Source organism: Burkholderia sp. MSMB1826 (genome assembly GCF_001526325.1).
Taxonomy (GTDB): Bacteria; Pseudomonadota; Gammaproteobacteria; order Burkholderiales; family Burkholderiaceae; genus Burkholderia.
This window is the reverse complement of sequence record NZ_LOYN01000035.1, coordinates 1-40,976: the sequence shown is the minus strand read 5'-3', so window position 1 is coordinate 40,976 and position 40,976 is coordinate 1. Positions and strand designations below refer to the sequence as shown.

27 protein-coding genes and 2 tRNA genes are annotated in these 40,976 nt (G+C 67.5%); 18 read left to right on the top strand and 11 right to left on the bottom strand.

The window, feature by feature from the left end; genetic code table 11:
• Nucleotides 1-602, top strand: a 602-nt coding sequence (locus tag WS95_RS22220; RefSeq protein ID WP_156444565.1) for an aminotransferase class III-fold pyridoxal phosphate-dependent enzyme, incomplete at its 5' end; no start/stop codon positions are given.
• Between the two features lie 115 nt (nucleotides 603-717).
• On the opposite strand, the gene WS95_RS22215 is transcribed toward WS95_RS22220, so the two are convergent.
• Nucleotides 718-792 (bottom strand) — tRNA-Val (locus WS95_RS22215).
• Between the two features lie 97 nt (nucleotides 793-889).
• Nucleotides 890-1,792 carry a LysR family transcriptional regulator gene (locus WS95_RS22210; protein ID WP_059826015.1) on the bottom strand — a complete coding sequence of 301 codons (903 nt, stop codon included), beginning with the start codon at nucleotides 1,790-1,792 and terminating at the stop codon, nucleotides 890-892.
• Between the two features lie 174 nt (nucleotides 1,793-1,966).
• Here WS95_RS22210 and WS95_RS22205 point away from each other — a divergent pair, with 174 nt between their 5' ends.
• The 3 genes from WS95_RS22205 (at nucleotide 1,967) to WS95_RS22195 (ending at nucleotide 6,488) form a co-directional block, all read left to right on the top strand.
• Complete coding sequence (locus WS95_RS22205; RefSeq protein WP_059826012.1) at nucleotides 1,967-3,718, top strand: acyl-CoA dehydrogenase family protein; 1,752 nt, start codon at nucleotides 1,967-1,969, stop codon at nucleotides 3,716-3,718.
• Nucleotides 3,715-4,917, top strand: a complete 1,203-nt coding sequence (locus WS95_RS22200; RefSeq protein WP_059782956.1) for a CaiB/BaiF CoA transferase family protein — start codon at nucleotides 3,715-3,717, stop codon at nucleotides 4,915-4,917. Before WS95_RS22205 ends, WS95_RS22200 begins: the two co-directional genes overlap by 4 nt.
• A 158-nt stretch (nucleotides 4,918-5,075) precedes the next feature.
• On the top strand, nucleotides 5,076-6,488 hold the full coding sequence (locus WS95_RS22195; RefSeq protein WP_059826009.1) for an MFS transporter: 1,413 nt from the start codon (nucleotides 5,076-5,078) through the stop codon (nucleotides 6,486-6,488).
• Nucleotides 6,489-6,648: 160 nt separating this feature from the next.
• Here the strand turns inward: WS95_RS22195 and WS95_RS22190 are convergent, their stop codons facing one another.
• Nucleotides 6,649-6,924, bottom strand: coding sequence for an oxidative damage protection protein (locus WS95_RS22190; protein ID WP_009692666.1), 276 nt, complete (start codon nucleotides 6,922-6,924; stop codon nucleotides 6,649-6,651).
• Nucleotides 6,925-6,976: 52 nt separating this feature from the next.
• The gene (gene argA / locus WS95_RS22185) at nucleotides 6,977-8,356 is read right to left on the bottom strand and encodes an amino-acid N-acetyltransferase (protein WP_006485509.1); all 1,380 of its coding nucleotides are present in this window, start codon (nucleotides 8,354-8,356) and stop codon (nucleotides 6,977-6,979) included.
• A gap of 23 nt (nucleotides 8,357-8,379) precedes the next feature.
• Here argA and hrpA point away from each other — a divergent pair, with 23 nt between their 5' ends.
• From hrpA to WS95_RS22160, 5 genes are all read left to right on the top strand, one after another.
• Nucleotides 8,380-12,588: an ATP-dependent RNA helicase HrpA gene (gene hrpA / locus WS95_RS22180; RefSeq protein ID WP_059826006.1), complete on the top strand. Its 4,209-nt coding sequence runs from the start codon at nucleotides 8,380-8,382 to the stop codon at nucleotides 12,586-12,588.
• Between the two features lie 167 nt (nucleotides 12,589-12,755).
• On the top strand, nucleotides 12,756-13,745 hold the full coding sequence (locus WS95_RS22175; RefSeq protein ID WP_034207775.1) for a YVTN family beta-propeller repeat protein: 990 nt from the start codon (nucleotides 12,756-12,758) through the stop codon (nucleotides 13,743-13,745).
• Between the two features lie 16 nt (nucleotides 13,746-13,761).
• Nucleotides 13,762-14,736 carry a sterol desaturase family protein gene (locus WS95_RS22170; protein WP_059782946.1) on the top strand — a complete coding sequence of 325 codons (975 nt, stop codon included), beginning with the start codon at nucleotides 13,762-13,764 and terminating at the stop codon, nucleotides 14,734-14,736.
• Between the two features lie 126 nt (nucleotides 14,737-14,862).
• Nucleotides 14,863-15,690 carry an EI24 domain-containing protein gene (locus WS95_RS22165; RefSeq protein WP_059782943.1) on the top strand — a complete coding sequence of 276 codons (828 nt, stop codon included), beginning with the start codon at nucleotides 14,863-14,865 and terminating at the stop codon, nucleotides 15,688-15,690.
• A complete protein-coding gene (locus WS95_RS22160; protein WP_059826003.1) occupies nucleotides 15,687-16,502 on the top strand; it encodes a competence/damage-inducible protein A in 816 nt (271 codons plus the stop codon). Before WS95_RS22165 ends, WS95_RS22160 begins: the two co-directional genes overlap by 4 nt.
• A gap of 116 nt (nucleotides 16,503-16,618) precedes the next feature.
• Here the strand turns inward: WS95_RS22160 and WS95_RS22155 are convergent, their stop codons facing one another.
• Entirely contained in the window at nucleotides 16,619-17,083 is a 465-nt protein-coding gene (locus WS95_RS22155) for a rhodanese-like domain-containing protein (RefSeq protein WP_059826000.1), read from the bottom strand.
• 405 nt (nucleotides 17,084-17,488) lie between these two features.
• Between WS95_RS22155 and glnA the strand changes: the two genes are divergently transcribed.
• From glnA to WS95_RS22135, 4 genes are all read left to right on the top strand, one after another.
• A complete protein-coding gene (glnA, locus tag WS95_RS22150; protein ID WP_034207771.1) occupies nucleotides 17,489-18,904 on the top strand; it encodes a type I glutamate--ammonia ligase in 1,416 nt (471 codons plus the stop codon).
• 160 nt (nucleotides 18,905-19,064) lie between these two features.
• On the top strand, nucleotides 19,065-20,207 hold the full coding sequence (glnL, locus tag WS95_RS22145) for a nitrogen regulation protein NR(II) (RefSeq protein WP_034207770.1): 1,143 nt from the start codon (nucleotides 19,065-19,067) through the stop codon (nucleotides 20,205-20,207).
• Nucleotides 20,208-20,253: 46 nt separating this feature from the next.
• Complete coding sequence (ntrC, locus tag WS95_RS22140; protein ID WP_034207769.1) at nucleotides 20,254-21,771, top strand: nitrogen regulation protein NR(I); 1,518 nt, start codon at nucleotides 20,254-20,256, stop codon at nucleotides 21,769-21,771.
• A 92-nt stretch (nucleotides 21,772-21,863) separates the two neighbouring features.
• Entirely contained in the window at nucleotides 21,864-23,972 is a 2,109-nt protein-coding gene (locus WS95_RS22135; protein WP_059825998.1) for a prolyl oligopeptidase family serine peptidase, read from the top strand.
• A gap of 22 nt (nucleotides 23,973-23,994) precedes the next feature.
• On the opposite strand, the gene xth is transcribed toward WS95_RS22135, so the two are convergent.
• Nucleotides 23,995-24,771, bottom strand: a complete 777-nt coding sequence (gene xth, locus WS95_RS22130) for an exodeoxyribonuclease III (protein WP_034207767.1) — start codon at nucleotides 24,769-24,771, stop codon at nucleotides 23,995-23,997.
• A gap of 183 nt (nucleotides 24,772-24,954) precedes the next feature.
• Between xth and WS95_RS22125 the strand changes: the two genes are divergently transcribed.
• Nucleotides 24,955-25,031, top strand: a tRNA-Met gene (locus WS95_RS22125).
• 267 nt (nucleotides 25,032-25,298) lie between these two features.
• Here the strand turns inward: WS95_RS22125 and WS95_RS22120 are convergent.
• Nucleotides 25,299-25,991, bottom strand: coding sequence for an aspartate/glutamate racemase family protein (locus WS95_RS22120; protein ID WP_059825995.1), 693 nt, complete (start codon nucleotides 25,989-25,991; stop codon nucleotides 25,299-25,301).
• A gap of 137 nt (nucleotides 25,992-26,128) precedes the next feature.
• Between WS95_RS22120 and dinB the strand changes: the two genes are divergently transcribed.
• The gene (dinB, locus tag WS95_RS22115) at nucleotides 26,129-27,367 is read left to right on the top strand and encodes a DNA polymerase IV (protein WP_080747791.1); all 1,239 of its coding nucleotides are present in this window, start codon (nucleotides 26,129-26,131) and stop codon (nucleotides 27,365-27,367) included.
• Nucleotides 27,368-27,425: 58 nt separating this feature from the next.
• Here dinB and WS95_RS22110 read toward each other — a convergent pair whose 3' ends face one another.
• The 4 genes from WS95_RS22110 to fixL form a co-directional block, all read right to left on the bottom strand.
• Nucleotides 27,426-29,513: a M3 family metallopeptidase gene (locus WS95_RS22110; protein WP_059825993.1), complete on the bottom strand. Its 2,088-nt coding sequence runs from the start codon at nucleotides 29,511-29,513 to the stop codon at nucleotides 27,426-27,428.
• Between the two features lie 246 nt (nucleotides 29,514-29,759).
• A complete protein-coding gene (gene folD, locus WS95_RS22105; RefSeq protein ID WP_034207764.1) occupies nucleotides 29,760-30,620 on the bottom strand; it encodes a bifunctional methylenetetrahydrofolate dehydrogenase/methenyltetrahydrofolate cyclohydrolase FolD in 861 nt (286 codons plus the stop codon).
• 245 nt (nucleotides 30,621-30,865) lie between these two features.
• Nucleotides 30,866-31,504 carry an oxygen response regulator transcription factor FixJ gene (gene fixJ / locus WS95_RS22100; RefSeq protein ID WP_006493245.1) on the bottom strand — a complete coding sequence of 213 codons (639 nt, stop codon included), beginning with the start codon at nucleotides 31,502-31,504 and terminating at the stop codon, nucleotides 30,866-30,868.
• Complete coding sequence (gene fixL, locus WS95_RS22095; protein WP_059825986.1) at nucleotides 31,501-34,017, bottom strand: oxygen sensor histidine kinase FixL; 2,517 nt, start codon at nucleotides 34,015-34,017, stop codon at nucleotides 31,501-31,503. Before fixL ends, fixJ begins: the two co-directional genes overlap by 4 nt.
• A gap of 273 nt (nucleotides 34,018-34,290) precedes the next feature.
• Between fixL and aceE the strand changes: the two genes are divergently transcribed.
• The 3 genes from aceE to lpdA all read left to right on the top strand — a co-directional run bounded on the left by aceE (nucleotide 34,291) and on the right by lpdA (nucleotide 40,778).
• A complete protein-coding gene (gene aceE, locus WS95_RS22090) occupies nucleotides 34,291-36,987 on the top strand; it encodes a pyruvate dehydrogenase (acetyl-transferring), homodimeric type (RefSeq protein ID WP_059505745.1) in 2,697 nt (898 codons plus the stop codon).
• A gap of 69 nt (nucleotides 36,988-37,056) precedes the next feature.
• Nucleotides 37,057-38,727 (top strand): dihydrolipoyllysine-residue acetyltransferase, encoded by a 1,671-nt coding sequence (gene aceF / locus WS95_RS22085; protein ID WP_059825979.1) that lies wholly within the window; start codon nucleotides 37,057-37,059, stop codon nucleotides 38,725-38,727.
• A gap of 284 nt (nucleotides 38,728-39,011) precedes the next feature.
• Nucleotides 39,012-40,778 carry a dihydrolipoyl dehydrogenase gene (lpdA, locus tag WS95_RS22080; protein ID WP_034207760.1) on the top strand — a complete coding sequence of 589 codons (1,767 nt, stop codon included), beginning with the start codon at nucleotides 39,012-39,014 and terminating at the stop codon, nucleotides 40,776-40,778.
• Nucleotides 40,779-40,976 lie beyond the last annotated feature (198 nt).

Sequence of the window (40,976 nt, the reverse complement as noted above, 5' to 3'; positions counted from 1 at the left end):
CCGACGAAGTGATCGGCGGGTTCGGCCGCACCGGCGAGTGGTTCGCGCACCAGCACTTCGGCTTCGAGCCGGACCTGATCACGATGGCGAAGGGCCTCACGTCGGGCTACGTGCCGATGGGCGCGGTGGGCATCCACGAACGCATCGCGCGCCCGATCATCGACAACGGCGAATTCAATCATGGCCTCACGTACTCGGGCCACCCCGTGGCGGCGGCCGTCGCGGTCGCGAACCTGAAGCTGCTGCGCGACGAAGGCATCGTCGAGCGCGTGAAGACCGATATCGGCCCGTATTTCCAGCGGCGGCTGCGGGACGCGTTGGGCGATCATCCGATCGTCGGGGAGATTGCGGGAGCGGGGCTGGTCGCCGGTGTTCAACTCGCGCGCGACGGGCGCCGGCGCGAGCGCTTCGGCGCGGACGTCGATGTCGGCACGATCTGCCGCGACTTCTGCTTCAACGGCAACCTGATCATGCGCGCGACCGGCGACCGGATGCTGTTGTCGCCGCCGCTCGTGATTCGCGAGGCGGAGATCGACGAGATCGTCGACAAGGCGAAGCGCGCGTTCGACGCGACGGCGCAGCGGGTGGGGCAGGGCCGGTAAGCCGGCACTGCTGCGGGTGCGGCGTCGCATGATGCCGGCGCCCGCGTCGCGTAGGGCACGTGCGTCGCCAAAACGAAAATGGCCTGCGTCGTGAGACGCAGGCCATTGAATTCTTTGGTGGGCGGTACTGGGATCGAACCAGTGACCCCTGCCGTGTGAAGGCAGTGCTCTACCGCTGAGCTAACCGCCCAAAGAAGCTGAAATTATGTCAGAGCTTTTTGGGTTCGTAAAGCCCTTTCTGCAAATTTTTTTAAACGGCCGCCGGCGCCCGTTCGCGAGCCGCGTGTTCAGCCCGCGAGCGCGGGCAGCGCGTCGATCGACGCGCGCACGTAGTCGGCGAAGCGCAGCGCGACCGGTTCGGCGGTGCCGCTGCGCTTGAGCTCCAGCGTGCGCGATTCGAGCGACGCATCCTTCAGCGGCCGGAACGCGAGCCGGTCGCTCTTGACCTGCTGCAGCACGCGCGGCACGAGCGCGATGCCCATCCCGAATTCGACCATCGACAGGATCGTCTGCCACAGCCGCGCCTCGTGACGGATCAGCGGACTGAATCCCGCGTTCACGCACTGCGCGATGATCAGGTCGTGGTAGTGCGGCGCGGCGTCGCGCGGAAACAGGATGAACGGTTCCGTCGCGAGCGCGGCGAGCGCGACCTGCCGGCGCCGCGCAAGCGGATGCGCGGCCGGCAGGCAGCACACGAACGGCTCCGCATAGACGGGCGCCGATTCGACCTCGGGCGGGCAGTGGCCCCAGTGCGCGTAGCCGAGATCGATCTGGCCGCGCTGGATCGCCTGCACCTGCGCGTGCGTGTTCATCTCGCTCAGCACGATCTCGACGCCCGGATAGTCGGCCTCGAAGCGCCGCACCGCGTCGGGCAGCCCGCGATACAGCATCGAATGGACGAAGCCGATCCGCAGCCGGCCGGCGAGCCCCGACGCGGAGCGCACCGTCAGGCGCTCGGCCTCGGCCGCCTGCAGCAGCAGCCGGCGCGCCTCGCCGAGCAGCACCGCGCCCGCGTTGGTCAGCGCGACCGTCTTGTTGGTGCGGGAAAAAAGCTGCACGCCGAGCGCGTCCTCGAACTTGCGGATGTCGAAACTCAGCGCCGGCTGCGAGATGTACAGGCGCTTCGCCGCGCGCCCGAAGTGCAGCTCCTCGGCGACGGCCACGAAGTAGCGCAACTGCCTCAGTTCCACGGTGTCTCCTCCCGGCGTCGGCATCGATAAGCGATATCTATCGTACCGGATAAATCCTGTATTGGACGCTTATCGACCGCGCGCCTACGCTCTGCGGGAGGCTTGACGCACGACGGACCGGGCGCCGCGGCACCGTGGCCCGGCCGATGCGCTGGCAACCCAGGAGACGCACGCATGCACGACACCGCTCGCACGCCGGACACCGGTGCATCCCATATCCCCGACAGCCGGGGCATCAATTTCTTCACCGTCGACCCCGATCTCGGCGCGTTGCTGAAGCTGCATCTCGGCGACGTGCACTATGCCGAACTCGAGCCGCGTCTGCGCGCGCTCGGCGAGCGCGTATCGGGCGAACTCGACGAATGGGCGGCGCGCGCGGACAAGCATCCGCCCGTGCTCGAGCACCGCAACCGGCGCGGCGAGGCCGTGCAGCGGATCGACAAGGATCCGGCGTACGTCGCGCTCGAACGGGTCGCGTATGCGGAGCTCGGGCTCGCATCGCTGAGCCATGGGGCCGAAACCGTGCCGCCGCTCGTCAAGTACGCGCTGACGTTCCTGTTCGTGCAGGCGGAATTCGGGCTGTGCTGCCCGGTCAGCATGACCGACTCGCTGACCCGCACGCTGCGCCGCTTCGGCGACCCGGCGCTCGTCGCGCGCTACCTGCCGAGGCTCGCGTCGCGCGACTTCGACACGCTGTACCAGGGCGCGATGTTCATGACCGAGCAGGCGGCCGGCTCCGACGTCGGCCGTATCGCGACGCGCGCGACCCGCGGAACCGACGCGCACGGCGACACCGTCTGGCGCCTGACCGGCGACAAGTGGTTCTGCTCGAATGCCGACGCCGATCTCGCGATGGTGCTTGCGCGGCCCGACGGCGCACCGGACGGCATCAAGGGCCTCGCGCTGTTCCTGCTGCCGAAGACGCTGCCGGACGGCACGCGCAACCGCTACCGGATCGTGCGCCTGAAGGACAAGCTCGGCAGCCGTTCGATGGCGAGCGGCGAGATCGCGCTCGAAGGCGCGCAGGCGTACCTGATCGGCGAGATCGGCCGCGGCTTTCACCAGATGGCCGACATGATCAACATGTCGCGGCTGTCGAACGGCGTGCGCGCGGCCGGGTTGATGCGGCGCGCGCTGAACGAAGCGTTGCACGTCGCCGCGCATCGCGACGCGTTCGGCCGCAAGCTGATCGAGATGCCGCTGATGCGGCGCCAGCTGATGAAGACGCTGCTGCCGGCCGAGGCCGCGCGCACGATGTTCATGCAAATCGCGCTGTTGCTGCCGCAGGCCGATGCGGGCGACGAACAGGCTGCGCGCTGCGTGCGGATCCTGACGCCGTTGATCAAGTTCCGCGCGTGCCGCGACGCGCGCCGCGTGACGGGCGATGCGATGGAAGTGCGCGGCGGCACCGGCTATATCGAGGAGTGGAGCGATGCGCGGCTCGTGCGCGACGCGCACCTCGGTTCGATCTGGGAAGGCACGAGCAACATCGTCGCGCTCGACGTCGCGCGCGCCGCGCAGCGCGAGCATGCGCTCGACGCGCTGCGCACGTTCCTCGGCGATCGTCTGGGCGCGGCGCCGCTGCCCGACGCGAGCCGCACGGCGCTGCGGCGCATTCTCGCGCGGGCGTGCGATGCGCTCGCGCGGGTCGCGGAGGACGGCGACGACGCGCGCGTGCGGCAGGCCGCGTCCGCGCTGTATTACGCGAGCGCGGCCGTGCTGATGGCTTGCGAAGGCGTACGGCTCGCGCCGGATTTCAGGCGTCTCGCGCTGGCGCACCTGATCGTGCGACACAAGCTGCTGCCGGTCGATCCGCTCGCGCCGGCACCGCGCGACGACGAATCGGCCGCGTCCGACGCGCTGCTGCGCGGCCTGCCGGTCGCGCTCGACACGGCGCTCGACCTGCTGCCGGAGGTCGAGCGATGAGCACGACGCGTGGCGCACTGGACGGCCTGAAGGTCGTCGACCTGAGCCGGGTGCTCGGCGGCCCGTACTGCACGCAGGCGCTCGCCGATCACGGCGCGACGGTGATCAAGATCGAGCCGCCCGCCGGCGACGAGACGCGTGGCTGGGGGCCGCCGTTCCTCGGCGACACGGCCTGGTATTTCATGGGCGTGAACCGCAACAAGGAAGGGCTCGCGCTCGACCTGTCGCACGACGAAGGGCGGGCGATCCTGTGGCGCCTGCTCGAAGAGGCCGACGTGCTCGTCGAGAATTTCAAGCCGGGCACGCTCGCGCGCTGGGGCATGGACTACGCACGCGACCTGCAGCCGCGCTTCCCGCGCCTGATCCACTGCGCGGTAACGGGCTTCGGCGACGACGGCCCGCTCGGCGGCCTGCCGGGCTACGACGCGGTGATCCAGGCGATGGCCGGGTTGATGAGCGTGAACGGCGAACGCGACGGTGGCGCGACGCGCATCGGTTTGCCGATCGTCGACATGGTCACGGGACTCAACGCGCTCGCCGGCATCCTGCTGGCGCTCGCGGAGCGCGAGAAGAGCGGGCGCGGGCAGTCGATCGACGTGGCGCTGTACGACTGCGGCGTGTCGCTGCTGCATCCGCACCTGCCGAACTTCTTCGGTTCGGGCCGCGTGCCGGAGCGCAGCGGCAACGCGCATCCGAACATCGCGCCGTACGACAGCTACCGCACGGCCACCGTGCCGATCTTTCTCGCGGTCGGCAACGACCGGCAGTTCGCGCGGCTCGTCGCGCATCTCGGTGCGCCGGCGCTCGCCGGCGATCCGCGCTTCGTCGACAACCGCAGCCGCTGCGCGCACCGGCCGCAGTTGAAGGTCGAGCTGGAAGTGCGGCTTGCCGCGCACGCGTGCGAGCCGCTCGCGCGCGAGCTGATGGCGGCCGGCGTGCCGTGCGGGCCGGTGCGCACGGTGGCCGACGTCGCGCACGATCCGCATGCGCTGCACCGCGGCCTGTTCGTCGAGATCGGTGCGTATCGCGGCACCGCGTCGCCGGTGAAGCTGTCGCGCACACCGGCCACCTACCGGTCGGCGCCGCCGGCGCTCGGTCGCGACACACGTGCGGTGCTCGATCGGCTCGGCGTCGATCGCGCGCTTCAGCAGCAACTGCTCGATGCCGGCGTGCTGCGTGTCGCGCCCGACCTGACGTGACGGGCCCACGGGGCGTCCGCAGATGAACGTCGTCCCGACCCGATCGATCGCAACGTCGACTTCGAGCCACGCAACGTAGAGCAATCCGACCAGCCGGCGAAGGCCGGCCATCCGACAAGGCGCGCGACAGTCGCGCCCCCGATTACCAGGAGACATCGATGAGCCGTCCGCCATCCCCGCCCGCCGCGCAGCCGCGGCCAGGCCGCGCCGCCCTCGCGGCGTTCGTCGGCACCACGATCGAGTGGTACGACTTCTACATCTACGGCACCGCCGCGGCGCTCGTGTTCGGCAAGGTGTTCTTTTCGAGCACGATGGATTCCGGCGTTGCGACGCTGCTCGCGTTCGTCACGTTCTGGGCCGGCTTCGCCGCGCGGCCGCTCGGCGGGATCGTGTTCGGCCATCTCGGCGATCGCGTCGGCCGCAAGACCGCGCTCGTGATCACGCTGGTGATGATGGGGCTCGCGACGACCGGCATCGGGCTGCTGCCCGGCTATGCGTCGATCGGCGTATGGGCGCCGGCGGGCCTCGTCGTGCTGCGCGTGCTGCAGGGCATCGCGGTCGGCGGCGAGTGGGGCGGCGCGGTGCTGATCGCGAGCGAGAATGCGCCGAAGCATCGCAGCATCCTGTATGCGGCGTTCGCCCAGCAGGGCTCGCCCACCGGCAACCTGCTGGCCACGGCCGCGTTCTTCGCGCTGAGCGCGCTGCCGACGCCGTCGTTCCTGATGTGGGGCTGGCGCATTCCGTTCCTGCTGTCGGCCGTGCTCGTGATCATCGGCATGGTGATCCGGCTGAAGCTCGAGGAGTCGGTCGACATGCAGCGCGTGCTCGCGCGCAAGCGCACGGTGAAGCTGCCGCTGCGCGACGTCGTGCGCGACCACTGGGTCGTCGTGTTGCTCGCGGCCGGCACGCTGCCGGTGATCAACGTCACGTATTTCCGCAGCACGTTCGCGCTGTCGTGGGCGACGAAGACGCTCGGTTACGCGCAGGGCACGTTCCTCGGCATCCTGTCGATCTCGCTCGTCGTGCAATTTCTGATGCAGCCGGTCGGCGCGTGGTTCGTGTCGAAGGTCGACATGCGGCGCGCGATGTGCTGGATCCTGATTCCGGAAATCGTGCTGATGCCGATGATGTTCCATGCGCTCGCGACGCGTTCGTACTGGGTCGCCGTCGCGGGCATGTGCATTTCGACGATTCCGTCGGCGATGTTCTACGGCGCGGTCGGCGGCGTGCTCGCGCGCGTGTTCCCGGCCAACCTCCGTTATACGGGCCTGTCGCTCGCGTATCAGTTGAGCGCGCTGGTCGTCGGCGGCGGCACGCCGGTGCTCGCGCAGGCGATCCTGAACGCGACCGGCAGCATCGTCGGCGTCGCGATCGCGTCGGGGCTGTACGCGCTCGTGTCGCTTGCGTGCATGCTCGCGCTGCTCAATCGCACCGGCTACCGCGCGGACGAGCTGTCGACGGCCGAACGCAGCGATGCGGCGGAATGGGGCACGGAAGGCGCGGGCGCGGATCAGCCGGCCGGCGCGGGCGCGCCGCCGGACGATCGCGGCACGTTGAAACCGGCGGGATGAGGCGGGCACGCCGGCTCGCCCGGGCGCCGTCGAGCGCGCGTCGGCGGGGTTGCGTCGATTGGGCTGCCCCAAAAGCAAACGGCACCGTGCGGTCACACGGTGCCGTTTGCTCCATTCGCGCGACGACGCCAGCGGGCGCCGCCTGCGCGATTCGCGGCGCTCAGCCTTCCGTCGGCGGCACGTAGCCGGACGCCTGGTCCGCGCCCTCGCCGAAGAAGTACTTCTCCGTCTGCTTCATCAGGTACTGGCGCGCGCGCGGGTCGGCCATGTTCAGGCGGTTTTCGTTGATCAGCATCGTTTGCTGCTTGAGCCAGCCTTGCCACGCTTCCTTCGAGACGCTCTCGTAAATGCGCTTGCCGAGTTCGCCCGGCAGCGGCGGGAAATCGAGGCCTTCGGCTTCCTTGCCGAGCTTCGCGCATTGGATCATTCGAGCCATCGTGTACTTCTCCTGTAATCGGTGTCTGGGGGAAGGGCAGTCGTGCCGGTGCTCAGAGCTGCTTCATCAGCACGAGCGACTTGCGCTGCCAGTTATAGAGTTTGCGACGGTCTTCCGGCAGGTCGTCGACGCTGACCTTGACGAAGCCGCGCTTGAGGAACCAGTGCTCGGTGCGCGTCGTGAGCACGAAGATGTGCGTGAGGCCGCGCGCGCGGGCGCGCTGCTCGATGCGCTTGAGCAGGCGTTCGCCGTCGCCCGAGCCCTGCGCTTCGGGTGCGACCGTCAGGCACGCCATTTCGCCGATCTTTTCCTGCTGGTACGGGTACAGCGCCGCGCAGCCGAACAGCACGCCATCGTGCTCGATCACCGAGAAGTGGTCGATGTCGCGTTCGATCTGGTGGCGGCCGCGCCGCACGAGCGTGCCGTCCGACTCGAGCGGCTCGATCAGCGACAGGATGCCGCCGACGTCGTCCGGGGTCGCCTCGCGCAGGCTTTCGAGGTTCTCGTACGAGATCATCGTGCCGACGCCGTCGTGCAGGAACAGTTCGAGCAGCATGCTGCCGTCGAGCGACTGCGGGATCAGGTGGGCGCGGGTCACGCCGCCGCGGCATGCGCGGATCGAATGCTTGAGGAAGAACGCGTCGTCGCCCTGGATGTTGCCGGAATCGAGCAGTTCGGCGGCCGCGTCGAGCGACATTTCGCGTACCAGCTCGCCTTCGTCGTCGACGATGCCGGGCCCTTCGGTCAGGAAGATGATCTTGTCGGCGCGCAGCGCGATCGCGGCCGCCGACGCGACGTCCTCCATCGACAGGTTGAACGCCTCGCCGGTCGGCGAGAATCCGAGCGGCGACAGCAGCACGAGCTTGCGGCTCGCGAGCGAATGACGGATCGATTCGGCGTCGATCTTGCGCACGATGCCCGTGTGCGCGAAATCGACGCCGTCGAGAATCCCCACCGGCCGCGCGGTCACGAAGTTGCCCGACACGACGCTGATGTGCGCGTGCGCCATCGGCGAGTTCGGCAGACCCTGGCTGATCGCGGCCTCGATGTCGAGACGCACTTCGCCGGCCGCTTCCTTCGCGGATTCGAGCGCGCGCGCATCGGTGATGCGCAGGCCGTGCGAAAACTCGGATTCGACACCGTGCAGGCTCAGCTGCTCCTCGACCTGCGGGCGCGAGCCGTGCACGAGCACGATCTGGATGCCCATCGCCTGCAAGAGCGCGATGTCGGACACGAGCGCATTCAGCAGCCCCTGCTGCACCACCTCGCCGCCGAACCCCACGACGAACGTGCTGTTGCGGAACTTGTGGATATAGGGCGCGACGGAGCGCATCCAGTCGACGAACTGCGCGTGGCTGGCGGCCGAATCGTCGGCGGCCGGCGGCGTCGCGGCGCCGGTCTGGGCGGGAGGGAGGTCGGTTTGGGAATTCATGGCCGGGATTATAATGCGCCCCCATGTCGAATGTTTCTAAAAGTCCCGCGCCGACGCGGGCCAATACGCCGTCGGCGAAGCACCCGGATGGTGCGGCCGATGCGCGCGAGCAGCCGGGCCAGCCGCCGCGCCAGCAGCAGGACAAGCCGGCGGGCACGCCGGCACCCGCGCCGCGCGGGCCGCGCAATGACGAACGGCGCGGCGCCGCGCGCCAGCCGGCCGCGAAGGGAGCGCCGCAGCCGACGGGCGAGCGGGCCCCGCGCCGCGAGCGTGCGCCGCGCGCCGCCGTCCCGCCGAATCCCGTTCCGCCGATCACGTATCCGGAAAGCCTGCCCGTGTCGGGCAAGCGCGACGAAATCGCGCGTGCGATCGCCGGTCATCAGGTCGTCATCGTCTGCGGCGAAACCGGCTCGGGCAAGACTACGCAATTGCCGAAGATCTGTCTCGATCTCGGCCGCGGCCTCGGCGCCGGCGGCACGGGCCTGATCGGCCATACGCAGCCGCGGCGCCTGGCCGCCTCGTCGACCGGCCGCCGGATCGCCGAGGAACTCGGCACGCCGTTCGGCGAGGTGGTCGGCTACAAGGTGCGCTTCACCGACAATCTCGCGCCGGGCGCATCCGTCAAGCTGATGACCGACGGCATCCTGCTCGCCGAGACGCAGACCGACCCGTTGCTGAAGGCGTACGACACGCTGATCATCGACGAGGCGCACGAGCGCAGCCTGAACATCGACTTCCTGCTCGGCTATCTGAAGGAAATCCTGCCGAGGCGGCCGGACCTGAAGCTGATCGTCACGTCCGCGACGATCGACGCCGATCGCTTCGCGCGCCATTTCGGCACCGACGCGCGCCCGGCGCCCGTGATCGAGGTGAGCGGGCGGCTGTATCCGGTCGAGATGCGCTACCGCCCGGTGGCCGAGGATCGCCCGGCGGTGAAGAACGCCGAGGGCACGGGCGGCCGCGATCGCGTGAAGACCGCGCGCGAAGCCGAGCGCGACCTGATGGACGCGATCGTCGACGCGGTCGACGAGCTGTGCCGCGAAGGCCCCGGCGACGTGCTGGTGTTCCTGCCCGGCGAGCGGGAGATCCGCGAGGCGGCCGAGGCGCTGCGCAAGCACCATCCGCCGCATACCGAGATCCTGCCGCTGTTCGCGCGGCTCTCGGCGGCCGATCAGGACAAGGTGTTCAAGGCGTCGAACGCGCGCCGGATCGTGCTCGCGACCAACGTGGCCGAAACCTCGCTGACGGTGCCGGGCATCCGTTACGTGGTCGACACCGGCCTCGCGCGCGTGAAGCGCTATTCGTACCGGAACAAGGTCGAGCAACTGCAGGTCGAGTCGATCTCGCAGGCGGCCGCGAACCAGCGCGCGGGCCGCTGCGGCCGGGTGGCCGACGGCGTGTGCATTCGTTTGTACGAGGAAAGCGACTACCAGGCGCGTGCGCGCTTCACCGATCCGGAAATCCTGCGCTCGTCGCTCGCGTCGGTGATCTTGCGGATGAAGTCGCTGCACCTGACGGCGATCGAATCGTTCCCGTTCCTCGAACCGCCGCCCGGCCGCGCGATCGCGGACGGTTACCAGTTGCTCAACGAGCTCGGCGCGGTCGACGACGACAACGCGCTGACGCCGCTCGGCCGCGAGCTCGCGCGGCTGCCGCTCGACCCGCGCGTCGGCCGGATGATTCTCGCCGCGCGCGACCAGCAGTCGCTGCGCGAGGTGCTGATCATCGCGAGCGCGCTGTCCGTGCAGGACCCGCGCGATCGTCCGATCGAAGCGCAGGAGCAGGCCGACCAGGCGCACCGCCGGTTCGCCGACGAGCGCTCCGAATTCCTGCAGTGGCTGAAGATCTGGGCGTGGTTCGAAGAGGCCGTCGCGCACAAGAAGTCGAATCGCCAGCTCGTCGACGCGTGCCGGCAGAACTTCCTGTCGCATCTGCGGCTGCGTGAATGGCGCGACGTCCATTCGCAGTTGCTGACGGTCGTGCGCGAGCACGGCTGGCGGCTCAACGAAGTCGAGGCCACCTACGAGCAGATCCATCTGGCCCTGTTGACGGGGCTGCTCGGCAACCTCGGCATGAAGGCCGACGACGATCCGCATTACCTCGGCGCGCGCGGCATCAAGTTCTACCTGTGGCCGGGCTCCGCGCTCGCGAAGAAGGCCGGCCGCTGGGTGATGGCGGCCGAACTCGTCGAGACGAGCCGGCTGTACGCGCGCTGCCTCGCGAAGATCGAGCCGGAGTGGGTCGAGAAGATCGGCGCGCACCTGCTGAAGAAATCGCTGTCGGAACCGCACTGGGAGAAGCGTCCCGCGCAGGTCAGCGCGTTCGAGCGCGCGACGCTGTACGGGCTGCCGATCTATCACCGGCGGCGCGTCGCGTTCGGCAAGCAGGACCCGGCGCGCGCCCGCGAGCTGTTCATCCGCGGCGCGCTGGTCGAAGGCGAGTTCGACACGAAACTGCCGTTCTTCGCGCACAACCGCAAGCTGCTCGCCGACATCGAGCAGCTCGAGCACAAGTCGCGTCGGCAGGACGTGCTGGTCGACGACGAGTTGATCTACGCGTACTACGACCACGCGATTCCGGAAGGCATCCACACGGGCGCCGCGTTCGAGCGCTGGTATCGCGACGAGGTGAAGAAGGGCGGCCAGGCGGAGGACAAGCAGCGGCTGCTGTATCTGTCGCGCGACGACCTGATGCGCCACGAGGCGGCGGGCGTGACGACCGACCTGTTCCCGAAGCGCGCGACGATGGCCGGCGTCGAGATGGCGTTCACGTACCACTTCGAACCCGGCACGCCGCGCGACGGCGTGACGCTCGCCGTGCCGCTGTTCGCGCTGAACCAGGTCGACGCGCGCCGCTGCGAGTGGCTGGTGCCGGGCATGCTGAAGGAAAAGGTGCAGTTGCTGCTGAAGTCGCTGCCGCAGAAGCTGCGCCGGCACTGCGTGCCGCTGCCCGAGTACGCGGCCGGCTTCGTCGAGCGGATGGGCCGCGAGCGCTTCGGTGCGGGCGGGCTCGTCGAGGCGCTGATCGCCGACGTGCGGGCGCAGACGCAGGTCATGATGAAAACGGCCGACTTCAAGCTCGAGACGCTGCCCGCGCACCTGTTCATGAACTTCAAGGTGATCGACGAGCACGGCCGCCAGCTCGCGATGGGGCGCAATCTCGCGCAGCTTCGCCAGGAGCTGGGCGCACAGGCGCAGCAGCAGTTCCAGAAGATCGCGGCGGCGTCGACGCTCGCGAGCGGCGGCGACGCCGAGGCCGGTCAGGCGCCCGGCCATGCGCCCGCGTCGAGTGTCGCGGCCGGGGCGCCTGCCCGCGGCGCGAAGGCCGGCAAGGGCGCGGCGCCGCAGACGGCCGCCGCGGCGGAAACCGGCGCGACGGCGTTGTACGAGAACCTGACGACGTGGAATTTCGGCAAGCTGCCCGAGCTGCTGGAAATCCGTCGGCGCGGCCAGACGCTGTACGGCTATCCGGCGCTCGTCGACCGTGGCACGCATTGCGACGTCGAGGTGTTCGATTCGCCGGAGGAGGCCGCGCGCATCCACCGGGCCGGGTTGCGGCGCCTCTTCGCGCTGCAGTTGAAGGAGCCGATCAAGTTCCTGGAAAAGAACCTGCCGGGGCTGCGCGAGATGGCGATGCAGTACATGTCGCTCGGCACGCAGGACGAGTTGCGCGACCAGTTGATCGACACGGCGCTCGACCGCGCGTGCCTGCAGGACCCGCTGCCCGACGACGACGCGAGCTTCCACGCGCGCCGCGACGAGGGCCGCAGCCGCCTGAACCTGCTCGCGCAGGAAATCGCGCGGCTCGTCGGGCAGATCCTGGCCGAATACGCGGGCCTCGTGAAGAAGCTCGCGCAGGCGAAGCCGTTCGCGCAGGCCCATGCGGACCTGCAGCAGCAATTGGCCGCGCTGGTCGGCAAGCGCTTCGTGATCGACACGCCTTACGCGCAGCTTGCGCATTTCCCGCGCTACCTGAAGGGCATCGCGCTGCGGATCGACAAGCTGAAGGCCGATCCGGCGCGCGACGCGAAGCAGTCGGCCGAGCTGCTGCCGCTCGCCCAGCAGTACCAGCGCGCGGTGTCGCAGCGCGGCGGCGTCGCCGATGCGCGGCTCGCGGAATTCCGCTGGCTGCTCGAGGAATTGCGGATTTCGCTGTTCGCGCAGGAACTGCGCACGCCGATGCCGGTCTCTGTCAAGCGTCTGCACAAGGTCTGGGAGTCGATGCAGCGCTAGCGCAACATCGGTGTGCCGGCCCGCACCGGCCGCCGCCCGGGGCCGGCACCGCGGTGGCGCCTCCGGCAGGCCGGGCATGCGTCGAAGTGGCGCAATACCGGCATGGGTCAACCGGAGGGGCCCGCCGAACGTTCTACAATGACAGCTGTTCCACGACGTGAGTCTTCATGCGCACTTTCCTTTCCTTCGGCCGCACGCTTGCGCTGGCCGCTGCCGTGCTGGCGCCCGCCGCGCACGCGAATAATGTGATCGTCCTCAATTCGGCCGAAGCGACGCTTTCCCTGATCGACCAGCAGACCCGCGAAGTCGTTTCCACGATGCCGACCGGCAAGGAACCGCACCATTTGATGGCGACGCCCGACAACGCGTCGCTGATCGTCGCGAATTCGGTCTCGAACAGCCTGATGTTCCTCGATCCGAAGACGGGCAAGCTGCAGCGCACCGTCGAAGGGATCGACGACCCTTACCAGCTCGGCTTCTCGCCCGACCGCAAATGGTTCGCGGCGGCCGGCCTGCGGCTCGACCGCGTCGACATCTACGGCTACGACGGCCGCGACCTGCGCCTCGTGAAGCGCGTGCCGCTCGCGGTGATGCCGAGCCACCTCGCGTTTACGAAGGACAGCAAGACGCTGCTCGTGTCGCTGCAGGTGTCCGGCGAGATCGCGGCGATCGACCTGCCGACGCAGACGGTCAAATGGAAGATGAAGGTCGGCAAGGTGCCGGCCGGCCTGTGGCTCACGCCGGACGACAAATTCCTGCTGGTCGGGATGACCGGCGCGGATTACGTCGCGGTCGTCGACTGGCGCAACCAGAAGGTCGTCAAGCAGATCTACACGGGCAAGGGCGCGCACAATTTCCGCTCGCTCGCCGACGGCACGCACGTCGCGGTGACGAACCGCGTCGCGAACACGATCAGCATCATCGACGAGAACACGCTCGCCAACGTCGGCGACATCACCGGCCTGCTGCCGGGCCCCGACGACATGGAGCTGTCCGCCGACAAGAAGACGCTGTGGGTGACGTTCCGGTTCGCGAAGAAGGTCGGGATCATCGATCTGGCCTCGCGCAAGCTGGTGCAGACGATTGCCGTCGGCCGCTCGCCGCACGGCATCTACTTCTACGACCGCGCGCCGTGGAAGGCGGCGAACGGCGCGTGACGGGCGGAGGCGAACGATGCTGCACCTGATCGATGCGTTCGTGTCGGACATCCAGACCTGGCTGTACGTCGATGTCGTGCAGCCGCTCCTCTTCAAGTTCAACCTGATGGACTATGACGAGGACACCTACGACGCGCTGTACTGGGTGATCATCGGCGCGCTGCAGATGGTGCTGATGTTCGCGCTGCTGCGCCCGCTCGAGGCGCTGCTGCCGGTCGAGCGCTGGAAGAACCGCCGCGCGGTGCGGGTCGACGTGATCTACACGGCGATCTCGAAGCTCGGCATCTACACGCTGTTCTTCTTCTTCGCGCTGCAGCCGGTGTTCGACGGCTTCCAGGCGTGGCTGCGCCTGCATGGCGTCGCGAACGTCAACCTCGACTATCTGTGGCCGGGCGTGACCTCGCAGCCGATCGTCGCGTTCGCGATCTACCTCGTCGTGCTCGACTTCGCCGGCTACTGGTATCACCGCTGGCAGCACAAGTTCGGCATCTGGTGGGAGCTGCACGCGGTCCATCACAGCCAGCGGCAGATGTCGCTGTGGTGCGACGACCGCAACCACCTGCTCGACGACGTGCTCCAGTCGTGCTTTTTCGCGGCGATCGCGCTCGTGATCGGCGTGACGCCGTCGCAGTTCGTCGTGCTGACCGCGGTCACCAACTTCCTGCAGAGCATCCAGCATACGAATGCGCGGCTGTCGTACGGCCGCATCGGCGAGCGTCTGCTCGTCAGCCCGATCTTCCACCGCCGGCACCATGCGGTCGGTTACGGCCACGAAGGCACCAAGTACGGCTGCAACTTCGGCGTGCTGTTTCCGTGGTGGGACATGATGTTCGGCACCGCGTCGTGGAACCGCACGGTCGAGCCGACCGGCATCCGCGAGCAGGTCGAGGGCGTATCCTATGGCGACGGCTTCTGGTCGCAGCACGGCCTCGCGTTCGTGCGGATCTTCCGGCGCCTGTTCCCCGCGAAGCGCGGCGCGGCGTCGGCCTGATCCCGATCCGTCCGCTCTCCCGTTGAACGACGCTTGCACGCGGCCCGCATGCGCTTTGGCGCATGCGGGCCGCGTGGTTTATCCTTTCCCCGTTTTTCTCCGTCAATCCAGACTCCCCAGGCTCGCATGAACGATTTGCTGCGTTCCTTCGTCCGGGCGCTCGCCAGCGCGCTGCATCCGCGCATGCTGTGGCTCACCCTGATGCCGTTCGTCGTGTCGGCGCTGCTGTGGGGCGCCGTGCTGTGGTTCTCGTGGCAGACATTGCTGGACCTCGCGCGCGGCGCGCTCGACGGCTTCGTGCTGACGGCCGCGCTGTATCGCGCGTTCGATGCGATCGGCATGTCGCAACTGCATGCGGTCGTCGCGCCGTTCGTGGTCGTGTCGCTCGCCATTCCGCTGATCGTGCTGACCGTGCTGCTGCTGATCGCGACGATCTCGATGCCGGTCGTAATCAAGCACCTGTCGAACCGGCAGTTCGCGGCGCTCGAGCCGAAGCGGGGCGGCACCTTCTTCGGCAGCGTGTTCAATTCGCTCGGCGCGGCGCTCGTCGGCGTCGTGCTGCTCGTCGTGACGATCCCGCTGTGGCTGATTCCGCCGTTCTTCGCGTTGCTGCCGCCGCTGATCTGGGGCTGGCTCACGTATCGCGTGATGACCTACGATGCGCTCGCGCTGCATGCGAGCCGCGACGAGCGCCGCGCGCTCGTGCGCCGGCACCGCTGGCCGCTGATCGGCATCGGCGTCGCGACCGGGCTGCTCGGCACCGTGCCGACCTTCGTGTGGGTGTCGTCGGTCTGGATGATGGTGCTGTTCCCGTTCGTCGCGGCCGCCATGATCTGGGTTTACGCTTTCATCCTCGTCTTCTCGGCGCTGTGGTTCGGGCACTACTGCCTGCGCGCGCTCGAAGACCTGCGCGCGAGTGCGCGCGCCACCGCAATCGACATGGGGCAGGCATGAGCATCGGCATCATCATCATCGGCGACGAAATCCTGTCGGGCCGCCGGCAGGACAAGCATCTGGCGAAGGTCATCGAGCTGCTCGGCGCGCGCGGCCTCGCGCTCGACTGGGCCGAATACGTCGGCGACGATCCGGCGCGCATCACGGCGACGCTCGCGCGCGCGATCGCGTCGGGCGACATCGTGTTCTCGACGGGCGGGATCGGCGCGACGCCGGACGACCACACGCGCCAGTGCGCGGCGGCCGCGCTCGGCGTGCCGCTCGAGCTGCATCCGGAAGCGAAGGCGCTGATTGCGGAGCGGATCCGCGAGATGCACGCGGATCCGGCCGCACCGGTCGATTTCGAATCGCCGGAAAACCAGCACCGTTTCAACATGGGCGTGTTCCCGGCCGGGGCGACGATCATCCCGAACGGCTACAACCGGATTCCCGGCTTCTCGGTCGGCCATCTCCATTTCGTGCCGGGCTTTCCGGTGATGGCGTGGCCGATGATCGAATGGGTGCTCGATACGCAGTACGCGCATCTGCATCACGCGACGCCGCATGCCGAGCGCTCGCTGTACGTGTTCGAGCTGCCGGAATCGACGCTCACGCCGCTGATGGAGAGGATCGAGCGCGATTTCCCGGGCGTGCGCGTGTTCAGCCTGCCGAGCGTCGGCGACGCGGAGCGCGGCGGCATCTACGCGCGCCGTCACATCGATCTCGGCGTGAAGGGCGAGCCGGAAGCGGTCGCGGCCGCGTTCGTGAAGCTGCGCGAAGGCGTGCACCTGCTCGGCGGCGACGTCGTCGAGCCCGATGCGCCGCGCGCCTGAGCGGCCTGCCACGCTGCCGTACCAAAAGCAACGGGCCGCGCAACGCGGCCCGTCATCGGCATGTCATCGCCCGGCTCGACGATGAGGCTGTCGCAACCGGCGGCCTCGGCGCGCCGTCAGGCGCCGATCCACGGCAGTTTGCGGAAGCACCAGCCGTCGACCGTCTTGCGGTGGCCTTCGGCGTCCTTCGCGCCCTCGAAGCCTTCGAGCAGGTCGAACGCCTTCGTGTAGCCGGCCTGCGCGGACGCGACCGCGGCGAGCTTCGAGCGCGCGGCGCTGCGGCACAGGAACAGGATCGGCGTATCGGCCGGCAGGGCCGCCTTCAGTTCGTTGACGAATTCGGCGTTCGGCACGCCGCCCGGGTAGCGCGTCCATTCGATGTGCAGGTACTGGCCGTCGCCGACGAGCGGGCGGCCGATCCAGTCGAGCTCGGCGCGCGTGCGCACGTCGACGAGGCGCGCCGACGGGTCGAGCTGCAGCAGTTCGAATGCCTCGACCGGCAGCAGCGCGCCGGCGTAGTCGAGCGCGCCCTGGGCGCGGCGTTCGTCGGCCTTCGCGTAAAGCTGGTCCAGCGTACTCATGGCAGGGAGTCTCCGTATCGGTCAAACGATCATTCTAGCGCGGCGGGGCGGTACGGACGTTCGCGCGACCTGCGCCGCATGCACGGACCACGGATTCACCAAAAGAGTGCAGAATGGTGCGCATGCACCAGAATAACCCGGCTGCGCCGCCGCATCCCGAAGATTGCACCACGGAGGTGCGATCCGGTCGGCGGCGGTGCGGCCCCGAGCCCTGCAATTGCGCAGGCGAGCCCCGCTGCGGCGCGGGCCGGCGCGATCCGCGTCGGTTTTGCGATGGTTGGCACGGAAGCTGCTATATAGAATTCGGTCGAATCGGGGCGCGCTGCGCCAAAGCAAGACCCCGGTCAGCTCGATAAACGAGGCGGTTCCCAGTCCGCCGGAATTGTTCAATCAGGAGAAGAGGTTATGAGTAAAACCGTCGCCGACGTCATGCAGCTCGTGAAGGACGAGGACGTCAAGTTCGTCGATTTCCGCTTCACGGATACGCGCGGCAAGGAACAGCACGTGTCGGTGCCGGTTTCGGCGTTTGACGAAGACAAGTTCGAAAGCGGTCATGCATTCGACGGTTCGTCGATCGCGGGCTGGAAGGGCATCGAGGCGTCGGACATGCTGCTCATGCCGGATCCGAGCGCTGCGTTCATCGACCCGTTCTATGAAGAATCGACGCTGGTGCTGACCTGCGACGTGGTCGAGCCGGCCGACGGCAAGGGCTACGAGCGCGACCCGCGTTCGCTCGCGAAGCGCGCGGAAGCCTACCTGAAGAGCACGGGCATCGGCGACACCGCCTACTTCGGTCCGGAGCCGGAATTCTTCATTTTCGACTCGGTCCAGTGGAACACGGACATGTCGGGCTGCTTCGTGAAGATCAACTCGGAAGAAGCGCCGTGGTCGGCAGGCAAGGAATTCGAAGGCGGCAACACGGGCCACCGTCCGGGCACGAAGGGCGGCTACTTCCCGGTCGCGCCGGTCGACACGTTCCAGGACATGCGCTCGGAAATGTGCCTGCTGCTCGAACAGCTCGGCATCCCGGTCGAAGTGCACCACCACGAAGTGGCGGGCCAGGGCCAGAACGAAATCGGCACGAAGTTCTCGACGCTCGTGCAGCGCGCGGACTGGACGCAATGGTCGAAGTACATCATCCATAACGTCGCGCATTCGTACGGCAAGACGGCGACGTTCATGCCGAAGCCGGTCGTCGGCGACAACGGTTCGGGCATGCACGTTCACCAGTCGATCTGGAAGGACGGCCAGAACCTGTTCGCGGGCAACGGCTATGCCGGCCTGTCGGAACTGGCGCTGTTCTACATCGGCGGCATCATCAAGCACGCTCGCGCGCTGAACGCGATCACGAACCCGACGACGAACTCGTACAAGCGTCTGGTCCCGCACTTCGAAGCACCGGTCAAGCTCGCGTACTCGGCACGCAACCGGTCGGCATCGATCCGCATTCCGCACGTGTCGAACCCGAAGGGCCGCCGTATCGAAACGCGCTTCCCGGACCCGATGGCGAACCCGTACCTGTTGTTCTCGGCGCTGATGATGGCCGGCCTCGACGGGATCCAGAACAAGATCCATCCGGGCGAAGCAGCGGACAAGAACCTGTACGACCTGCCGCCGGAAGAGGATGCAAAGATCCCGACCGTGTGCGCGGGTCTCGACCAGGCACTCGAGGCACTCGACAAGGATCGCGAGTTCCTGACGCGCGGCGGCGTGTTCACGGACGGCATGATCGACGCGTACCTCGGGCTGAAGGAGCAGGAGCTGGCGAAGTTCCGCATGACGACGCACCCGATCGAGTTCGAGATGTACTACTCGCTCTAATCGGCGATGGCGCTTCGATTCGGCGCCGTCATGCCGGTTCGTTCCCGTCGCGCGGTGTGCGGCGGGAACGGCGGAGTCTGAAAGGGGACGGCGTCCGGCCGTCCCTTTTTTGTTCCGACGATTTTCATTTACTGCCCGGTGAGGCGCGACAAGCACGCAGATGGTTCTGAAGAATCTGATCAAGGCGAAAACGGGGCAGCCCGAACGGCTGACGGACGACGAGCGGCTCTCGCGCTCGGGTCTGCTGGCGGGGCTCGAAGCGCTGCCGACGGTCGTGCTCGTGCTCGACCGCAAGACGCTGCGGATCGCGTTCGCGAACCCGTCCGCGGAGGCGATGCTCGACATCTCGCGGCGGCAGCTCGCGCAGCGGCCGTGGGGCGAAATTTTCCCGAACGCGAACGAGCTGGCATCGACGATCACCGCGATCGGCCAGGAACGCTTTCACGCGACGCACCTCGATACCGTGCTCGATCGGCCCGGCCGGGAGCCGCTGCATGTGCACGCGATCGTCGGCTTCCTCGAGACCGCGCCCGATTTCGTGCTCGTCGAGCTGTTCGAGAACGAACGGCAGTCGCGCACCGATCGGGAAGAGCGCATCCACGACCTGACCGCGGTCAACAAGCAACTGATCCGCAACCTCGCGCACGAGATCAAGAACCCGCTCGGCGGCATTCGCGGCGCAGCCCAGCTGCTCGAATTCGAACTGGGCGAGCGCGAGCGCGGCGAGTTGCGCGAATACACGCAGGTGATCATCAAGGAGTCCGACCGCCTGCAGACGCTCGTCGACCGGTTGCTGGAGCCGCACCGGCATCCGCATATCGTCGGCGACGTGAACATTCATGAAGTGTGCGAACGCGTACGCGCGGTGATGCTCGCGGAATTCCCGCGCGGGCTCACGATCGAGCGCGATTACGACGTGAGCGTGCCGGACCTGCGCGGCGACAAGGAGCAACTGATCCAGGCGCTGCTGAACATCGTGCGCAACGCCGCGCAGGCGCTGCGCGAACGGATCGCGCAGGGCGACGCGAAGATCGAGCTGCGCACGCGCATCGCACGCAAGGTGACGATCGCCAAGCGCCTGTACCGGCTGGCACTGGACTTGCACGTGATCGACAACGGGCCCGGCATTCCGGAAGAGATCCGCGACCGGATCTTCTACCCGCTCGTGTCCGGACGCGACGACGGCAGCGGCCTCGGCCTCACGCTCGCGCAGACGTTCGTGCAGCAGCACGACGGGATGATCGAGGTCGAAAGCCGGCCCGGACGTACCGAATTTCAGATTCTGCTGCCGCTCGACCATTGAGCGGCGACAGTGCGATTCACCGGATTTCCCCATATCTGACCGACCTATGAAGCCGATCTGGATAGTAGACGACGACCAATCGATCCGCTGGGTGCTCGAAAAGGCACTCGCCCGGGACAGCTTCGCGACGAAGAGCTTCGCGAACGTGCGCGACGCGCTGGCCGCGCTCGACCACGAGACGCCGCAGGTACTCGTGTCCGACATCCGGATGCCGGGCGGCTCGGGCCTCGAGTTGCTGCAGGCGATGCACGAGCGGCTGCCGGGCCTGCCCGTCATCATCATGACGGCGTTCTCCGATCTCGACAGCGCCGTCGCGGCGTTCCAGGGCGGCGCGTTCGAATACCTCGCGAAGCCGTTCGACGTCGACAAGGCGGTCGAGCTGATCCGCCGCGCGGTGGAAGAAAGCCTGCGCGGCGGCGCGCCGCAGGACGAGCGTGTGGCCGACGCGCCCGAGATGCTCGGCCAGGCGCCCGCGATGCAGGACATGTTCCGTGCGATCGGCCGGCTGTCGCATTCGGCCGCGACCGTGCTGATCACCGGCGAGTCGGGCACCGGCAAGGAGCTCGTCGCGCGGGCGCTGCACCGTCACAGCCCGCGCGCGAACGGGCCGTTCATCGCGCTGAACACGGCGGCGATTCCGAAGGACCTGCTCGAATCCGAACTGTTCGGCCACGAGCGCGGCGCGTTCACCGGCGCGCAGACGACGCGGCAGGGCCGCTTCGAGCAGGCCGAGAACGGCACGCTGTTCCTCGACGAAATCGGCGACATGCCGTTCGACCTGCAGACGCGCCTGTTGCGCGTGCTGTCGGACGGGCAGTTCTATCGGGTCGGCGGGCACAACCCGCTGCGCGCGAACGTGCGCGTGATCGCCGCGACGCACCAGAATCTCGAGTCGCGCGTGCGGCAGGGGCTGTTCCGCGAGGACCTTTACCACCGGCTCAACGTGATCCGGCTGCGCCTGCCGCCGCTGCGCGAACGTAGCGAGGACATCGCGCTGCTCACGCGCCACTTCCTGCAGAAGAGTGCACGCGATCTCGGCGTCGAGCCGAAGCGCGTGTCCGACGACGCGCTCGCGTATCTCACGTCGCTGCCGTTTCCCGGCAACGTACGGCAGCTCGAGAATCTCGCGAACTGGCTGACCGTGATGGCGCCCGCGCAGACGGTCGAGATCAAGGACCTGCCGCCCGACCTCGTGCCGGCCGGGGCGCCGGTCGTCGCGTCGGGCGACGGCGCGGACGTGCACGGCAGCGGCGGCCACGCGGCGGCAGCGCCTGCCGCGATCGGCGCGGCGCCGCCCGCCGCCGTGCCCGTCGCGAGCACGGCGAACGGCAGCGCGCCGGCCGGCTACCCGCTGTGGGAGCACGGGCTGCGCACCGAGGTCGCGCGGTTGTTGCGCGAGAACTCGGCCGACGTGATGGACGAGCTCGCGCGTCGCTTCGAAGCGGCCGTGATCCGCGAGGCGCTCGACTTCACGCGCGGCCGCAAGGTCGAGGCCGCGGAGCGGCTTGGCATCGGTCGCAACACGATCACGCGCAAGATCCAGGAACTCCATCTGGAGCCCTGACCGGGCACGATGCGCGGCATGCGCGGGTTCGCGCATGCCGCGATCGGACATAATCGCGGTTTGCACGCAGCTTGCCATTCCGTCGATCCACCATGTCCGATTCCTTCCGCTGGCCCGCCGGGGCCGACCCGTTCCGTTTCCTCGAAGCGCTCGACAGCAAGCGCGCCCGCACGTGGGTCGACGAGCAGAATGCGCGCACGCACGCCGCGCTGCGCGACGACGACGCGTATCGCGCGCTGACCGCGCGTCTCGCGAAAGCGTATCTGCCGCGCGAACGCCCGGTGATTCCGACCCGCTGGCGCGACTGGGCGTACGACCTGTGGCAGGACGATCTCCATCCGAAGGGACTGTGGCGCCGCACGCGCTGGGCCGACTGGCGGGCCGGCCAGCCGGCCTGGGAAACGCTGCTCGACGTCGACGCGCTCGGCGTCGAAGAGGGCGAGTCGTGGGTGTTCGAGCAGGAGGCGATCCTGTATCCGGACGGCGATCGAGTGCTGTTGTCGCTGTCGCCGGGCGGCGCCGACGCAGTCGTCGTGCGCGAATTCGACCTCGTCGCGCGCCGTTTCGTCGACGGCGGTTTCACGATCGACGCGCCGGGCCATCACACGGTCGGCTGGATCGATCGCGACACCGTCTACGTGAGCTGGGATCGCGGCGAAGCGCATGCGACCGCCGCCGGTTATCCGTATGAAGCGCGGCGCTGGGTGCGCGGCACGCCGCTCGCCGACGCGCCCGTCGTGTTTCGCGGCGAGCCGGACGACATCAGTGCGGGTGCATGGTACGACCCGATCGACTGCCGTCACGTCGCGTGGCGCAGCGTCGATTTCTTCGACGCGCACGCGTATCGGCTGACCGACGCCGGCGAGTGGGCGCGCTACGACGTGCCGACGCATGTCGAGGTCGGGTTCTGGGAAGGCTGGCTCGTGCTGGAGCCGCGCCTCGACTGGGATTGCGACGGCGTGCGCCACGCCGGCGGCTCGCTGCTCGCGATCCGCGAGCAGGCGTTCCTCGCCGGCGCGCGCGAATTCACGACGTTGTTCGCGCCGCGGCCGACGACGTCCGCCTGTACGTGGACGCACACGCGCACGACGCTGATCGCGAGCTGGCTCGACGACGTGCACAACCGCACGATGCTTTGGCAGCCGCGGCAGGCCGACGACGGTGCGTGGACGTGGGACGCGCGGCCGTTCGACTGGCCGGGCGAGGCGCAGATCGACATCGAGCCCGTCGAATCGACGCTGAACGACGAGGTGTACGTCGATGTCGACACGTATCTCGATCCGCCCGAATGCTGGCTGGCCGATCTTGCCGATCGCGCGGACGATGCGCGGTCGCGCCGCGTGCTGCTCGACCGGCCGCCGGTGCAGTTCGACGCGGCCGGGCTCGTCGTACGCCGCGCGAGCGCGCGTTCGCGCGACGGCACGGTGGTGCCGTACACGCTGATCGGGCCGCGCGATGCGCTTGACGTGCCGCAAGGCGGCGCGCGCGTCGCGCGGCCGTGCCTGCTGTCCGGCTATGGCGGCTTTGCGATTCCGAATCTGCCGGGCTACAGCGATGCGTTCGGCATCGGCTGGCTCGAACGCGGCGGCGTGATGGCGTTCGCGCACATCCGCGGCGGCGGCGAATTCGGGCCGCGCTGGCACGTCGACGCGCAGCGCGAACACCGGCAGCGTTCGTTCGACGATTTCATCGCGGTCGCCGAGGATCTGGCCGCGTCCGGCGTGACGACCGCCGCGCAACTCGGGATCGAGGGCGGCAGCAACGGCGGACTGCTGGTCGCCGCGTGCATGATGCAGCGGCCGGAGCTGTTCGGCGCGGTGCTGTGCCGCGTGCCGCTGCTCGACATGCAGCGCTATCCGAAGCTGCACGCGGGCGCCGCCTGGCTCGACGAATACGGCGACCCCGACGATCCGCGCGAAGGCGCGGCGCTGGCCGCGTATTCGCCGTATCACCGCGTGCGTGAAGGCGTCGCGTATCCGCCGTTGTTGCTGACGACGTCGACCCGTGACGATCGCGTGCATCCCGCGCATGCGCGCAAGATGGCCGCGCGCATGCAGGCGCTCGGTCACGAGCGGGTGTGGTACTGGGAGAACACCGACGGCGGCCACGGCAGCGCCGACGATCTCGAGCGCGCGGAAGCCGACGCAGCCGAATTCGGCTTCCTGTGGGCCCATCTCGGGCCGGCGCCCGCGCGGCGCTGATCGCGCGCGGGCGCTTGCGCGATCAGCCGACGATCGCGACGACCGGCGTGTGGTCGGACGGCTGTTCCCACGTGCGCGGCGTGCGATCGACTTCGCACGATGCGCAGGTCGCCGCGAGCGCCGGCGACAGCAGGATGTGGTCGATGCGCAGCCCCGCGTTGCGGCGGAACGCCATCATCCGGTAGTCCCACCACGTGAAGGTCTTCTCGGGCTGCTCGAAGCGGCGGAACGCATCGACGAAGCCGAGTTCGATCAGTTGCGCGAAGTGTGCGCGCTCCTGCGGCGACACGAGGTTCTGGCCTTCCCATTTCGCGGGATCGTGCACGTCGCGGTCTTCCGGTGCGATGTTGTAGTCGCCGAGCAGCGCGAGCTTCGGGTAGCGCTGCAACTCGGTGCGCAGCCACGCTTGCAGCGCGTCGAGCCACTGCATCTTGTAGACGAACTTGTCGGAGTCGAGCGCCTGGCCGTTCGGGAAGTAGGCGGACACGATGCGCACGCCGTCGACCGTCGCGGCGATCACGCGCTGCTGCGGATCGTCGAAGCCCGGGATGTTGCGCACGACGTCCGACTCGTCGACGGCGAGCGTGTCGCGCACGAGGATCGCGACGCCGTTGTAGGTCTTCTGGCCCGTGAACCAGCTGCGGTAGCCGGCTGCCTCGAGATCGGCGCGCGGGAATTTCTCGTCCGGCAGCTTCAGTTCCTGCAGGCACAGCACGTCGGCTCCGCTTTGCGCGAGCCAGTCGAGCACATGCTGTTTGCGGACATTGAGCGAGTTGACGTTCCAGGTGGCGATTTTCATGAACGGAAGGGTGTGTGCGGCGTGAATGCGAAGGCCGCCATCTTACCGCGAGCATGGGGTGCGAACGCGCGCGTCATGCAGCGTCGCGCACGTGTCCCGCGTCGGCGCCCGGGCAGTGGATGCAGAAATTGTGACAAAAGTATTGACGTGAGTACTTCCTCACCCTATAATTTATTTCTCTGACGCGGGGTGGAGCAGTCTGGCAGCTCGTCGGGCTCATAACCCGAAGGTCACAGGTTCAAATCCTGTCCCCGCAACCAAGCACACCAGACGATGTGCAGCGCAATTGACCGATGCGCACTTCGTCGACAAAAACCCGGCTCCGTGCCGGGTTTTTTGTTTTCCGCGCCCGCCCGTTATTTCGGCGCGCCCGGGCTCCTGGGCTGGCAGCCGTTCTCGATCAGACGGGTCGTCGTGTCGACCCGCGTGGCCGTTGCGTTCGGCGTGCCCGACCGCACCGCGCACTGGTCCTTGCCCGTATTCAGCCGCATCCGGCGGCGATGGCGATACGCGGCGGCGCGCGTCGTTCAGCGCGCCGCCCACTCGACGGCCGCCTTCGCATGCAACGCGGTCGTATCGAATACCGGCAGCGGCGAATCGTCCGCGCCGATCAGCAGCGTGATTTCCGTGCAGCCCAGGATCACGGCCTGTGCGCCGCGCGCGGCCAGTCGGTCGATGATCGACACATACGTCGCGCGCGATGGCGCCGAGACGACGCCGTGGCACAGCTCGTCGTAGATGATCCGGTGCACGTCGTCGCGCCCGCGTTCGTCCGGCACCAGCACGTCGAGCCCGAACTTCCCGCGCAGCCGCTCCGCGTAGAACGGCAACTCCATCGTGTAGCGCGTGCCGAGCAGGGCGACGTGCTCGACGCCCGCGTCGCGCAGCGCGTTGCCGGTCGGATCGGCGATGTGCAGGAACGGCAGCTTCACCGCGGCTTCGATCGCGTCGTGCACGCGATGCATCGTATTGGTCGTGAGGACGACGAGATCGGCGCCGGCCGCTTCGAGCTGGCGCGCGGCATCGGCCATCCGTTCGCCGAGCGCGACCCAGTCGTGCGTGCTCTGCAGCGCTTCGATTTCGGCGAAGTCGACCGTGACCAGCACGCTTTTCGCGTTGTGATGCCCGCCGTGCAATGCCTTCGAGTGCCGGTTGATCATCCGGTAGTACTCGGCCGACGATTCCCAGCTCATGCCGCCGATCAGTCCGATCGTCTTCATCCGTCACCTTTGCGTTTCGTGTGTCGCGGCAGACGAGTATAGGCGCCGCTGCCCGAACCCGGCCGATACGATCCGCGCAAATCGGGCCGGTACGGCGCAGCCGGCAGTGGACGTACGCGGCAGTTGAAACCGGCACTGTGTTTTTGTACAGTATCGGCACCGTGAGCCCGACCATCATTTCGCCAGCCGATCCGCACGCGCCGCCGCCGGGCGACGCGCTGCCGCGCGCGCGCAAGATCATTCACTGCGATTGCGACTGCTTCTACGCGTCGGTCGAGATGCGCGACGACCCGTCGCTGCGCAACCGGCCGCTCGCGGTCGGCGGCCGGCCCGACCAGCGCGGTGTGATCGCGACCTGCAACTACGAGGCGCGGCGCTACGGCGTGCATTCGGCGATGTCGTCGGCGCTGGCGATGCGCAAGTGTCCGGACCTGCTGATCCTGCCGTCCGCCATGGACAAGTACCGTGCGGCATCGCGGCAGATCATGGCGATCTATCGAGACTACACGCCGGACGTCGAGCCGCTGTCGCTCGACGAGGCGTACCTCGACGTCAGCGGGTCGGAACGTTGCCAGGGCAGTGCGACGCTGATTGCGCGCGAGATCCGCGAGCGCGTGCGCGACACGGTCGGCGTGACCGTATCGGCGGGCGTCGCGCCGAACAAGTTCATCGCGAAGATCGCATCCGACTGGAACAAGCCCGACGGACTGTTCGTCGTGCGGCCGCACGAGATCGACGCGTTCGTCGCGGCGTTGCCGGTGCGCAAGCTGCACGGCGTCGGCAAGGTGACGGCCACGCGGCTCGATCGGCTCGGCATCCAGACTTGCGCGCAGTTGCGCGACTGGCCGCTGATCGACCTGCACCGCGAGTTCGGCGCGTTCGGGCGGCGGCTGTACGAACTGTCGCGCGGGATCGACGAGCGGCCGGTGCAGGCCGATCAGGAGCGCAAGTCGGTCAGCGTCGAGACGACCTACGTGACCGACCTGACGACGCTCGAGCAATGCGCGGACGAAATTCGCCGCCTCGTCGTGCAACTCGACGCGCGGATCGAGCGCGCGGGCGCCGCGCGTTCGATCCGCAAGCTGTACGTGAAGATTCGCTTCGCCGATTTCCAGCGCACGACGGTCGAGTGCGTGGCCGACGCGACGAATGCCGAGACGGCCGTCACGCTGCTCGCGAAGGGGCTGTTGCGGCGCGCGCAGCCGGTGCGGCTGCTCGGCGTCGGCGTGCGTATCGACGAGGACACGGCCGAGCGCCACGGGCAATTCCTGCTGTTCGACGACGAAGCCGACCACGTGGAGGTTCCCGGCCAAGCGGGCAGCACGAGCGAGCCAGACAACGCGGCCGACGCCGGGGACGAAGCGCCCGCGCCATGAAAAAAGGCACCGCCGAAGCGGTGCCCGTCGATGCTGCCGGCGTGGCCGGGCGGCGCGCTCAGTGCGCGGGCGCGGCCATCCCGTTGTGGCGCAGCAGCGCGTCGATCTGCGGCTCGCGGCCGCGGAACGCCTTGAACGACTCCATCGCCGGACGGCTGCCGCCGACCTCGAGGATTTCGCGGCGATAGCGCGTGCCGGTTGCCGCGTCGAGCACGCTGCCGCTGGCGGCGGCCGCTTCCTCGAACGCCGCGTACGCATCGGCCGACAGCACTTCGGCCCACTTGTAGCTGTAGTAGCCGGCCGCGTAGCCGCCCGCGAAGATGTGGCTGAACGTGTTGGGCCAGCGCGAGAACGCGGCCTGCGGGATCACGTGGTAGCGCTCGTTGATCTCGCGCGCGAACGCGGTCACGCCGGTGGCGCCGGCCGGATCGAAGTCGACGTGCAGCAGCATGTCGAACATCGAGAACACGATCTGGCGCAGCGTGCCGAGCCCGCTCTGGAAGTTCTTCGCGGCGATCATCTTGTCGAACAGCTCGCGCGGCAGCGCGGCGCCCGTATCGACGTGCGACGACATCGACGACAGCACGTCCCATTCCCAGCAGAAGTTTTCCATGAACTGCGACGGCAGTTCGACCGCATCCCACTCGACGCCGTTGATGCCCGACACGCCGAGTTCGTCGACGCGCGTCAGCATGTGATGCAGCCCGTGGCCGAATTCATGGAACAGCGTGATGACCTCGTCGTGCGTGAAGCACGCGGGCTTGCCGCCGACCGGCGCGGAGAAGTTGCAGGTCAGGTACGCGACCGGCGTCTGCACGTCGCTGCCGCGCTTCGCGCGCGAACGGGCGTCGTCCATCCACGCGCCGCCGCGCTTGCCTTCGCGCGCGTACAGGTCGAGATAGAACTGTGCGACGAGCGAGCCGTCGCGATTCTCGACGCGGAAGAAGCGCACGTCCTTGTGCCATACCGGCGCGTCGTCCGGCTTGATACGCACGCCGAACAGCGTTTCGGTGACGGTGAACAGGCCCTTCAGCGCGGCGGGTTCCGGGAAGTACTGCTTGACCTCGTTTTCCGAGAACGCATAGCGCTGCTGGCGGAGCTTTTCGGCCGCGTACGCGACGTCCCACGGCGCGAGTTCGGCGAGGCCGAGTTCCTTCGCGGCGAACGTGCGCAGCTCGTCCCAGTCTTTCTCCGCGTGCGGGCGTGCGCGCGTCGCGAGATCCTCGAGGAACGCGATCACCTGCTGCGGTGATTCGGCCATCTTCGGCGCGAGCGAGACTTCGGCGAAGTTGCGATAGCCGAGCATCTGCGCCTCTTCGCGGCGCAGCTTCAGCGCGTCGGCGACGATCGCCGTGTTGTCCCATTCGGCCTTGCCGTCGCCGTACTGCGGCCCGAGTTCCGACGCGCGGGTCGCATAGGCGCGGTAGAGCGTCTCGCGCAGCGCGCGGTCGTCGGCGTACTGCAGCACCGGGAAATACGACGGGAAATGCAGTGTGAATTTCCAGCCTTCCTTGCCGTCCTTCTGCGCGGCTTCGCGGGCGGCCTCGATCGCGTCGCCGGGCAGGCCGGCCAGCTCGGCTTCGTCCTTCGCGAAATATGCGTACGCGTTGGTCGCGTCGAGCACGTGATCGGAGAACGCCTTCGACAGCGCGGCCTGCTGTTCCTGCAGTTCCGCGAAGCGCGGCTTCTGGTCCTCGGGCAGCTCGGCGCCCGACAGGCGGAAGTCGCGCAGCGCATTGTCGAGGATCTTCTTGCGCTCGGCGGACAGCGTCGCGTATTCGGCGCTCGCGGCGATCGCCTTGTACTTTTCGTACAGCGCGAGATTCTGGCCGACGCTCGACCAGAACTCGGTCACGCGCGGCAGGTTTTCACCGTAGGCAGCCCGCAGTTCGGGCGTGTCGGCGACCGCGTTCAGGTGGCCGACGATGCCCCACGCACGGCCGAGCGGCTCCGTGGCCTGCTCGACCGTCTCGACGACGGCGGCCCAGGTCGACGGCGTGTCGCTCGCGCTCGCCGCTTCGACCGCGCGGCTGGCGGCGTCGAGCAGCGTGTCGAGCGCGGGCGTCACGTGCTCCGGGCGGATCTCGCCGAAACGGGGCAGGCCGGAGAAGTCGAGGAGCGGATTGGTGTTGGCGCTGGCGGACATAAGACTCCCTGTCTGTTGCCGGATGAACCGGGATGAAAAGGGTAACGGCGGCTGGGCGCGAGCGCGCCCGATACCGACATTATTGGGGCGCATCGCGCGCTTTCCAATCGTTAGTTTCTAACGACGCGATTGACGCAGGGTCGGATGCGCGGCGTCGGACGTGCCGGCTGGCGCGATGCAGCCGCGCGACTGCGGCTGGCGAGGCGCCGGCGCACGCAATCGCGCGCCGGCTGAGCGAGTGGAGCGTCAGGCTGCGGCGGCAGCGGCGCGTTCGGCGGATTCGATCGTGTTGATCAGCAGCATCGTGATGGTCATCGGGCCGACGCCGCCCGGCACCGGCGTGATGTAGCCGGCGACTTCCTTCACGCCCGCGAAATCGACGTCGCCGCACAGCTTGCCCGCGTCGTCGCGGTTCATGCCGACGTCGATCACCGTCGCGCCCGGCTTCACCATGTCGGCGGTCAGGATATTGCGCTTGCCGACCGCGGCGACCACGATGTCGGCCTGGCGCGTATGCGCGGCGAGGTCGCGCGTCTTGCTGTGGCAGATCGTCACGGTCGCGCCGGCGTCGAGCAGCATCATCGCCATCGGCTTGCCGACGATGTTCGAGCGGCCGATCACGACCGCGTTCGCGCCTTGCAGCGCAATGCCGTGCGCTTCGAACATCTTCATCACGCCGTACGGCGTGCACGGGCGGAACAGCGGCTTGCCGGTCATCAGCGCACCGGCGTTCGCGACGTGAAAGCCGTCGACGTCCTTCTCCGGCGCGATCGCCTCGATCACCTTGTGGCTGTCGATATGCGCGGGCAGCGGCAACTGGACCAGGATGCCGTGGATCTTCGGATCGCGGTTCAGTTCGTCGATGCGCGCGAGCAGGTCGGCTTCCGACAGCGTGGCCGGGTACGCATCCTTCAGCGAGAAGAAGCCGTTGTCCTCGCATGCCTTGATCTTGTTGCGCACGTAGACTTCGCTCGCCGGGTTGGCGCCGACGAGGATCACCGCGAGACCGGGCTGGTGGCCGCGGGCGGTCAGCGCGGCGGCGCGTTCGGCGGCCTGACCGCGCAGGGTCTTCGAAAGGGCGTTGCCGTCGATGAGGAGGGCTGTCATGGTGGTGGGTCCTGCCGGGAAGTTGGAATGCGGGCGTACGGCGCCCGAAGCGCCGTAGCAAAGCACGTAATTATACCGTTCGCCTGCTGCCGTCCGACAGCGAATCAACGGGAGGCGTCATGGCCGCGGCGCGCGTGCGTCGGGAGGAACGGCCGCCGCCGCGCGAGTGGGCCGCATCGCGCGGGGCGGCGAACACCGATTGCGGGCCGGGCGGCCGCGGTGGGGCGTGCCGCCGGAAAACGCGCTCAGGCCTGTTTCTTCGACAGCGCGAGGCGCAGCAGGTCGGCCACCGTGTTGACGTTGAGCTTTTCCATGATGTTCGCGCGGTGCGCCTCGACCGTCTTGATGCTGATGCCGAGGTCGTCGGCGATCTGCTTGTTCAGGCGGCCCGCGATGATCCGCTCGAGCACCTGCTGCTCGCGCGCGGTCAGCTTCGACAGGCGTTCGCTCGCGGCACGCTGTTCCTGGACGCTCTTGCTTTCGCTTCGGGCCTTGTCGAGCATCCGCTCGACGAGCTTGCGCAGCTCGGCTTCGTCGAACGGTTTCTCGATAAAGTCCATCGCTCCCTTTTTCATCGTCGACACGGCCATCGGCACGTCGCCGTGACCGGTGACGAAGATGATCGGCAGCGCGGCGTTGTCGGCGATCAGGCGTTCCTGCAATTCGAGGCCGCTCATGCCCGACATCCGCACGTCGAGGATCAGGCACGCGATCTGGCCGGCCTGCTGCGCCGGCTGGTACGCATCGAGGAACTGCTCGGCGCTCGAGAAGCATTGAACGCGATAGCCGTTCGCCTCCAGCAGCCAGCGCAGCGAGTCCCGTACGGCCTCGTCGTCGTCGACGACGAAGACGGTTTCCTGAGTGGTGGTGACAGGGCTATTCATAGTTCTCCCGTAACGGTATGTGATGCCGATGCCTCGCGCCCCCCTTGGCCGAGATCAGCGGGTTCCCCAATGGGCAGGCTGCAGTGGAACGTCGCGCCGGAAATGCGGCCATCCGGCTCGACGTTGTTGACCACCCACAGACGCCCCCGATGCGATTCGATGATCGAACGGCAGATGTTCAGCCCCATGCCCATGCCGTCGGACTTGGTGCTGTAAAACGGTTCGAACAGGCGCTCGGCCGTCGCTTCGTCGACGCCCGGGCCCTGGTCGATCACGCGGATGTCGACGAAGCCCGCATCGATGTCGGCGACGACGCGGATCACGCCGTCCGCCGACGCCGGCTTCACGTCGGCCATCGCCTCGGCTGCGTTCTTCATCAGGTTCATCAGCACCTGTTCGATCAGCACGGGGTCGACATAAATAATAGGCATTCTTGCGAGGATTTCCGTGACGATCCGGATCCTGCGCTTTCTGGCCTCGATTTCGGCGAGCCCGACCGCGTCGGCGACGATGTCCGCGACCCGCGCCGGCTGGCGCTTCGGCTCGCTGCGCTTCACGAATTCGCGGATCCGCTTGACGATCATCCCCGCGCGCAGCGCCTGCTGCGCGGTCTTTTCCAGCGCGGGCTGCAGCGTCTCGGGCGTGCCGCGGCCGCTCTTCACGAGCGCGAGCGTGCCCGAGCAGTAGTTGTTGATCGCGGCGAGCGGCTGATTCAATTCGTGAGCAATCGACGACGCCATTTCACCCATCGTCATCAATCGGCTCGTGAACTGCAGCTTTTCTTCCTGCTGGTGCGCGAGTTCCTGTGCCTTCTTGCGGGTCGTGATGTCGGTCGCGATCTGCATCTGCGCGAGGTGGCCGTCCACCCACTGGATGTACTGGCGACGCACTTCGAACCACTTCTGGATGCTCTCGACGTACACCTCCTGCGCATCGGCCGTGCTGCTGGTCAGCGCGGAGGCCGGCAGGCCCGCGAACGCGTCGACCATGTCGATCGAGTCGGACGATGCCTGCGCGCGGTCGAAGCCGCCGCCGGACAATTCGAGGTGGCCGTCCGGGCGAATGCCGAACAGGTGGCGGTAGTAGCGGTTCGCGAACAGCAGCTCGGCTTCGTCGGCGGCGAGCACCGACACCGCGGCGTCGAGGCTTTCGAGCACCGTCGTGAAGCGTTCGTGCGCGGCCGCCAACTCTTCCCGCGCGCGCTTCGGCTCGGTGATGTCGGTCATCGACGACATCCAGCCGGTCTGGCGGCCCGAACTGTCGATCAGCGGCGACACGTACAGGCGCGCATGGAACAGCGTGCCGTTCTTGCGGCGCACGCGCAGCTCGAAGCCCGAACTCGGCGCCTTGCCGCGCAGCGTCATGTCGAGTTGGCGCTGCATTTCCGGGTAGGCGTCGCGCGGCCAGTACGGGAACGGCGCAACCTTGCCGACGAGATCCGTTTCGTCCCAGCCCGTCATCCGGCAGAACGCCGGGTTCACGTGCGTGATGCGGCCGTGCATGTCGAGCACGCGCATGCCGATCAGCACCGAGTTCTCCATCGCGCGGCGGAAGAATGCTTCCGCGTACAGCGCCTGCTGCGCCTCGAAGCGCTGGCGCGTGTGCTTCCACAGGCTCCAGAGGCTCCACAGCACGAAGCACGACAGGCCGGCGACCAGCCACACGAGCGTGTTGTTGGTCAGGTTCGTGAGCTGCGGGAACGCGTACACGCGCACCGTCAGCCCCTGGCCGGGCGGGTCGAGCGGGAGATCGTAGTGCGAGTCGCGCGGCAGGCGCGGGCGCGTCGACGTGGACGACAGTTCGCGGTTGTTCGAGTCGGTGATCGAGATCTTGTACTTCGACGACAGTTCCTGCGGGATGTCGTGCTTCAGGATGCCCTCGACCGAGAACACCGCGGCGATCGAGCCGAGATATTCGCGGTCGCCGCGCATCACCGGCGTCTGCAACGTGATGAAGCCGTTGCCGAAGTCGTCGTAGATCAGCGGCGAATAGGCCTGGCGGCGTGTGTTGCGCGCCTCGTCGTACGCACCGCGCACGGCGTCCTGCATCTGCGCGTCGCCGGGCTTCGCGAGCCGCTGGCCGAGCAGCGGCGGATGCACGGTCGGCCAGCGCTGCACGCCCGGCGCCGTGTACCAGTTCAGGTAGAGGATTTCCGGATGCGTCTGCATCACGTCCGCAACGGCCATCTGGAACGCGTTCTGGTCGAGGCGGCCGGATGCGAGGTCGCGCGACAGCGCCTGCAGTTGTTCCTGCGCGCCCGTCATCGACAGGCGGATCTGCTGCTGGGCCCACGCGACGTTGCGAAACAGGGTGTCTTCCTGCTGTTGCTGTTCGCGCCGGTTGAGGCTCCACAGGATGAGGCTCATCACGACGAGGAACACCAGAATCGACAGCAGCGGCGTCAGCAAATAGGAGTTGGACCACCACGGTCCGTGGTGCCAACGGGACGGCTGCGACTCCGCCGGCGGGCCCGGCGGTCGCGCCGAGCGTGCGAAAAGCCGATCGGTCAACATGGCAGGATTGTAGCGCAGCGCAATACATGGAAAACCGATACCGGATATGTTGAACGGAAACGGTTTTGTTCCGACGAGACGGGCCGCGGAGCCCCGAAATATGGGTGCAGCGCAGCAATATTTCGCATGGCGAGAAAAGATCTCATAATTCGAAAATTTTGTTGCGCAGGCCTGTCCACGCTCATTACAATCCGTCGGAGCTTGCCCGCAGCCGGTCGCGTCGCGTCGTCTGCACGAGAGCGATCCTCACATTCCAGGACCCAGGAGACGAGAATGTCCGCTGTACCGAACGAAGTGATGAAATATGTCGCCGCCGAACGTGACGACGACCCGCAAGAAACCGTCGAGTGGCTCGAGTCGCTCGATGGCGTGATCTCCTCCGTGGGCACCGGCCGTGCGCATTACCTGATCGAAAAGCAGATCGAATTCGCCCGCATGCACGGCGAGCACCTGCCGTTCTCCGCCAATACCCCGTACATCAACACGATTCCGCTCGAAGCCCAGGCGAAGATTCCGGGCGACCAGGACATCGAGCACCGCATCCGTTCGTACACGCGCTGGAACGCGCTGGCGATGGTGCTGCGGGCAGGCAAGGACACGAACGTCGGCGGCCACATCGCGTCGTTCGCGTCGGCCGCGACGCTCTATGACGTCGGCTACAACCACTTCTGGCACGCGGCGTCCGACCAGCACGGCGGCGATCTCGTGTTCGTGCAGGGCCACTCGTCGCCGGGCGTGTACTCGCGCGCATTCCTGCTCGGCCGCCTGTCGGAAGAGCAGCTCGACAACTTCCGCCAGGAAGTCGACGGCAAGGGCATCTCGTCGTATCCGCACCCGTGGCTGATGCCGGACTTCTGGCAGTTCCCGACCGTGTCGATGGGTCTCGGCCCGATCATGGCGATCTACCAGGCGCGCTTCATGAAGTACCTGGAATCGCGCGGCATCGCGAAGACGGAAGGCCGCAAGGTCTGGGCGTTCCTCGGCGACGGCGAGACGGACGAACCGGAATCGCTCGGCGCGATCGGCATGGCGAGCCGCGAGAAGCTCGACAACCTCGTGTTCGTGATCAACTGCAACCTGCAGCGTCTCGACGGTCCGGTGCGCGGCAACGGCAAGATCATCCAGGAACTGGAATCGGAATTCCGCGGCGCCGGCTGGAACGTGATCAAGGTCATCTGGGGCAGCCGCTGGGATGCGCTGTTCGCGCGCGACAAGACGGGCGCGCTGATGCGCCGGATGATGGAGTGCGTCGACGGCGAATACCAGACGTACAAGTCGGAGTCGGGCGCGTACGTGCGCGAGCACTTCTTCAACACGCCTGAACTGAAGGCGCTCGTCGCCGACTGGTCGGACGACGACATCTGGGCGCTGAACCGCGGCGGCCACGATCCGCACAAGATCTACGCGGCGTTCCACGAAGCCACGAACACGAAGGGCGCGCCGACCGTCATCCTCGCGAAGACCATCAAGGGCTACGGGATGGGCGAGTCGGGCCAGGCGATGAACATCACGCACCAGCAGAAGAAGCTGCCGGTCGAGCAACTGAAGAAGTTCCGCGACCAGTTCCGCCTGCCGATCACCGACGAGCAGATCGCCGACGTGCCGTACCTGAAGTTCGAGGAAGGCTCGAAGGAGCTCGAATACATGCGCCAGAAGCGCATGGACCTCGGCGGCTACCTGCCGCACCGCCGCGAGAAGGCGACGTCGCTGCCGGTGCCGGCGCTCGACGCGTTCGAGCCGTTGTTGAAGGGCACGGGCGAAGGCCGCGAGATCTCGACGACGATGGCGTTCGTGCGGATCCTGAACATCCTGCTGAAGGACAAGGCGCTCGGCAAGCGCGTCGTGCCGATCGTCCCGGACGAGTCGCGCACGTTCGGCATGGAAGGCCTGTTCCGCCAGATCGGTATCTGGAACCAGGAAGGCCAGAAGTACGTGCCGGAAGATTCCGACCAGCTGATGTTCTACAAGGAATCGCAGACCGGCCAGATCCTGCAGGAAGGCATCAACGAAGCGGGCGGCATGTGCGACTGGATCGCGGCGGCGACGTCGTATTCCACGCACGGCGAGATCATGGTGCCGTTCTACATCTTCTATTCGATGTTCGGCTTCCAGCGGATCGGCGACCTCGCGTGGGCCGCGGGCGACATGCGTTCGCGCGGTTTCCTGCTGGGCGGCACGGCGGGCCGTACGACGCTGAACGGCGAAGGCCTGCAACACGAAGACGGTCATTCGCTGCTGTGGGCGGCATCGGTGCCGAACTGCGTGAGCTACGACCCGACGTTCGGCTACGAACTCGCGGTGATCATCCAGGACGGCCTGCGCCGCATGGTGCAGGACCAGGAAGATGTGTACTACTACATCACGGTGATGAACGAGAACTACGAGCACCCGGCGATTCCGCAGGGCGAGCACGTGGCGGCCGACATCATCAAGGGTATGTACGCGTTCAAGAAGGCCGACGCAGACAAGAAGGCGCCGCGCGTGCAGCTGCTCGGCGCGGGCACGATCTTCAACGAAGTGATCGCCGCTGCCGACCTGCTGAAGAACGACTGGGGCGTCGCCGCCGACCTGTGGAGCGTGCCGAGCTTCACCGAGCTCGCGCGCGAAGGCCACGACGTCGAACGCTGGAACCTGCTCCATCCGACCGAAGAGCGTCGCCTGTCGCACGTGCAGAAGTGCCTGAAGGACACGCAGGGCCCGGTCATCGCATCGACCGACTACGTCCGTGCGCTGGTCGACCAGATCCGCGGCCAGATCGATCGTCGCTTCGTCGTGCTGGGCACCGACGGCTTCGGTCGTTCGGACACCCGCGAGAAGCTGCGTCACTTCTTCGAAGTCGACCGTCACTGGGTCACCGTCGCCGCGCTCAACGCGCTGGCCGACGAAGGCACGATCGAGCGCAAGGTGGTCGCGGACGCGATCGCCAAGTACAACCTCGATCCGTCCAAGCCCAACCCGATGACCGTTTAACGCACACGCCCGTGTGATGCCGCGCGCCGCTTCCGGGAGGGGCGCGCGCGGCCATGGAGACAGAAACAGATGAGTCAAGCGATCGAAGTGAAGGTGCCGGATATCGGCGATTACAAGGACGTGCCGGTCATCGAGATCGGCGTGAAGGTCGGCGATACGGTCGAGCCGGAGCAGTCGCTCGTCACGCTCGAGTCGGACAAGGCGACGATGGACGTGCCGAGCCCGGTGGGCGGCGTCGTGAAGGAAATCAAGGTCAAGGTCGGCGATTCCGTGTCGGAAGGCTCGCTGATCGTCCTGCTCGAAGGCGGCGCGGCCGCCCAGGCTAACGGCGCGGCTGCGCCGGCCGCGGCGCCTGCTCCTGCGGCAGCGCCGGCCCCGGCCGCGGCGCCCGCTGCCGCACCGGCTGCACCGGCTGCACCGGCCGCGTCCGGCGGCACGCTCGAAGTGAAGGTGCCGGATATCGGCGACTACAAGGACGTGCCGGTGATCGAGATCGGCGTGAAGGTCGGCGACACGGTCGAGAAGGAGCAGTCGCTCGTCACGCTCGAGTCGGACAAGGCGACGATGGACGTGCCGAGCCCGGCTGCCGGCGTCGTGAAGGACATCAAGGTGAAAGTGGGCGATTCGGTGTCGGAAGGCACGCTGATCGTGCTGCTCGAAGCCGCCGGCGCACCGGCTGCCGCGGCACCGCAGGCGAGCGCACCGGCTCCGGCCGCGGCTGCTGCGGCGCCCGCTGCCGCCGCACCGGCATCCGCGCCCGCGAAGGCTGCGCCGGCACCGGCTGCCGCCGCACCGGCCGCCGCGCCGTCGGGCGAATACCGCGCGAGCCACGCATCGCCGTCGGTCCGCAAGTTCGCGCGTGAACTCGGCGTCGACGTGTCGCGCGTGCAGGGTTCGGGTCCGAAGGGCCGCATCACGAAGGAAGACGTCACGGGTTTCGTGAAGGGCGTGATGACGGGCCAGCGCGCGGCGCCGGCCGCGGCAGCCGCGCCGGCAGGCGGCGGCGAGCTGAACCTGCTGCCGTGGCCGAAGGTCGATTTCTCGAAGTTCGGCCCGTTCGAGGCGAAGCCGCTGTCGCGCATCAAGAAGATCTCGGGCGCGAACCTGCATCGCAACTGGGTGATGATCCCGCACGTCACGAACAACGACGAAGCGGACATCACCGAGCTCGAAGCGCTGCGCGTCCAGCTGAACAAGGAACACGAAAAGGCGGGCGTGAAGTTCACGATGCTCGCGTTCGTGATCAAGGCGGTCGTCGCCGCGCTGAAGAAATTCCCGACCTTCAACGCAAGCCTCGACGGCGACAACCTCGTGTTCAAGCAGTACTTCCACATCGGTTTCGCGGCCGATACGCCGAACGGCCTCGTCGTGCCGGTGATCCGCGATGCGGACAAGAAGGGCCTCGTCGACATCGCGAAGGAAATGAGCGACCTGTCGAAGGCCGCGCGCGAAGGCAAGCTGAAGCCGGACCAGATGCAGGGCGGCTGCTTCTCGATCTCGTCGCTCGGCGGGATCGGCGGGACGAACTTCACGCCGATCATCAACGCGCCGGAAGTGGCGATCCTCGGGTTGTCGCGCGGCCAGATGAAGCCGGTGTGGGACGGCAAGCAGTTCGTGCCGCGGCTCATGCTGCCGCTGTCGCTGTCGTATGACCATCGCGTCATCGACGGTGCGGAAGCCGCGCGGTTCAATGCGTATCTCGGGGCGTTGCTCGGGGATTTCCGTCGCATCATTCTTTGATGAGATGAGGGGCTCGCGGGGGCGTGGTTTTGTGTCGATTCTTCATGCCCTTGTCGTTGAACCTGTTTTGCCAACGGTCTGCTGGCGTCGCCCCTGCGCGGGGCGGCGGTCACTTTTCTTTGTCTTCCAAAGAAAAGTAACCAAAAGAAAGGCGCGTCCTTGGGCGGACGGCAAAGGTGGTCCTGCCCAACGTCGCGTTCTCTTGCCAGGCCGCATGTAGTCAGGTTCCGTCTTTCCGCCAGTCCCTCCCTCTCTCTCTGCAGCCAATCAAGAAGGGGACAGTCATGAGTCTCATCGAAGTCAAGGTTCCGGATATCGGCGATTTCAGCGGCGTCGATGTCATCGAAGTCAACGTGAAACCCGGCGACGTGATCGAAAAAGAGCAAACGCTCATCACGCTCGAATCCGATAAAGCCTCCATGGAAGTGCCCAGCGACGTCGCCGGCACCGTCAAGGAAGTCAAGGTCAAGGCCGGCGAGAAAGTCTCGCAAGGCACCGTCATCGCCATCGTCGAAGCATCGGCAGGCGCAGCCGCACCCGCGAAAGCGCCCGAAGCGCCGAAGCCCGCAGCGGCTGCACCGGCTCCGGCCGCAGCCGCTCCGGCGCCCGCGCCGCAAGCCGGCAGCTACAGCGGCGCCGCCGACATCGAATGCGACATGCTCGTGCTCGGTGCCGGCCCCGGCGGCTACTCGGCCGCGTTCCGCGCAGCCGATCTCGGCATGAAGACGGTGCTCGTCGAACGCTACTCGACGCTCGGCGGCGTGTGCCTGAACGTCGGCTGCATCCCGTCGAAGGCGCTGCTGCATACGTCGCTCGTCGTCGAGGAAGCCGCGGCGCTCGCGTCGCACGGCATCACGTTCGGCAAGCCGCAGGTCGACCTCGACAAGCTGCGCGACTTCAAGGGCGGCGTCGTCAAGAAGCTGACGACGGGCCTCGCCGGCATGGCCAAGGCACGCAAGGTCGAAGTGGTCACCGGCGTCGGCGCGTTCGTCGACCCGTTCCACATGGAAGTGCAGGGCGACAACGGCAAGAAGGTCGTCAAGTTCAAGCAAGCAATCATCGCCGCGGGCTCGCAAGCGGTGAAGCTGCCGTTCATGCCGGAAGACCCGCGCGTCGTCGATTCGACCGGCGCGCTCGAACTGCGCCAACTGCCCAAGCGTATGCTCGTGATCGGCGGTGGCATCATCGGCCTCGAAATGGCAACGGTCTACTCGACGCTCGGCGCCGAGATCGACGTCGTCGAAATGATGGACGGCCTGATGATGGGCGCCGACCGCGATCTCGTGAAGGTCTGGGAAAAGTACAACGCGAAGCGCTTCGGCAACGTGATGCTGAAGACCAAGACGGTCGGCGCGGAAGCGAAGGAAGACGGCATCTACGTGAAGTTCGAGGGCGAAAAGGCGCCGGCGGAAGCGCAGCGCTACGACCTCGTGCTCGTCGCGGTGGGCCGCAGCCCGAACGGCAAGAAGATCGGTGCCGACAAGGCCGGCGTCGCGGTCACCGACCGCGGCTTCATCGAGGTCGACAAGCAGATGCGCACGAACGTGCCGCACATCTTCGCGATCGGTGACGTCGTCGGCCAGCCGATGCTCGCGCACAAGGCCGTCCATGAAGGCCACGTCGCCGCGGAAGCCGCGCACGGCGAGAAAGCGTACTTCGACGCGCTGCAGATCCCGTCGGTCGCCTACACCGATCCGGAAGTGGCGTGGGCCGGCAAGACGGAAGACCAGTGCAAGGCCGAGGGCATCAAGTACGGCAAGGCCGTGTTCCCGTGGGCCGCATCGGGCCGCGCGATCGCGAACGGCCGCGACGAAGGCTTCACGAAGCTGATCTTCGACGAGGAAACCCATCGCGTGATCGGCGGCGGCATCGTCGGCCTGAACGCGGGCGACCTGATCAGCGAAGTGTGCCTCGCCGTCGAGATGGGCGCGGACGCGGAAGACATCGGCAAGACGATCCATCCGCATCCGACGCTCGGCGAATCGGTCGGCATGGCCGCCGAGCTGTACGAAGGCGTCTGCACGGACCTGCCGCCGCAGCGCAAGAAGTAACGGAATCGGCACGGCGCCCCCGGTGCCGGCCACGTAAAAACGCCGCCGCCCGGACAAACCGGGCGGCGGCGTTTTCTTTGTGCGCCCAGCATGGGCGCACTCCTGCGAGTGAAAGTCTCGCCATGAGTTGATCACGGCGAATGAAGCGAAGCGCAACTGCGTGAGGGTGACCGAGCGTGGAGAGGAAGCGTGGAGCGT

Excerpts from the sequence above, each read along its gene's own strand:
- folD (WP_034207764.1), bottom strand. The coding sequence starts at position 30,620 with ATGACAGCCCTCCTCATCGACGGCAACGCCCTTTCGAAGACCCTGCGC.
- aceF (WP_059825979.1), top strand. The coding sequence starts at position 37,057 with ATGAGTCAAGCGATCGAAGTGAAGGTGCCGGATATCGGCGATTACAAG.
- WS95_RS22200 (WP_059782956.1), top strand. The coding sequence starts at position 3,715 with ATGAGCACGACGCGTGGCGCACTGGACGGCCTGAAGGTCGTCGACCTG.
- WS95_RS22160 (WP_059826003.1), top strand. The coding sequence starts at position 15,687 with ATGAGCATCGGCATCATCATCATCGGCGACGAAATCCTGTCGGGCCGC.
- argA (WP_006485509.1), bottom strand. The coding sequence starts at position 8,356 with ATGAATTCCCAAACCGACCTCCCTCCCGCCCAGACCGGCGCCGCGACG.
- WS95_RS22135 (WP_059825998.1), top strand. The coding sequence starts at position 21,864 with ATGTCCGATTCCTTCCGCTGGCCCGCCGGGGCCGACCCGTTCCGTTTC.
- aceE (WP_059505745.1), top strand. The coding sequence starts at position 34,291 with ATGTCCGCTGTACCGAACGAAGTGATGAAATATGTCGCCGCCGAACGT.
- WS95_RS22165 (WP_059782943.1), top strand. The coding sequence starts at position 14,863 with ATGAACGATTTGCTGCGTTCCTTCGTCCGGGCGCTCGCCAGCGCGCTG.
- WS95_RS22170 (WP_059782946.1), top strand. The coding sequence starts at position 13,762 with ATGCTGCACCTGATCGATGCGTTCGTGTCGGACATCCAGACCTGGCTG.
- WS95_RS22205 (WP_059826012.1), top strand. The coding sequence starts at position 1,967 with ATGCACGACACCGCTCGCACGCCGGACACCGGTGCATCCCATATCCCC.
- fixJ (WP_006493245.1), bottom strand. The coding sequence starts at position 31,504 with ATGAATAGCCCTGTCACCACCACTCAGGAAACCGTCTTCGTCGTCGAC.
- WS95_RS22120 (WP_059825995.1), bottom strand. The coding sequence starts at position 25,991 with ATGAAGACGATCGGACTGATCGGCGGCATGAGCTGGGAATCGTCGGCC.
- WS95_RS22110 (WP_059825993.1), bottom strand. The coding sequence starts at position 29,513 with ATGTCCGCCAGCGCCAACACCAATCCGCTCCTCGACTTCTCCGGCCTG.
- WS95_RS22190 (WP_009692666.1), bottom strand. The coding sequence starts at position 6,924 with ATGGCTCGAATGATCCAATGCGCGAAGCTCGGCAAGGAAGCCGAAGGC.
- ntrC (WP_034207769.1), top strand. The coding sequence starts at position 20,254 with ATGAAGCCGATCTGGATAGTAGACGACGACCAATCGATCCGCTGGGTG.
- lpdA (WP_034207760.1), top strand. The coding sequence starts at position 39,012 with ATGAGTCTCATCGAAGTCAAGGTTCCGGATATCGGCGATTTCAGCGGC.
- WS95_RS22195 (WP_059826009.1), top strand. The coding sequence starts at position 5,076 with ATGAGCCGTCCGCCATCCCCGCCCGCCGCGCAGCCGCGGCCAGGCCGC.
- hrpA (WP_059826006.1), top strand. The coding sequence starts at position 8,380 with ATGTCGAATGTTTCTAAAAGTCCCGCGCCGACGCGGGCCAATACGCCG.
- glnA (WP_034207771.1), top strand. The coding sequence starts at position 17,489 with ATGAGTAAAACCGTCGCCGACGTCATGCAGCTCGTGAAGGACGAGGAC.
- glnL (WP_034207770.1), top strand. The coding sequence starts at position 19,065 with ATGGTTCTGAAGAATCTGATCAAGGCGAAAACGGGGCAGCCCGAACGG.
- WS95_RS22155 (WP_059826000.1), bottom strand. The coding sequence starts at position 17,083 with ATGAGTACGCTGGACCAGCTTTACGCGAAGGCCGACGAACGCCGCGCC.
- WS95_RS22175 (WP_034207775.1), top strand. The coding sequence starts at position 12,756 with ATGCGCACTTTCCTTTCCTTCGGCCGCACGCTTGCGCTGGCCGCTGCC.
- fixL (WP_059825986.1), bottom strand. The coding sequence starts at position 34,017 with ATGTTGACCGATCGGCTTTTCGCACGCTCGGCGCGACCGCCGGGCCCG.
- xth (WP_034207767.1), bottom strand. The coding sequence starts at position 24,771 with ATGAAAATCGCCACCTGGAACGTCAACTCGCTCAATGTCCGCAAACAG.